At 35.9% G+C, this 57,671-nt stretch carries 50 protein-coding genes, 1 tRNA gene and 5 pseudogenes (2 of these 56 running past the window's edge); 24 read left to right on the top strand and 32 right to left on the bottom strand.

Annotation, left to right across the window (positions count from 1 at the left end; genetic code table 11):
* A protein-coding gene (locus ABWU32_RS07590) for an ATP-dependent helicase (protein WP_015589293.1) crosses the window boundary here: on the top strand, positions 1–1,440 show its 3' portion. It extends 477 nt beyond the left edge of the window; only the last 1,440 of its 1,917 coding nucleotides appear in the window; its start codon lies beyond the left edge, outside the window; its stop codon occupies positions 1,438–1,440.
* 154 nt (positions 1,441–1,594) lie between these two features.
* Here the strand turns inward: ABWU32_RS07590 and ABWU32_RS07585 are convergent, their stop codons facing one another.
* The 6 genes from ABWU32_RS07585 to ABWU32_RS07560 all read right to left on the bottom strand — a co-directional run bounded on the left by ABWU32_RS07585 (position 1,595) and on the right by ABWU32_RS07560 (position 5,492).
* Entirely contained in the window at positions 1,595–1,807 is a 213-nt protein-coding gene (locus ABWU32_RS07585; RefSeq protein WP_065094389.1) for a hypothetical protein, read from the bottom strand.
* A 162-nt stretch (positions 1,808–1,969) separates the two neighbouring features.
* Positions 1,970–2,191 (bottom strand): hypothetical protein, encoded by a 222-nt coding sequence (locus ABWU32_RS07580; RefSeq protein WP_022626388.1) that lies wholly within the window; start codon positions 2,189–2,191, stop codon positions 1,970–1,972.
* Between the two features lie 25 nt (positions 2,192–2,216).
* A complete protein-coding gene (locus ABWU32_RS07575) occupies positions 2,217–2,351 on the bottom strand; it encodes a hypothetical protein (RefSeq protein WP_255324781.1) in 135 nt (44 codons plus the stop codon).
* Between the two features lie 33 nt (positions 2,352–2,384).
* Positions 2,385–2,588, bottom strand: a complete 204-nt coding sequence (locus tag ABWU32_RS07570) for an IS5 family transposase (RefSeq protein ID WP_007549940.1) — start codon at positions 2,586–2,588, stop codon at positions 2,385–2,387.
* A gap of 91 nt (positions 2,589–2,679) precedes the next feature.
* Entirely contained in the window at positions 2,680–3,846 is a 1,167-nt protein-coding gene (locus tag ABWU32_RS07565; RefSeq protein ID WP_015589292.1) for an aspartate kinase, read from the bottom strand.
* A gap of 200 nt (positions 3,847–4,046) precedes the next feature.
* The gene (locus ABWU32_RS07560) at positions 4,047–5,492 is read right to left on the bottom strand and encodes a hypothetical protein (protein ID WP_197907256.1); all 1,446 of its coding nucleotides are present in this window, start codon (positions 5,490–5,492) and stop codon (positions 4,047–4,049) included.
* Between the two features lie 135 nt (positions 5,493–5,627).
* On the opposite strand from ABWU32_RS07560, the gene ABWU32_RS07555 reads away from it, so the two are divergent.
* A complete protein-coding gene (locus tag ABWU32_RS07555) occupies positions 5,628–6,902 on the top strand; it encodes an APC family permease (protein WP_141456681.1) in 1,275 nt (424 codons plus the stop codon).
* A 213-nt stretch (positions 6,903–7,115) separates the two neighbouring features.
* Here ABWU32_RS07555 and ABWU32_RS07550 read toward each other — a convergent pair.
* The 3 genes and pseudogenes from ABWU32_RS07550 to ABWU32_RS07540 form a co-directional block, all read right to left on the bottom strand.
* Positions 7,116–7,431 (bottom strand): annotated as a pseudogene (locus tag ABWU32_RS07550) (transposase).
* A 359-nt stretch (positions 7,432–7,790) separates the two neighbouring features.
* Positions 7,791–8,060: an IS110 family transposase gene (locus ABWU32_RS07545; protein WP_007552972.1), complete on the bottom strand. Its 270-nt coding sequence runs from the start codon at positions 8,058–8,060 to the stop codon at positions 7,791–7,793.
* Between the two features lie 320 nt (positions 8,061–8,380).
* Positions 8,381–8,833, bottom strand: a complete 453-nt coding sequence (locus ABWU32_RS07540) for a hypothetical protein (RefSeq protein WP_015589289.1) — start codon at positions 8,831–8,833, stop codon at positions 8,381–8,383.
* Positions 8,834–8,973: 140 nt separating this feature from the next.
* Between ABWU32_RS07540 and ABWU32_RS07535 the strand changes: the two genes are divergently transcribed.
* Positions 8,974–10,008: an aspartate-semialdehyde dehydrogenase gene (locus tag ABWU32_RS07535; RefSeq protein WP_010962945.1), complete on the top strand. Its 1,035-nt coding sequence runs from the start codon at positions 8,974–8,976 to the stop codon at positions 10,006–10,008.
* Positions 10,009–10,891: 883 nt separating this feature from the next.
* Here ABWU32_RS07535 and ABWU32_RS07530 read toward each other — a convergent pair.
* The gene (locus tag ABWU32_RS07530; RefSeq protein ID WP_012673308.1) at positions 10,892–11,386 is read right to left on the bottom strand and encodes a Smr/MutS family protein; all 495 of its coding nucleotides are present in this window, start codon (positions 11,384–11,386) and stop codon (positions 10,892–10,894) included.
* Positions 11,387–11,478: 92 nt separating this feature from the next.
* On the opposite strand from ABWU32_RS07530, the gene rlmB reads away from it, so the two are divergent.
* The 3 genes from rlmB (at position 11,479) to ABWU32_RS07515 (ending at position 13,582) form a co-directional block, all read left to right on the top strand.
* Positions 11,479–12,243 (top strand): 23S rRNA (guanosine(2251)-2'-O)-methyltransferase RlmB, encoded by a 765-nt coding sequence (gene rlmB, locus ABWU32_RS07525; protein ID WP_015589288.1) that lies wholly within the window; start codon positions 11,479–11,481, stop codon positions 12,241–12,243.
* Between the two features lie 79 nt (positions 12,244–12,322).
* Entirely contained in the window at positions 12,323–13,045 is a 723-nt protein-coding gene (locus tag ABWU32_RS07520) for a Bax inhibitor-1/YccA family protein (RefSeq protein WP_015589287.1), read from the top strand.
* Positions 13,046–13,582 carry a cytochrome c oxidase assembly protein gene (locus tag ABWU32_RS07515; RefSeq protein WP_015589286.1) on the top strand — a complete coding sequence of 179 codons (537 nt, stop codon included), beginning with the start codon at positions 13,046–13,048 and terminating at the stop codon, positions 13,580–13,582.
* A 267-nt stretch (positions 13,583–13,849) separates the two neighbouring features.
* On the opposite strand, the gene ABWU32_RS07510 is transcribed toward ABWU32_RS07515, so the two are convergent.
* Positions 13,850–14,548: a hypothetical protein gene (locus ABWU32_RS07510; protein WP_015589285.1), complete on the bottom strand. Its 699-nt coding sequence runs from the start codon at positions 14,546–14,548 to the stop codon at positions 13,850–13,852.
* Positions 14,549–14,666: 118 nt separating this feature from the next.
* On the opposite strand from ABWU32_RS07510, the gene ABWU32_RS07505 reads away from it, so the two are divergent.
* Positions 14,667–15,644: a quinone oxidoreductase family protein gene (locus ABWU32_RS07505; RefSeq protein WP_015589284.1), complete on the top strand. Its 978-nt coding sequence runs from the start codon at positions 14,667–14,669 to the stop codon at positions 15,642–15,644.
* A 349-nt stretch (positions 15,645–15,993) separates the two neighbouring features.
* Here the strand turns inward: ABWU32_RS07505 and ABWU32_RS07500 are convergent, their stop codons facing one another.
* The 3 genes from ABWU32_RS07500 to ABWU32_RS07490 form a co-directional block, all read right to left on the bottom strand.
* Positions 15,994–16,629, bottom strand: coding sequence for a transposase (locus ABWU32_RS07500; RefSeq protein ID WP_265027790.1), 636 nt, complete (start codon positions 16,627–16,629; stop codon positions 15,994–15,996).
* The gene (locus ABWU32_RS07495; protein WP_141456678.1) at positions 16,613–16,942 is read right to left on the bottom strand and encodes a transposase; all 330 of its coding nucleotides are present in this window, start codon (positions 16,940–16,942) and stop codon (positions 16,613–16,615) included. The genes ABWU32_RS07500 and ABWU32_RS07495 overlap by 17 nt, the downstream gene beginning before the upstream one ends.
* A 252-nt stretch (positions 16,943–17,194) precedes the next feature.
* On the bottom strand, positions 17,195–19,117 hold the full coding sequence (locus ABWU32_RS07490) for a hypothetical protein (protein ID WP_353278645.1): 1,923 nt from the start codon (positions 19,115–19,117) through the stop codon (positions 17,195–17,197).
* Between the two features lie 155 nt (positions 19,118–19,272).
* On the opposite strand from ABWU32_RS07490, the gene ABWU32_RS07485 reads away from it, so the two are divergent.
* From ABWU32_RS07485 to uvrB (ABWU32_RS07460), 5 genes are all read left to right on the top strand, one after another.
* Positions 19,273–19,488: a hypothetical protein gene (locus ABWU32_RS07485; protein ID WP_006279848.1), complete on the top strand. Its 216-nt coding sequence runs from the start codon at positions 19,273–19,275 to the stop codon at positions 19,486–19,488.
* An 82-nt stretch (positions 19,489–19,570) separates the two neighbouring features.
* Entirely contained in the window at positions 19,571–20,605 is a 1,035-nt protein-coding gene (hflK, locus tag ABWU32_RS07480; RefSeq protein ID WP_006279849.1) for an FtsH protease activity modulator HflK, read from the top strand.
* A gap of 2 nt (positions 20,606–20,607) precedes the next feature.
* On the top strand, positions 20,608–21,480 hold the full coding sequence (hflC, locus tag ABWU32_RS07475) for a protease modulator HflC (protein WP_015589224.1): 873 nt from the start codon (positions 20,608–20,610) through the stop codon (positions 21,478–21,480).
* Positions 21,481–21,483: 3 nt separating this feature from the next.
* Entirely contained in the window at positions 21,484–22,977 is a 1,494-nt protein-coding gene (locus ABWU32_RS07470) for a DegQ family serine endoprotease (protein ID WP_015589225.1), read from the top strand.
* Positions 22,978–23,300: 323 nt separating this feature from the next.
* Positions 23,301–25,208 (top strand): excinuclease ABC subunit UvrB, encoded by a 1,908-nt coding sequence (gene uvrB, locus ABWU32_RS07460; RefSeq protein WP_141457217.1) that lies wholly within the window; start codon positions 23,301–23,303, stop codon positions 25,206–25,208.
* A 180-nt stretch (positions 25,209–25,388) separates the two neighbouring features.
* On the opposite strand, the gene ABWU32_RS07455 is transcribed toward uvrB (ABWU32_RS07460), so the two are convergent.
* From ABWU32_RS07455 to ABWU32_RS07445, 3 genes are all read right to left on the bottom strand, one after another.
* A complete protein-coding gene (locus ABWU32_RS07455) occupies positions 25,389–28,472 on the bottom strand; it encodes a hypothetical protein (RefSeq protein WP_353278640.1) in 3,084 nt (1,027 codons plus the stop codon).
* A 21-nt stretch (positions 28,473–28,493) separates the two neighbouring features.
* Positions 28,494–28,721: a hypothetical protein gene (locus ABWU32_RS07450; RefSeq protein ID WP_015589227.1), complete on the bottom strand. Its 228-nt coding sequence runs from the start codon at positions 28,719–28,721 to the stop codon at positions 28,494–28,496.
* A gap of 93 nt (positions 28,722–28,814) precedes the next feature.
* The gene (locus tag ABWU32_RS07445) at positions 28,815–30,161 is read right to left on the bottom strand and encodes a hypothetical protein (protein WP_015589228.1); all 1,347 of its coding nucleotides are present in this window, start codon (positions 30,159–30,161) and stop codon (positions 28,815–28,817) included.
* 550 nt (positions 30,162–30,711) lie between these two features.
* On the opposite strand from ABWU32_RS07445, the gene ABWU32_RS07440 reads away from it, so the two are divergent.
* From ABWU32_RS07440 to ABWU32_RS07430, 3 genes are all read left to right on the top strand, one after another.
* The gene (locus ABWU32_RS07440) at positions 30,712–31,866 is read left to right on the top strand and encodes a hypothetical protein (RefSeq protein WP_015589229.1); all 1,155 of its coding nucleotides are present in this window, start codon (positions 30,712–30,714) and stop codon (positions 31,864–31,866) included.
* Positions 31,867–31,959: 93 nt separating this feature from the next.
* Entirely contained in the window at positions 31,960–32,187 is a 228-nt protein-coding gene (locus ABWU32_RS07435; protein WP_015589227.1) for a hypothetical protein, read from the top strand.
* Between the two features lie 21 nt (positions 32,188–32,208).
* Positions 32,209–35,292 (top strand): hypothetical protein, encoded by a 3,084-nt coding sequence (locus ABWU32_RS07430; RefSeq protein ID WP_353278640.1) that lies wholly within the window; start codon positions 32,209–32,211, stop codon positions 35,290–35,292.
* A 180-nt stretch (positions 35,293–35,472) separates the two neighbouring features.
* Here ABWU32_RS07430 and uvrB (ABWU32_RS07425) read toward each other — a convergent pair whose 3' ends face one another.
* Together uvrB (ABWU32_RS07425) and ABWU32_RS07420 are read right to left on the bottom strand one after the other, a co-directional pair.
* Positions 35,473–37,380 (bottom strand): excinuclease ABC subunit UvrB, encoded by a 1,908-nt coding sequence (gene uvrB / locus ABWU32_RS07425; RefSeq protein ID WP_141457217.1) that lies wholly within the window; start codon positions 37,378–37,380, stop codon positions 35,473–35,475.
* Between the two features lie 395 nt (positions 37,381–37,775).
* Positions 37,776–38,096 (bottom strand): annotated as a pseudogene (locus tag ABWU32_RS07420) (transposase); the annotation flags it as partial.
* 85 nt (positions 38,097–38,181) lie between these two features.
* Here ABWU32_RS07420 and ABWU32_RS07415 point away from each other — a divergent pair.
* The 3 genes and pseudogenes from ABWU32_RS07415 (at position 38,182) to ABWU32_RS07405 (ending at position 40,466) form a co-directional block, all read left to right on the top strand.
* Positions 38,182–39,003: pseudogene (locus tag ABWU32_RS07415) on the top strand (IS982 family transposase).
* 41 nt (positions 39,004–39,044) lie between these two features.
* Entirely contained in the window at positions 39,045–39,263 is a 219-nt protein-coding gene (locus ABWU32_RS07410; RefSeq protein ID WP_265027883.1) for a transposase, read from the top strand.
* A 214-nt stretch (positions 39,264–39,477) separates the two neighbouring features.
* Positions 39,478–40,466, top strand: a pseudogene (locus ABWU32_RS07405) (IS630 family transposase).
* 230 nt (positions 40,467–40,696) lie between these two features.
* On the opposite strand, the gene ABWU32_RS07400 reads toward ABWU32_RS07405, so the two are convergent.
* The 3 genes from ABWU32_RS07400 to ABWU32_RS07390 are packed head-to-tail and all read right to left on the bottom strand — an operon-like array spanning position 40,697 to position 42,462.
* Positions 40,697–41,083: a cytochrome c-type biogenesis protein CcmH gene (locus tag ABWU32_RS07400; protein ID WP_015589263.1), complete on the bottom strand. Its 387-nt coding sequence runs from the start codon at positions 41,081–41,083 to the stop codon at positions 40,697–40,699.
* The gene (locus ABWU32_RS07395) at positions 41,067–42,107 is read right to left on the bottom strand and encodes a hypothetical protein (protein WP_015589262.1); all 1,041 of its coding nucleotides are present in this window, start codon (positions 42,105–42,107) and stop codon (positions 41,067–41,069) included. Before ABWU32_RS07395 ends, ABWU32_RS07400 begins: the two co-directional genes overlap by 17 nt.
* Before the next feature lie 7 nt (positions 42,108–42,114).
* The gene (locus ABWU32_RS07390) at positions 42,115–42,462 is read right to left on the bottom strand and encodes a ferredoxin family 2Fe-2S iron-sulfur cluster binding protein (RefSeq protein ID WP_012673282.1); all 348 of its coding nucleotides are present in this window, start codon (positions 42,460–42,462) and stop codon (positions 42,115–42,117) included.
* Positions 42,463–42,691: 229 nt separating this feature from the next.
* Here ABWU32_RS07390 and ABWU32_RS07385 point away from each other — a divergent pair, with 229 nt between their 5' ends.
* From ABWU32_RS07385 to tnpC, 4 genes and pseudogenes are all read left to right on the top strand, one after another.
* Positions 42,692–43,021 (top strand): hypothetical protein, encoded by a 330-nt coding sequence (locus tag ABWU32_RS07385; RefSeq protein ID WP_353278637.1) that lies wholly within the window; start codon positions 42,692–42,694, stop codon positions 43,019–43,021.
* Between the two features lie 12 nt (positions 43,022–43,033).
* Positions 43,034–43,306 (top strand): 30S ribosomal protein S15, encoded by a 273-nt coding sequence (gene rpsO, locus ABWU32_RS07380; RefSeq protein ID WP_006279944.1) that lies wholly within the window; start codon positions 43,034–43,036, stop codon positions 43,304–43,306.
* Positions 43,307–43,320: 14 nt separating this feature from the next.
* A complete protein-coding gene (gene pnp, locus ABWU32_RS07375; RefSeq protein ID WP_141457247.1) occupies positions 43,321–45,594 on the top strand; it encodes a polyribonucleotide nucleotidyltransferase in 2,274 nt (757 codons plus the stop codon).
* 205 nt (positions 45,595–45,799) lie between these two features.
* Positions 45,800–47,162, top strand: a pseudogene (gene tnpC / locus ABWU32_RS07370) (IS66 family transposase).
* 265 nt (positions 47,163–47,427) lie between these two features.
* Here tnpC and ABWU32_RS07365 read toward each other — a convergent pair.
* From ABWU32_RS07365 to rpmE, 3 genes are all read right to left on the bottom strand, one after another.
* A complete protein-coding gene (locus tag ABWU32_RS07365; protein ID WP_015589260.1) occupies positions 47,428–48,891 on the bottom strand; it encodes a hypothetical protein in 1,464 nt (487 codons plus the stop codon).
* A 315-nt stretch (positions 48,892–49,206) separates the two neighbouring features.
* Positions 49,207–50,001: an NAD kinase gene (locus ABWU32_RS07355; RefSeq protein WP_353278635.1), complete on the bottom strand. Its 795-nt coding sequence runs from the start codon at positions 49,999–50,001 to the stop codon at positions 49,207–49,209.
* Positions 50,002–50,039: 38 nt separating this feature from the next.
* Positions 50,040–50,243 carry a 50S ribosomal protein L31 gene (gene rpmE, locus ABWU32_RS07350; RefSeq protein WP_007548602.1) on the bottom strand — a complete coding sequence of 68 codons (204 nt, stop codon included), beginning with the start codon at positions 50,241–50,243 and terminating at the stop codon, positions 50,040–50,042.
* A 128-nt stretch (positions 50,244–50,371) separates the two neighbouring features.
* Between rpmE and fabD the strand changes: the two genes are divergently transcribed.
* Positions 50,372–51,352 carry an ACP S-malonyltransferase gene (fabD, locus tag ABWU32_RS07345; protein ID WP_353278633.1) on the top strand — a complete coding sequence of 327 codons (981 nt, stop codon included), beginning with the start codon at positions 50,372–50,374 and terminating at the stop codon, positions 51,350–51,352.
* A gap of 39 nt (positions 51,353–51,391) precedes the next feature.
* Here the strand turns inward: fabD and gpmI are convergent, their stop codons facing one another.
* From gpmI to ABWU32_RS07310, 7 genes are all read right to left on the bottom strand, one after another.
* Entirely contained in the window at positions 51,392–52,912 is a 1,521-nt protein-coding gene (gene gpmI, locus ABWU32_RS07340; RefSeq protein WP_353278631.1) for a 2,3-bisphosphoglycerate-independent phosphoglycerate mutase, read from the bottom strand.
* A gap of 33 nt (positions 52,913–52,945) precedes the next feature.
* Positions 52,946–53,017 (bottom strand) — tRNA-Asn (locus ABWU32_RS07335).
* A 644-nt stretch (positions 53,018–53,661) separates the two neighbouring features.
* On the bottom strand, positions 53,662–55,173 hold the full coding sequence (purH, locus tag ABWU32_RS07330; protein ID WP_015589256.1) for a bifunctional phosphoribosylaminoimidazolecarboxamide formyltransferase/IMP cyclohydrolase: 1,512 nt from the start codon (positions 55,171–55,173) through the stop codon (positions 53,662–53,664).
* An 80-nt stretch (positions 55,174–55,253) separates the two neighbouring features.
* Positions 55,254–56,153: a methionyl-tRNA formyltransferase gene (fmt, locus tag ABWU32_RS07325; protein WP_015589255.1), complete on the bottom strand. Its 900-nt coding sequence runs from the start codon at positions 56,151–56,153 to the stop codon at positions 55,254–55,256.
* Positions 56,154–56,165: 12 nt separating this feature from the next.
* Entirely contained in the window at positions 56,166–56,531 is a 366-nt protein-coding gene (gene rplT / locus ABWU32_RS07320; protein WP_015589254.1) for a 50S ribosomal protein L20, read from the bottom strand.
* A 20-nt stretch (positions 56,532–56,551) separates the two neighbouring features.
* The gene (rpmI, locus tag ABWU32_RS07315; protein ID WP_015589253.1) at positions 56,552–56,758 is read right to left on the bottom strand and encodes a 50S ribosomal protein L35; all 207 of its coding nucleotides are present in this window, start codon (positions 56,756–56,758) and stop codon (positions 56,552–56,554) included.
* Between the two features lie 98 nt (positions 56,759–56,856).
* Positions 56,857–57,300 carry a PAS domain-containing protein gene (locus ABWU32_RS07310; RefSeq protein WP_015589252.1) on the bottom strand — a complete coding sequence of 148 codons (444 nt, stop codon included), beginning with the start codon at positions 57,298–57,300 and terminating at the stop codon, positions 56,857–56,859.
* Between the two features lie 165 nt (positions 57,301–57,465).
* On the opposite strand from ABWU32_RS07310, the gene alaS reads away from it, so the two are divergent.
* Positions 57,466–57,671, top strand: partial view of an alanine--tRNA ligase gene (gene alaS / locus ABWU32_RS07305; protein ID WP_141457239.1) — the beginning only. Its footprint extends 2,428 nt past the window's final position; 206 of the gene's 2,634 nt are visible here — the first part of the coding sequence; it begins with the start codon at positions 57,466–57,468; its stop codon lies off the right edge, out of view.

Below are 57,671 nucleotides of genomic sequence, written 5' to 3'. Positions count from 1 at the left end.
TCATTTAGGCCAGTATATGTAACTGCACTCAAGGTCTATCACCAGTATCAGGAAAGGTTGAAATTCCTTAACTCTGTCGATTTTGGTGACTTATTGCTATATAACATACAACTCTTTAATCAAAAGACCGAAGTTCTGTCCTACTACCAAAACAAGTTTAAATATGTCATGGTAGATGAATATCAAGATACAAATGCGATACAATATCTTTTGCTAAAATACCTTGCAAAAGAGCACTCAAATATTTGCTGTGTAGGAGATGATGACCAGTCGATATATAGTTGGCGTGGTGCAGAAGTTGAAAATATTTTGAAGTTTTCTGATGATTTTAAAAATGCAAAAACCGTTAAACTAGAGTGTAACTACAGGTCAACATCCCACATACTTGCAACTGCGTCATATGTTATCAATCACAATAAGACTCGCTTAGAAAAAAAATTGTGGACAACAAACATTGAAGGGGAAAAGGTAAATCTAATAAAATTATGGGATGGGAAAGCTGAAGCAAGGTTCATAAGCGAACAGATATTGAAACTCAATAAATACAGATTTAGTGACATTGCAGTGCTGGTAAGGGCCACTTTTCAAACTAGAGTTCTCGAAGAGTATTTTATAAAATATTCAATTCCCTACAAGATTATAAGTGGCGTAAAATTCTACGAACGTCAGGAAGTCAGGGATATAATTGCATATTTAAGACTTGTTACAAACAATAACGATGACTTAGCTTTCGAAAGGATAGTAAATCGGCCAAAAAGAAGCATAGGAGCTACAACTCTAAAGAAAATATACACGACTGCTCAGGATAACAAAATTTCTTTTTTTGAGGCAGCAAAAATATTAGTTAATAGTAATCAGGTAACCGAAAGAATTAAACTCTCACTCAACGATTTTTTAAATAAAATTAAAGCTTGGGAAGAAATAGTAAGCGTAAAACCACTGCATGAATTCGTTAAAATCGTAGCAAACCAATCAGGATATATTGAAATGCTTGAAAATGAGGAGGTAACAGGCTTAGCACGAATAGAAAATGTTAAAGAGCTCATCTCATCTTTAAAAAATTTCGATAATGCCACAACTTTCTTGGAGCATATAAGTCTGGTGATGGAAGTGGATAATATGAATAACGATGACACCGTATATGTTATGACTCTTCATGCAGCCAAAGGACTTGAATTCCCGTGCGTGTTTCTACCTGGTTGGGAAGAGGGATTATTTCCTCATCAAAGATCTTTTGATGACAAAAGTGGTAAAGCTTTAGAAGAAGAAAGGAGACTCGCATATGTTGGCATAACCAGAGCCAAAGAAAGGTTAATCATTTCATGTGCAGATAGGAGGGAAATTAACAACCAGTGGCAACCGATGCGCACTTCTCGGTTCATTAAAGAATTGCCAAGAGAAAATGTTGAGGTAATTAAAAGCAACATTGCCTACTGTTGAAGCTATAATTGCAGATAAACATATCTTACAAATCTGAATTACTTTAACTATATGTTTCTCTTGGCAAAAATTCTGTAACCGTTCACACTTAATTCTTCAATCTCATACCAATTTCTATTACATAACAAACAAATAGACAATAGAAGTGAGAAGGTTATACTAAGGCAGTATAATGATGGAGTTTTGGAATGGCATTGGTATCAGGTTGCAATTTTAGCTTACATTGTGCCAATCTTTCTTCAATTGCTGCTCGCATAAATTCTGCCTGTCTTTTAGTTCTGCAGTGCACTATCGCATCATCCACATATCTTTCAAATGGTACTGTTGGGTGATTTTGTTTCATCCATATATCAAATGCATGGTGCATAAATATGTTTGAAATGATTGGGCTTATTGAACCTCCTTGCGGAACTCCTTTTTTCCCTAACTACCTTACTGCCATCTGCTTGCTGAATAGGGGATTTCATCCACCTTTCAACATACAGTATGACCCATTTGCAGTCTGTGTGCTTCTTGATAGCCTGCAGTGCTAAATTGTGGTCCAGATTGTCGAAAAATCCTGTAACATCAACAGCTTTCTTGGTAATCGTATCCTGTCTCCAATAAACAGCGGTTTTGCTATGTATCCTTGATCAGCAAAAAACTTACGTAAAGTTGGAGCCTTGTATTTAGCTTGAGTGAAAAGATTTAGAGCACCATCACGATCTTGAACACTTGCACTATGAACATCAGCCGCAATAATTAAGCCCACTGTATCTACAACAATATGACGTTTTCTACCCTTTATTTTTTTTCAGCATCATATCCTCTGGATCCCCTTTTTGAGTGGTTTTTACTGATTGACTGTCAATTATTCCTACTGAAGGTGTTTCATTTTTACCAAACATTTTTCTTACCTCTTTTACTAGCATATTATGTATTTTTTCCAATTTGCCATTACTACGTCACCTGAGAAAATAGTCATACACCGTCTTCCATGGAGGAAAATCTTTCGGCAGCATTCTCCATTGACAACCACCTCTCATTATATACCTTATTGCATTAATAATTGTTCTGATATTGTGCTTTCTTGGCCTCCCTATCTTTCCTTGTGCAACATGTGGCTCCAAAATTTCCCATTCCTTATCACTTATATCACTTGGATACAATTTTCCCTCCTATTTTTTACTTACACTATCATATTTTTTTCCTCATTCCTTTTCAAGACATACTCTTAGACAACTGGACGTCAAGCCTATCCTAGTGCTGCATATCAAGCTCATACTCAGTATGTAAATCTTTGACTAAAGCTACAGCGCATTCTTTTTGAACAATTATACTGATTTTGATTTCAGATGTTGTGATAGCAAGTATTTCTATCTTTTTTTCGCTTAAAACCTTGAGTGTGCGGTGCATCACTTCAGTGTTAGACATAACACCAATACCAATTATTGAAATTTTAGCTACATTATCGTTTATAGCATAATTTTCATTCTTATTCAGTAACTTTTCCATTGAATCAATATCAAATTTGGAGATAACAAAACTTGACCCATGTATCATATCAATTTTAACGTTTGCTCCTGCTATATCTCTTAAAGTACGCAAGTTATTTGCAAGGTTAGTGAAAGTTACAAGAGCTTCATTAGTGCTATAAGTTATTCCAGTAATTAAGTATCTCTCTAGTACATCCCTTTTGTGTAGCACTGTGGTGCCTTCTACTTCCTTAAAAGTGGATAGCACTTGCACTTTAATGTTATGTTTCATTGCAAGTTGTACTGAACGATTATGCAGTATTTTAGCACCAGATGACGACATTTCCAACATTTCATCGTAAGAGATAAATTTGAGCTTGCGTGCCTTTGGAACAATTCTCGGGTCTGCTGTATATATTCCATCAATATCAGTAAAAATTTCGCAAGTTCTAACACCAAAGGCTACCGCGAAGGCAACTGCTGATATATCAGAGCCTCCTCTTCCAAAAGTAGTGATTCTATCATCATTTATACCCTGAAAACCAGCAATGATCGCAGCAGTATAACCCTCAGCAAAAGATCTTTTCACACGTTCAATCTTTATTGTTTTTATTTTAGACTCAGAATAAAAATCATCAGTTGCAATTGGTAACTGCCAGGCAAGCCACGATTTAGCATTAACTCCGATCGATTGGAGAGTGATAGCTAATAGACCGCAAGAGATTTGTTCTCCTGCTGAAAGCATAACGTCATACTCTGATAACTCTTGTCTATAACTTAAATTTGAGATTTGCCTAGCCTGAAAAACCATTTGGTCAGTAAATCCTGCAACAGCAGATACAACAACGATTACATTACAACCTTTCTCAATATCGTTTTTTATCAAATTTGCAACTCGGTTTAAATCAGTTAGCGAAGTCCCACCAAATTTTTTTATGATTATTTTGTCCATAGTTACAATATAACTCTCTTCTGAAGAAAAATATAGTTTTTGTAGAGATAGCAGCTTGCAAGCCATTCAGAAAAGGGAAGACAAAGCTATAGAACACGTCATACCGCCGCGGCGCTAACTAGTAGCGGAATGACGAATTTGTTGTTTTAAAATTGTCAGTAAATCTAAGTTAGTTTAGCTATATAGCACGAACTAAACCACTAAGCAGCAGAAGACCTTGCATGACCTCCAAAAAATGCTTTTACTCTTTCAAGATAAGTAGGTGGTTCTGCAGGGATTTCTATATTATACATTGAATAATACACTGCTTCCTTTATACTATCATCTGTAACTAATTCCCTTAATTTTTGCTTTATGGCACCTCTTTGAATACTTTTTCCATACTCTTCGTAAAATTTTATGTAAAGCTCTTTAAAGACAAATTCTCTTATTTCTATTATTGATTGGTTAATGTTGCTCTTCACCTCATCGCTTATATTATTTTTATCCGCATAATCTTCGGAGTAAAAATCTTCAAACTTGTCTACCAAAATTTTTAATTTTTTATAATTGCAATATTCTTTTAAAAATCTTTCAGTAAATTTAGGTGTTAATACGTTCACTGCTCCATTTATTTGAACCAAGAAATTATTTTTCGCTTCAAGACAACTAAGCGAATAAATAATACGATCGAACATTCCCAGAGTACATAAACCAAGTCCATCCTTTAAATTCATTAGTAATAGTGAATTCACATCTGATTTTTGATTCTTAGCAGCAGTTGAAACTAAGTTTGCAGCTTGTGTGAGAGTTAGTCCAGTTTTTGATTCTTGCCAAGCTGCTTCATTGGAACCATTAAAGTTAAGATAAAGTTTTAATTGCTCTTTTTGCTCAGTTGTAAGCTCATCTGAATTATTTATGTAGTCTTCAAACTCTTTATTGAGTACATTTGGTTGAGCTCCAAATTTCTGTTTTAACTCTTGAGCGCATTGGAGAATACTATGTTCAAAACTACTCGTGTGAACGCTCTGACTGCCAGTGCCCACATCACTTACATTAAACAAAAAGCTTAGCTGCTTTACATTCAAACCCAAAGGTGAGAAAAGCCTCACTAATGGATACTTTATCAATTCAAGAAGTGCCACTGGAATTAGCAGTGCATAATTTAACAATAATAAACCAAAATTAAATATAAGAAACCCACGTAGAGCTGATACCTTTGATGCAATATACAAAAATGGAAGCTGTAGGTAATATATCAAGTGTATACTGAAGAATAAGATTTTGTCCTTTAATTTTATTGTTGGATCTTTATAAACCTCAAACAACATGCTATTGCTATCAATATTGTTGTTTTTAAAGGAGGTATAGTTGTTTATGATCTTCTCTTGCAAGGGAAGAAGCATTTTATTCAGGCAAATAAACGCAGCAATAACAATAAAACCTGTAGCCAAAAATGCTAGTGCAGGGCTAGAAGTGCTTGTAGATAAATAGGCATAAAGACCATCAACAATTAAGTTTTTGTATAATCTTTCAAAGGGACGAACTAGAATCGGGTCAAGGATATAGTTAACAAGAAGATTTAAATAATACACGAGAAACAAAAGTGCAATCAAAAATGCAATAATACTACAAACAACCAAAAATGCTTTTAATCTCGGATTCATAACCCCCTCTTAATAATCTGTTAATATAATCTATTTTAGGAATAAATTGAAAAAAATGCAAGTTTTTATGTTAAAAGATCAATTGAAATTTCTGAGTTTAGGGTATATTGTTAATCTATTTAGATAAGAATTATTGTGTCAAATAAAATAGGTTTTTGGGCTATTTTTGCCTTAGTGATTAGCAGCCAAATTGGCTCTGGAATTTTTATGCTTCCAATTAGCCTTGCTCCATATGGCATGTATAGCCTTATAAGCTGGATAATATCAGGGCTTGGTGCTATATCTCTTGCTTTAGTTTTTGCCTCACTCTGCGCAAAATTTCCGGAAACGGGTGGCCCTCACGTCTATGTAAAGCATGCTTTTGGCCCTGCTGCAGCTTTTTTTGTTGGTTGGACGTATTGGGTGATCTCATGGGTTAGCACAACAGCCGTAATAGTTGTGGGTGTTGGTTATCTTACACCATTTTTCCATGAAGATATTCAAAACGTACATCTGTTTTTAGAGATGTTATTACTTACAATTATTACACTAATAAATTTTAGAGGAGTAGCTACTGCTGGACGTGTTGAGTTTTTATTGACGGTGATAAAAATTTCTGTATTGCTTGTAATACCTATAGCAGCATTGTTTTTTTTTGATAGAAATAACTTCATCATAAGTGAAGAAATATCAAATCTTACAACATCGCAGATTCTTGCACGTTCTACACTTATTACTCTATGGGGTTTTATTGGAGTTGAATTGGCAACAGCACCTGCAGGGTCAGTTGATAATCCAGCTAGAACAATACCAAGAGCTGTGGTACTTGGAACAATCTCTGTTGCTGTTGTGTATTTTATCAACAATCTTGCAATTATGGGATTAATAAATGGCAATGATTTAGCAAGTTCAAGAGCACCATATGTTGACGCAATAAAAATTATGGCCTCTGGCAATTGGCACTTGATTATTTCTATAACTGCGTTCATTTTTTGTGTTGGTACTTTAAACGCTTGGGTACTAGCTAGTGGACAAGTGGCCCTTGGCCTTGCAAAAGATAAACTGATGCCACAGTTTTTTGCTCAAAGAAACAAGCACGGTTCTCCTTTCTGGGGCATAACAATCAGCTCCGTTGGCACTTCAGTTCTACTAATCCTCACTTCAAGCAACAATTTTGCTAAGCAGATCACATCAATTATCGACTTTTCTGTAGTTTCATTTTTATTTGTTTACCTTGCATGCAGTCTTGCTTTTCTCAAAGTTATTGTGCAAGAAAAGAGTTGTTACAAATTTTTAATTGGCAGTATAGCAACAACCTTTTGCTGCTGGGTAATATTTGAAACTTCTGTGAATACCTTGCTGATCGCAAGCTTATTCACTGCAAGTGGCGTACCTCTTTATTTATTTTGGTATCGCAGAGTTTCTGTATAGCAAATGTTATGTATCTGTTCAGCAGAGTGGCAAAATAAGGTAGACGAGAAAAGACAACTATAGGAAGAAATGGGTGTCATGCCAGTGCGTGACACTGGCATCCAGTTCTTTCGCGCAGTTCCATCAAAAACGTTGTAAAGGATTAATCGCTTTCGTGTTTACCAACTTAGTGCCCAATCTGGATCCCAGATACTGTCTCTGCTGTCAAACAAATTATCCAACAAAATTACAATTAAATGGTTGATTCTTTTTAAGAATACCAAAAAAGACATGCATTAATTTTCGCATTAACGCAAGAACTATGACTTTTGGACATTTGCCTTTACTTGCTAGACGCTGACAAAACTTTTGAAAATGATTATTATGGTTTTTGACTACTATAGCTGGCATATAAAGAGCTTTTCGAATACGCTCAGATCCTATTTTGCATATGCAACTTCTCTTACTTACTGACGATCCCGATTGATAATGTCCTGGCAGCAAAAGCTGTAAATTGTTTAGCATTGTCAAAGTTATCAACTGATGGCATTTCTGCGACAACAGCAACAGCAGTAAGATATCCTATACCTTTTATAGTCTTAAGGTTTTCCACCATATTTTTTAGATGTGGATAGTTATTTATATGCTCATTAATTTCTTTTTCGAGAACAATAATTTGCTCCTCTATTGCCAAAATTACTTTAGATATAGCTTCTTTGCAACTGGAATGCATATTTTTGTTTTCCAAGCGATTTGTCTGTTGCACCTTATCATCTTTTAGCGATTGCATGCAACGCCCTCAAATGCCTCATTTCAGGTGCAATGGGCTTCCAAAGAGCAGGTTTGTTGGCGATACAAAATCTAGCTATCATAGCTGCATCTGATTTATCTGTCTTATTTCTGAGCAGCTCACTTTTGCCAAAAGCTTTCTGGGTTTACTATACTGACATTATGTCCTAAATCATGCATAAAAGTAGCCAAATCTTCTCCATACCAACTAGTTGCTTCAAGACATAAATGAGTAAGATTTGCTCCATGGCCATTGCACCAAACTACAAGTTTTGCAAAACCATCTTGATTATTTTGAAAGACTTTGTGTCGTTTTTTACTGTCCACTAACAAACAAACATCAAATTTCTTTTTTGAAATATCCACACCCAAAATAGCATTTACTTGCATAAAATTGCCTCCAAGACTATAAATAAACTGAGAGTTTAGACTAACCTTGTAATACGGGATATAATTCCAAAAGATACTGTTCAGTCTTTAACTCTATGGGAGGGAAGCAAAATCTGGCTTAATGGCATTAGTGTCGCATCAGCTTCACCCTCCCTGTGAGGTATTTTAGCTCTAATGCCTCACATCATAAAGATACAAGTGTCACGCACTGGGATGACGAGAAAGGAGCACTGGAATTTTTGTTTCAATATTTGTACATGAGCCATGCATCTGAACAGATACAATGTTATAACTAGAGATAATTTTTAAATGATTGATATTTATGAACTACGACTTTTCTTGTTGTCCACTTGTTCAACATTACCCTTCTCAAGTTTACTATCTACTTCTTTTGTGTGTTCATCATCTATACTAGTTTCATCTTTTATCTTACTAGGGTAATCTTCCTGCGATTTTTTATATGCTTCCATGTTGTCATATATAGGGTTACTGATGATTTCTATTTTTTCAGGTGTGAAAATCCTTGCTAAAAATCTCCTTATTATTGGTATTGACCTTAAGAGATCTCTTAGCTTTGAAGATTCTTGTCTTTTGTTTAGAGACTGTTGGTCTATTTTAGAGGTTTTTACACCATACTTTTTATCATCAAAATTTATTGTAGGCTTTCTTTTATTTGAAAGAACACTTTGGGCCTTTGATCCATTGGTTCCTTCAGGCCCTTGAGGTGTAGACATTGCAGGTTTAACCTTAGTTTCATCGTATTCCTTACTCATCTTTCATTTCATTATGTAATATTACTAATATTGCATAATAATAGCTAAATTACAATTAATTGCAAGGTAAAAATATTAAAACAATTGTAAATTTTGTCAGTAAAAATATAATAGAACTTTAAAATTAGAGGTTCATCTATATGAGATACAAAATTGCTGTTATTGGAGCAACCGGAAGAGTAGGGCGTGAGGTATTAAGCACGCTTGCTGAATTTCAAGATGAGGCGATAGATTGCGTTATTGCACTTGCATCGAAAAAATCAGAAGGGAAGAAGGTGAGCTTTGGTGACAAAGAGTTAACAGTTTTATGCCTTGAGGATTATGACTTCGTTGGAACTAATGTAGCCATTTTCTGTGCTGGATCTCATGTTTCTGAAGAGTATGTACCAATTGCAACACAGGCTGGATGCATCGTGATAGATAACAGTTCCCATTTTAGAATGAAAGAGGGTGTGCCACTCATTATTCCAGAGATTAATAAAGAAAAAATTATGGAATATAAAAACCACAACATAATATCCAATCCAAACTGTACTACAATACAGATGCTGCTAGTACTACATCTATTACACCAAAAAGCAAAAATAAAGAGAATCGTTGCTTCAACTTATCAATCAACTTCTGGTGCAGGCAAAGCAGCAATGGATGAGCTCTATGACCAGACAAAAAAAATCTTTATGAACGAAGCTAAAAAACCCAAGATATTCTCTAAGCAAATAGCATTCAATTGCATTCCCCATGTAGGAGAATTCATGGAAAATGGTTCTACAGAAGAGGAATGGAAAATGCAAGAGGAGACAAAAAAAATTTTAGAGGAAGATATAAAAGTTACTGCAACTTGTGTAAGGGTACCCGTCTTTATCGGTCACGCTATGGCAGTAAATGTGGAATTTGATCAACATATCACTGAAGAACAAGCTCGTGAAGTGCTAAGTGAAGCCGAAGATAGTGGAGTTTTAGTGTACAACAGGCGTGAAGATAGTGAATACATAACTCAAATTGATGTTGTACAGGAGAATGCTGTATATGTATCGCGTATTAGAAGAGACAATACTGTTGAGCACGGATTAAATATGTGGATAGTGGCTGACAACCTGCGCAAAGGCGCAGCATTAAATATAGTGCAGATTCTTGAGATTTTGATAAGAGAGCATTTGTCAATCAAGTGCATATAGAGCGCACGTACGTTGTAATTCGAAGGAAATTGTATATCACATGGCAGCGCGTGACGCTGGAATGGCTTTGTTGCATCGCTACTTATGAAAGGCTAACTATAATTAGGATTATAAGCAACTTATTGAAAATCTTGTTTTTTTTGCAATCAATCTGATCAAATTTAAGAATAGTAACTTGTTATTTATATTAATAAATTTAATTCTATTGAAAATAGCTAAAGCATTGAAATTCTTGAATTTTAGCCGGATTAGTGAGTGGTAGTGAAATTTCTTTTACTCAAATTTAGGTATTCACTGACCGTTCTTGTTATAAATACCAGAATAATAAGCTACTGATATTCTCCACCTTTTTTATCTTTAATCCATCATAGCTAGCGATGCAACAAAGCCGGCTGGATTCCAGTGTCAAGCACTGGAATGACACCATTTGCTGTGCAGTTTACCTTCAAAAATGAATGTTCGTACAGCTATGGAATAAATCGCGGTATGACGGTTCGCAGCGGTATAGTAACTCGTCACCCCGCTACTTGTTAGCGGCTGAGATACCGCGGCGGTATGACGTAGAAGCTATACTTTTATACTCACCAACTCAGTATCCAATCTGGATCCAAGTAGTCAAGCTATTCGGATGACACCCTCATAAAGTGAAATGAGATCCCGCTAACACGTAGCGGGATGACGAGAAAGGGGCTACTCGGATGACACCCTCATAAAGTGAAATGAGATCCCGCTAACACGTAGCGGGATGACGGGAAAAGAGGTACTGGGAGACATCCTTCCTGGTAGACCCAAATCACAATGTTCGCACAGTTGTGCGTCACGCGCTGCCGAACACTGTATGGTTATACAAGAAAAATTAAGGCTTAAAAGGAAACTTAAGCAGCTAATAGGACCTAAGCCTTCTTAATAAAACATAAAAAGCTCCTTTACCACCATGTTTTTTCGTAGCTTGCTGGTAGTATAGAACCATATGCTGGATTTTAGTATCATTTAACCACTTATTTAAGTTATTCTTTATAGTGTCTGTTTTATTTGTTGCACTGCCGTATCCCGTAATTACCAATAAACATCTATTCCCTGCTCGATAATTTTTGATAATAAAATCTATCAATTTACAGTAAGCATCCTCTATATTATAGCCATGCAAATCGAGCTTGTCGCTTATAAAATATTTACCCCTATCAACTTTTGATTTTGTGTTTTGGTCAAGACAAAATGATGAGTTACCATTATTGGTATTAAGAAAATTCCCTTGTAAGTCGGAGGTACCTTTATCAACCATAGACTTTATATTTACTTTATGATCAACTTTCAAAGTAACTTTTCCACATTTTATTGGCTTAACATTTTTTTGCCAATCCAACTCATCGTCCGACATAAACGCATTAATCGAATTGTATAATTTTACAACAATATTCAAACATAGTAAAATGTTGCTTATTCTATAAAAACCAGATTTTCGATAATACGATGAAATCGTCAAAAACTAATGAGAATTTTTGGCTGTATGGAAAGCACACCTGCATGTCAGCACTGAAGAATAAAAATAGGCGGTGTATAGAACTGTTAGTAACAGAAAATTTCTATAGAGAACACGAAAAAGAAATTAAGCAATGTGCAAATAGTAAGGGCATTAAAGTTCGATTAGTAGAAAACAAAATACTTAATGACGTTTTACCCAAAGGTGCTAATCATCAAGGGATTGCTTTAAAAGTTGCTCCTATCCTTCATAACTTAAGCATCGAAGAAGTAGCTGAAAGCTCAAACGACAGCTCTACTATAGTCATTTTAGATCAAGTCACTGACACGCACAATATTGGGTCAATTTTAAGAACTTCAGCTTGTTTTAATGTCAATGCATTGGTTTTACCACATAACCACTCACCGAGTGAAAATGCATCTATTGCAAAAGCAGCAAGTGGAGCTTTAGATATCGTTCCGCTAATATACGTTACAAATATAGTGAAAACTATGGAGTATTTAAAAAAGGTCGGCTACTGGTGTTACGGGTTTGATTGCAATGCTAAAGAAAATATAGATGAAATAAAGAGCTTTGAAAAAAAAAGAGTAATCATTTTTGGCTCTGAAGAGAAAGGGGTACGAAGACTAGTTAAAGAAAACTGTGATTATCTTTTAAAAATCCCAATATCAAACGTAATTGACAGCTTAAATGTTTCAAATGCAGCAGCAATAGGCCTATATTCTATTTATATTAAAACAAATGCCAGCGCATAGCTGTTTATAATAAAAACACTTGATAAAAATATGGTTTTATATTATAATGTGTTAAGTAATGGATAAAAGGAGTTATATTATGTCTTATATGAGAAATGAACAGGATATTCGCTCTCAAGGCGCTTATTATAGTGCTGGGCTTAGAAGTTACCTAACTAAAGTATATAATTACATGGCTTTAGCTTTGGGCGTCACAGGGCTTGTTGCATTCCTAACAGTGTTTTCTGGTCTTTTTCAGGTGATTCATTCTAATCCCGTCCTATCGCTTGTGGTAATGTTATCTCCAGTTGCATTGGTGTTCTACATGTCTTATAGAATTCAACACCTAAGTGCTCAGTCTGCCGTTACTATATTTTTCTCGTTCTCAGTGTTAATGGGGCTTTCCTTATCTTATATTTTTATAGTTTATACTGCAGAAAATATAGCAAGGGCGTTTTTCATTACATCAATCATGTTTGGCTCTATGGCTTTATATGGTAATACTACAAAAAGAGATCTTACAAGTATGGGCTCTTTCTTGATTATGGGAATCTGGGGGTTAATCATTGCGTCTATAGTAAATTTATTCCTTGGAAGTAGTCCTCTCTACTTTGCAATATCGTTTATATCAGTAATAGTATTTACCTTAATGACTGCGTATGATGCTCAAAGAATCAAGGACGTTTATTATAAACATAATGACGGATCAGAAGTTGCTACTACTAAATTGGCAATACTCGGTGCAACTAATCTTTATTTTGACTTTATTAATATATTTCTCAATCTACTCAGGTTACTTAACTTGTTCAACAATAGGGATTAGATGTTTTCCTTTTTAAGGAAAGGCAGTAAGAATTCTATAGTTTTCTTTCTAATATCTCTAGTTGTATTGATGTTATGTCTTGCATATGCATCGGTGCCTCTATATAGCATTTTTTGTAAAGCTACTGGGTATGGTGGCACAATAAGAAAAGTAACTAACACAACAACAAATATAACTAACCAAAAGATCAGGGTCCATTTCAATGCTGATATAATGTCCGATCTACCTTGGGAGTTTAAATCAGAAACTAACTACGTTGACGTAAACATAGGAGAACAAAGTTTAGCGTTTTATTACGCAAAAAATCTATCTGATCAGCCTTCATTTGGTATGGCGGTGTATAATGTTACGCCTTTCAAAGCAGGTAAGTATTTCAATAAAGTTGCATGCTTTTGTTTTGAAGAGCAAATGTTGCTAGCAAAACAAAAAGCAGCTATGCCCGTATCTTTCTATATAGATCCTGAGATAATGCTTGATAGTAATACAAAAGATTTGAGCGAAATAACACTATCATACACGTTTTTTAAGCTTAAGTAATAAACTTTTTCCTATTGTCACCCAAGCAGCGTGAGCTATAGCTAAACTGACTTAGATTTACCGACAATTTGAAAAACTGTCATTCCGCTACCCGCTACCCGCTACCCGTTAGCGGGATCTATGCTTTGAGATACCGCGGCGGTATGACGTAATCCGATAAGGTAAACCTCGTCATCCCGCTACTTGTTAGCGGGATCTCCGCGGCGGTATGACGTGTTAGCTATAGAAGGAGTGCGTTGTTATTCAAATAATGATTATGCAACAGATCTATTGAATTGAGCAGGAGTTCTTATTTGCTTTTTGCGCACCGACTACTTGTGTCTCAGTGCTTGGTGTTATCAATTCCCATCCTTCATTCTTTGCTTCACAAGCATTCCAATATTGAGCCAATTCCTTATTATTTTTTACAGAATCTGGCATTTTTTCATGAGGTTTTTTTTCCAATGTATGCTTAATTAGAATCTTACAGCAATCTTTGCATTCAATTGACTTCTCTGCATCATATAATTCAGTAACACAATCTAAAGCGGTATTTCCACCGTAGTGTTCATGTGGGCTATCACTTACCCCCGCTTCTATGAGAGCCTTTAACACGTCTGGAGAACGAGTCAAAGCGCAGGCATGTAAATATCCTTTTTCATTTTGCACGTTAGTACCTGCTTTTATTAAAACTTGCGCTAGATTTGGTAAAGCGTGAGGTTTGTTATTAATAGCAATAGAAAAAAGACTATCTACTGGAAAGCCATCATAGTCTTTCAAATCAAATTTGTGATTAATATCAAAACCTTTTTTTTCCCAAGAAGCATATAAATATTCATAATAGTTTTCTTTGCTTGAAGTTCGCATTCCACTTTCTAGCCTTTCTTTTATTTTTTTTATTATATTACTAGTATCTAAACCGTTATCTTTATCCACTTTGTACAACACATTATACAAAACACTATAAAGCAAATTTTCTCTATCCATCATAATTTATACCTTAAAACTATTAATATGCACTTATATAGTATATAAACTCTAAATAACATTTTGCAAAATATTAATTGTTAGATAACATAATCAAAGTTTTTATCTTACATTCATCATGGTTAGAGCTATACAAATTAAAAAAACTGGGGGACCAGAAGTATTAGAATTTGTAGATAAGAATATAGGTGAGCCAAAAGGCGAGGAAGTCTTAGTGCGTCACACAACTATCGGCTTAAATCGTTATGATTTAGAGCACAGAAAAGGTACGCGCAAAATTAAAAATTTACCATCAGTGCTTGGGGTAGAAGCAGTGGGAGTTATTGAAAAGCTTGGTAAAAAAATCAGTGATGGGTTGAAGGTCGGAGATAGAGTTGGATATTGCACAGCTCCTCCAGGGGCATATTGTGAAAAGCGCATTATACACCAGAAATATCTGATAAAAATCCCAGATGACATATCTGATGAAGTTGCTGCTGCAGTGCTGTTTAAAGGTATGACAGCTCACTATTTAGTTAATCAATCTTATAAAATCAGGCCTGGTGCTTTTGTGCTAGTTCATGGAGCTAATGGTGGCTTAGGGCAAATAATATGTCAATGGGCGAAGGATAAAAAAGGTGTAGTGATAGGTTCTGTAAGCTCTGATGAAAAAATGAAGATAGCTTTACAAAGTGGCTGCACATACGCAATAAACTACAATGATAAAGACTTCGTTTCTAAAATTATGGAGATTACGCAAAACAGAGGAGTAGGTGCAGTATATGACCCCATAGGTTACGCTACAAGCAAGCTCTCTTTTGAATCTTTAGGCAGGTTCGGCATATACGTTTCCTATGGGCAGATATCAGGTAACGCTCCTATTAGTTTTTCTTTACTTAGTTCACGCTCGTTATTTGCAACTGGAACCTTAATATATCATTATAAGCATGATAGATTCACATTAGTGCTTACCACAATGGAAATCTTCGAGATGATAAGAAAAAAACTTTTAACTGTACGGATCAATAAAAAATATAAATTTGATGAAATAATTCAAGCCCATCGCGATATGGAAAACAGAAAAGCAAGTGGGTTAAATATTATCAAAATCTCTTAAATAAACTAGTAATTTAAACTAACCATTCATTAAATCATATCAACTAGAACTTCACATATTTAATTCTCCTTTTGAGGGAATTAAAAGCATATAGCTAAACTGACTTAGGCTTACCGACAACCGTCATCCCGCTACGTGTTAGCGGGAATCTATACCGCGAATAGACTTCTTGCATAACCCAAATTAAGTAGAAAAAGGTATCATCCGAGTAGCTGACACTGGTTCCTTTATGACGGTAGTAGCCCCCCTTCTCCTGTCATTCCAGTGCTCTCTTCTTGTCATCCCAGTGCCCAGACACTGGGATGGCTTTGTTGCATCACACTTTATGAGATGGTGATTTATGGTAAATTCATGTAACTATCTCAAATTTAGCCATACCAATATCAGTGAATTTATTAAGCAAATAGCATTTGATTAGCAGTTCTTTTTCTCGATTTATCTCAGATTTATTCCTCAAACTAAATCCGAATATTTGCTTTAATCTTGAGAAAAACCCTTCAATATAAGATCTTTTCCCATAATTTACTTCTTTTTTCCATTCTTTCATGCCATCTTCACCGTATAATTTTATTAACCTAATAGCAGCATTCCTGTCAGACATATAATCTATTTCTGGATGTTCTGCCGCATTGTTTATTGGTGGAATTTTTGTCTTTATATCATATTCGTTACACAACTTATAAAACTTGTGCCTATCACATGCTCTATCTGCATATAGTGCTTTTATGGCATGCTGAAAATCAACTTCTTTTAGCAAATCACAAGCTCCATAGTGATCAGAGTAGACACCGTTACTGTATTTTACAGCTATGGCTTTTTTGTTGTTTATATTCAACATTACGTGCAATTTTCTCGTTTGCTCATAGCCACGATATTTTCTGTCAGTGCTATTTTCCTTGCTGTGACCAGGAGTGTTGTTGTATATACTAATTCCTGTACTGTCTATAGCAATTTCGATATCTTCCATATTATTTTCTGCAATCATTTATCTTAATATTAAGTTTCTTAAACCTTCTTGATGCTTGTGAATAGCTGATAACTGCCAAATCTCTTCCTATTTGTTGCAAATACCCTTTTATAAACCCGACTGTTTGTCTTAAACCAATTCTAAAGAAACTGACGATTATATGCACCAAAATCACAACTTTATCACTATAAATATAGTTGCCGCCCTGCATTTTTGGACAATTCTCGTACCAATTTTCTATGGCGTCATTGATATAACAAAAAATGCTTCCTCTTTCTTGGAGAAATTTGTTATATTCATGGCAGTTACTGACTCTCATTTTTTGTGGCATATTTTTTCTTCAACAGTTAAATGGCTATTTATAATGAATTTTGTCAGTAACTGCCAGTTCTTTTCACTTGAGCGATGCAACAAAGCCATCCAAGTGTCAGCTACTCGGATGACACCTTTCCTAGCAGAGAAATCACAATGTTCATACGGTTGTACGCATACCGCTGGGATCTAGGATTTTTCTATAATTTAAAAACAAAAAAGGATGTTACTCATTGAGTAACATCCTTTTGGAGAAGGTGGATAGCTTTGTTTAGTTCGTTTTCACAGCTGTTTGTGCAGCTTGCTGTTGAACGTCAGTGTCAACAGCTACTTTCGTAGAAGGCTGTCCCACCAGTTTGTCCAGATGACCTGTCTTTCTTAAGTCAGCTTGGGTTTTTGCCTTGCCATTTTCAGTAAACATTGTATGTGTTGGAGAAGAAGTTGGTGAATTGAATCCACTATCAGAACCATTACGATTACTAAAAGAATTGTGTAATGTAGATTCAGTTTTAGCACTTAAACTAAATTCTTTTAAGTTTTTCTCCATTGCTGCCCCAACTTCATCTTTACTGAAAGATTGTTCCAATCTTTCTAATGAGCTTGTTGGTGTAGAAGGACCAGATGAACCTCTTGCACTATCAAAAGAATTACTGCGAGTTAGAGTTCCTTTATTCGAATTACCAAGATATTGGTTTACTTTAGGATCACTGAGAACATCTTCACTGAAAGAACTTTGTCCATTTAAGTTAGTCAATGAGGCGCTTCTAGTTGGTACTTCTGGAGTTCCTACCCTAGTAAGGTTGCTAGTACTATTACGTCGTGCAACTCCTGGTCTTCCTCCTATTGTTGCAGTTTTATTAGTATTCTCAATTGGAGTAGGAGTATCAACGTAAAAAGTGCTATTTCCTATTTTTCTAGGCAACGTGTCTGATTCAGAAAGAACTTGATATTTAACTTCAGAAGTTTTTTTTGACTTTTTGCCACTTTTGAAAGGTGATGAAACCCTATCCCAAAGTGAAGAAGGTGCTTTTACTTCTTTATGCTCCGCAGGATTTAACAATTCCGCTTCGCTGCTAACAGTACTGTCAGTCTTTACAGAATTTAGTGAATTGCTTTTTGACAAGCTGTTAGATTGTTCAGAGCCTTTTCTTCCCAGTGAAGAGAATGATGATGACACAGACCTAGTTAAACTTTTGACAGAAGGCCTGTTAGCTTTTTTCTCTGCTCTGTCAAACATATTGCTTACGCTTGAGTACAAATGATTTTCTCTACATTCTTTAATAACCTTCTTAATTTCATCGTAATGTTCAGAGAAAACACTGTCGATGAAATAACTACCTTTAGGTAATGACCTTTGTGTTAACAAGTTATGCAAGCTTTTTTCATTTAAATTATTAATGAATTCTTTCTGTACTTGCCATCCAGAAGTATGTTCAATCTCCCCTGATTTTGCCTTCTCTGCCATTTTTAAATCAATTTCTGACGATATTCCAGAAAGTACATTTTTCACTAACCCAGAATTATTTCCTTTATCAGCAAAAATTGCTTTCATATCATTTCTTATTTCGTCAGATTTCTTAATTGCATCTGGAGTAAACCTTTTTACCTTATCTAAATAGTCCGTCTCACCAGATGCCTTATGGAATTTATTTGCCACTCCTTCGCCTACAAAACTAGCGCCTTTTTTCAGTGAATCTACTGAATGTTCATAACCTTCTTTCACCTTATCTTTAACATGCACAGCACCATCTCTAACTTTTCCGGCAGCGTATGTTGATGCGTCCTTAACTTTCCCAGCAGTATATTTTGCCCCATCAACTGTTTTTTCTGCTGACCACTTGAGCCCTTTATATCCAGATTGAACTGTTTTTACAGCGACTTTTACAGCGAAATATAAAGCAAGACCAACTATAGCACCTGGTATAGCAAGTGTTGCACCAACTGCCAAAAGTGGTAGTACTGCCGTAAATAATCCACTTGCTGCACTTACTACAAGAATCTTATCTCCTTGTTTCATCTTAGAGAATTCTGTATCCCCTTTTAACAGGTCAGTAATTCTTTCTTTTAGCTTCTTGGGATCATTAGCAATATCTGGATTTGGTAGATTTTGCATCGTTTTATTCAAATCAAAACTATCTTCTGGTTGGTTTTGTTGAGTTCCAACAGAATTTGAATTTTTTTCATTATGTAACATTTTAAACCTCACTATTAATTAAATATATTATAATTGTATTCCTTGATTCTTAAGTTAGTGTTAAATTGATTGCCAGTATTTATTTGTCTTCAAATAATTTCGCTTGACGTGTTTTGTGGTAACATAGAAAATTAGGTCAAGAAGCTGCAGCATTTATGAAGTATAGAAAAAGAACACTCATCTTTTTGGCTGTTATAACTTTAATAATAATAGCTTTACTATTTAGGTATAATTCCCATTTTCACAAAGACGTAGTGCACTTAAAGAGTGACAACAAAGAATTCAAAAAAAAGCCAGAAAATTCCATAGAGTCGACCATATTACATAGAGAAAAGGAAGTGTACGATCATGTTTTCCATCCTGATGATTAATTTGTAAATAAAATAGCAATTTATGTTTGCATTTTCTTATTAAAGAAGTAATATTAGCGTATTAATTATAGAATCAATCATTATGTTTGATGATAATAATCCTTGGAATCTGGGAAAGAAACCGGTAGGGAACAAAACTCCTAATAATGAAGATATTTTAAGTAAAGCTGTATCTGATATAAGGTTCTTTCTTAATGGATTAACCAGAAACAGGGGCAAAAAACCTTATTTCATCATTTTCATTATTTTGCTGTTCTATGCTTGCACTGGCTTTTATATTGTCCATCCTAGTGAAGAAAGTATAGAACTTACCTTTGGTAAATATTCTAATACGGAAACACCTGGTTTGCGTTATCACTTCCCCTACCCTATTGGCAAGGTTTTTAAAGTGAACGTTAAGGAAGTAAATCGTGAAGAAATTGGGGTAAGTAGTTCTTATGGGCGAGATACAGATCGCGGTGAAGGCGTGATGCTAACTGGAGATGAAAATATAGTCAACGTTAACTTCGAGGTTCAATGGCGCGTTAGAGATGCTAAGGACTATTTATTCAAAGTGCGGGATTACAAACCCGGTTTCAGTGTTAAAAATGCTGCTGAAAGTGCCATGAGAGAAATAATAGGTAAAAACACGATCTCTTTTGCACTTGGTCAAGGCAGACCAGAAATTTCTAGAGATACTAGAATTCTATTGCAGCAGATTCTTGATGGATACCAAATGGGTATAGAGATTTTATCTGTTCAAATGAAAAAAATTGATCCACCAGAAAAAGTAATCAGTTCGTTTAGAGATGTACAAAGTGCTCGTGCAGACAAAGAGCGTACTATAAACGAAGCATATGCTTATAATAATGATATTATACCTCGAGCAAAGGGTGAAGCGATAAAGATAAAATTAGATGCACAAGCATATGAAAATGAAGTAATAAATGAAGCAAAAGGTAATGCAAATCGCTTTTTATCTCTTTATGAGGAATATAGACAGAATCCTTCTCTCGTTAAGAATCGTATTTATCTTGAAACTATGGAAAATATTTTCAGTAAGGTAGACAAAGTTGTTGTAACTGATGATCTGAAAGGTATGTTTTCTTATTTACCTCTTACAAATTTAGGAAAATAACCATGAGTAGTAATATTAAAATTGTTTTTGTTTCTGTATTTGTTGTTTTATTGATTGCTTTATCTAATTCAATATTTGTTGTGCAAGAAACAAAGCAAGCAATAGTTATACAACTGGGTAAAGTTGTAAGGGATGTTAGGGAAAGTGGCTTATATTTTAAGTTGCCATTCATAAATAGTGTAGAGTTTCTTGATAAAAGAGTTTTAGATTTAAGTCCTGACAAAACTCCAAGAGAAGTGATAACTGCAGATCAAAAACGTATTATAGTAGATGCGTATGCAAAATATAAAATAACGAATCCTATTACTTTTTACCAGGCTGTGAGGAATGAATCAGGTCTGGTTAGAAGATTATATCCGGTTATAGAAGCTCACATAAGAGAAAATATAGGCAGATTTTCGTTGATTAGCTTGTTGAATGAAAAAAGATCAGAGGTTATGCAATTGATTCAGCGTGGAGTTTATTCTGAAGCTGAAAAATTTGGCATAGAAATAATAGATGTAAGAATTAAGAGAGCAGATTTACCAGAAGAAAATAGTTCTGCAATATTTCGCCGTATGCAAACTGAAAGGGAAAAAGAAGCAAAAGAAATTAGAGCAGAAGGAGAGCAAGCTGGGCAGGAAGTTAGATCAAAAGCTGATAAATTAAAAAGGGAAATTATCTCCAGTGCAGTAAAAGAATCGTACGAAATAAGGGGCCGTGGTTATGCTGAAGCAACTAGAATTTATAATGAGGCATTTAAGGTTGATGAAGAGTTCTTTAACTTTTATCGCTCTATGAGCGCTTACAGTAAATCATTTGCCGAAAATAATACTAAATTTGTACTTTCACCAAACAATAACTTTTTAGATATTTTAAATAAAGGATGGAAATAATTTATGAAAAGTAAGGCATTTATTTTATCTATATTTGCATATTTTCTAATTGCGTTTTCTTCGTATGCTAATATGTTTGATTGGAATGCAAAAAAGGTCGTTGATGCTAGCACTACTGCATGCAACTGTAATCAAGGACTTGCCGATTTAGTGGAAGAACTCATTCCTGCGGTTGTAAATATTTCAAGCGAACAAATCATCAAACAAGAAAATAACAGCAGAACTAGAGTTCCATCTATGCCAGGAAATAATTTTTTTGATGATTTTAGAGAGTTTTTTGAGCATTTTGATCAGTTTTTTATGGATAGGGGCCCTAGTGTTAACAAAGAGGTGGTGTTGCTTGGTTCTGGGTTTATTATAGATAAAGGTGGAACTATAGTAACCAATTATCACGTTATTAAAAACGCCAAAGATATCACAGTTACTATGAACGATAATACTTATTTCAAAGCAGAAGTTTTAGGCTATGATGCAAGAACTGATCTTGCTGTGCTTAAGATTAATTCTGATAAAGATCTTTCTTCTGTTGCATTTGGTGATTCTGATAAAGCAAGGGTTGGTGATACGGTTATGGCAATAGGTAACCCATTTGGTTTGGGTGGCTCTGTAAGCACAGGAATTATATCTGCAAGGTCCAGGGACATTAGTATTGGCACTATGAATGAATTTATTCAAACTGATGCTGCAATTAATAGGGGTAACTCTGGAGGACCGTTATTTGATTTAAATGGAAAAGTTATAGGTATTAATACTGCTATCTATTCTCCATCTGAGTCTGGCGGCAATGTGGGTATAGGTTTTGCCATACCATCTAATTTAGCTATGTCAATTATTGACACATTAAAAAGTGGCAAAAAAATAAAACATGGTTGGCTTGGTGTGCAAGTTCAGCCTATAACGAAAGAATTTGCTGAGTCCTTGGGTTTAAAAGATATAAAAGGCGCATTGGTTGCAAGTATAGTAAAGGATAGTCCTGCAGAAAAAGGTGGGATTAAAGTAGGTGATATATTATTAGAATTTGACGGTAAAAAAATCGATAGAATGACACAATTACCTCAAATGGTTTCAAGAGCTGGACCTGAGAAAAAAGTGCAAGTTAAGTTACTTAGAAAGAGCAAAGAGGTTAATATTAAAGTTGTGATCGGAGAATCTACAAATGATGGCCAAGATAACAATCAAGAAGAAAATAAATCAACATCTGATTATGTAACCGGTTTAACTGTTTCAAATCTGCCAAAAGAATCAAAAGAAAGTAAAAATAATGTACCTACAAAAGGTGTGATAGTTACCAATGTAGATAGTAACAGTAATGCCACGTTGCGTGGTATTAAAAAAGGAGACATTATTATCCAATTAGATGGAACCGATATAGAAAATACTAATGATTTTCAAAAACAAGTTGATTCAGCAGTAAAGAAAAACGGTAAAGATTCAATAATGTTGCTCATTTACCGCAATGGAAATCAATTTTTCGCTTCAATAAAGTTAAAGAAGTAATTTTATTCACTAAATTTACAAAACAGTAGTGTTGTAAGCTCGCTACTGTAACACTTCAATCTTATAAAATAAATTAAAATCTACACTAGATTTCTTGCATAACCATATAAAAAACCAAAGGATGTCATCCCAGTGCCCAGACACTGGAAACTTCACTGTAATGAGCACATTGAGCAGCTGTATAATAAAAACTGGATTCCAGTGTCAGCTACTTGCATGACATTGTTGGTTAATGTTTTATGGCTTTACGATAGCTATACAACTTATCTTAAAAGCAATATAGTGTTTACTATACAATGAATCAAAGATAGTAAGTAAAGTCTATGGAATTTCAAATCGCTACACATTTTCAACCGGCTGGGGATCAACCACAGGCAATCGATAGCTTAATTGCAGGGCTAAATAGCAATAAAAGAGATCAGGTTTTGCTTGGAGTTACTGGTTCTGGGAAAACTTTTACTATGGCAAATGTTATTGCAAGGACAAACAGGCCTGCATTAATTATGGCACACAATAAAACTTTAGCAGCACAGCTTTATGAGGAAATGAAAGGATTGTTTCCCCATAATGCTGTTGAATACTTCATTTCTTATTATGATTATTATCAACCTGAAGCCTATTTACCACAAACTGATACTTATATCGAAAAAGATTCTGCAATTAACGAAAGAATTGAGATGCTGCGTTATTCCACCGTCTGCTCCCTTTTGGAGCGCAGGGATACGATCGTAGTTGCCAGTGTTTCCTGCATATACGGTCTTGGTTCGCCTGAGAGCTACCGCAGCATGATCATACCGCTTAGTGTTGGAAATAAAATTCGTATTAATGATTTCCTGAGCAACTTAACTGATCTTCAATACAAGCGCTCTGATGCCAGGTTTGAGAGAGGATATTTCAGAGTGCGCGGCGATATTATTGATATATTTCCTTCCCATTATGAAAATAAAGCTTGGCGTTTATCGTTATTTGGCGATGAAATAGAAGAAATTTCTGAAGTTGATGCTATAACGGGCAATGTTACCAAAGGCGTAAATAAAATCACCATTTTTCCAAATAGCTATTACATAACCCCGCGTGAGGCTTTGTTGCAGGCAATTGAACTAGTCAAAAAAGAGCTGCATGAACGCTTGGATTATTACTACTCGCAAAATAAGATTGTTGAAGCAAAGCGCCTCGAGCAACGCACTAATTTTGATATCGAAATGATGAGAACAACAGGAATATGTAAAGGTATTGAAAATTATTCGCGTTATCTCTATGGAATGGAAGCTGGGGATCCACCGCCTACTTTGTTTGAATATTTACCCAAAGACGTAATTTTATTTGTTGATGAGAGTCATGTCACCGTTCCTCAGGTTGGTGCGATGTACAGTGGTAATGAGGCGCGTAAAAAGAAATTGATTGACTATGGCTTCAGGCTCCCTTCCGCTTTTGATAATCGTCCATTAAAATTTGAAGAGTGGGAGGGAGTTAGGCCGCAGACTGTTTACATTTCAGCCACTCCAGGAAAGTATGAGTTGGCAAAGACCAATAATGTATTTATAGAGCAAGTTATCCGTCCAACAGGGCTTACAGACCCAATCTGCATTGTAAAACCAATAGAGAGTCAAATTGATGATGTAATTCATGAGGCACAAGTGACAATAGGGAAGGGATTTTGTGTTTTAATCACTACATTGACGAAAAAGATGGCTGAAAATTTAGCTGAATATATGAGTGAATTGAATATGAGAGTGAGTTATTTGCATTCTGATATTGCTGCGCTGGAGAGAATAGAAATTATATACAAATTGAGATCTAAAGAAATCGATGTTTTAGTAGGTGTTAACTTGCTGAGGGAAGGTCTTGATATTCCAGAGTGTGGGTTGGTTGCAATTTTGGATGCTGATAAAGAAGGATTTTTGCGATCGGAAACTTCATTAATTCAAACGATTGGTCGTGCTGCACGTAATGCTGAAGGTAGAGTAATTTTGTATGCAGATAAAATCACTGGTTCTTTAGATCGTGCATTGAGAGAGACCGAAAGAAGAAGAAAAAAACAAGAAGAACATAATATATTGCACAATATTATCCCGAAGACTATAATAAAACCTATATCAAACACCTTACAGGAGAGGGCAATAGCAGAACCGAAAGTAAATACTAATAAGGATGATTTGAGAAAGCAAATGATAGAGCATGCTAAAAATTTGGAGTTTGAAGAAGCAGCAAGAATAAAAAAATTATTGTAAGGTTAAGTAATATATGATGCTATGGGCATAGCATGAAAGTGTAAATAATTTTATTGATATCTTTATATTAATACTTTTTAAACATTTAGTACCATGCAATACTTACAATGGATGAGAAAAATTAACACCAGTGCTCTCAGGGTCAGCTAATAAAACACTTAGGTGGCTGAGAGCAGTGGATTAGGTACAACTGTTAACTTTTTTCTCCTGCAAGTATTGCTCGATCTTAGTAGCATCCATTTTAGTTCTAAAAGTGGAAGTACTGGAGTTCGATGAGACTGACGACCCACCACTAGCTTCTAGTCCATCTTCATCACTTCCAGTATCACTAGTCGATTTTTGTGAAGACGATCCTGAATAACCACTATCTTTAGAATTTGTAGAAGTGTTACCACTAATTTCTTGTTCATCAAAGAACTTAAAAAGTAAGCCTTTTTCTGCCTCCGAAGGTAAACCTGGGTGTAGTTGCTTTCCCTCCTTCTCAGGAGAAGAAAGGAGTAAGTTTAGCTTCTCTTTCCCACCAGGAGTATACAGCAAGTATTTTAACTGTGCATCCTCAAGAGAGTTGGAATCTAGTTTCTTCTGCAGCTTAGGACAAAGAAATGGGCGTAGTTCCTTCTTCTCGTCATTAGTAAGAGGTTTTTCTTGAGGAGAAGCCACTTTTGAGAGTGAAGAATTACGGTGAAGCCATTTTGCTAATTTGTCACGAAATGAACGGTGTGACATATTTTTAGGTTCTACACGAGAATAAATAAGTAAGGATATTATATTGCCTGCCTCAGGAGAGAAAGGTTTGGATATTCGCTCTCCCTCAGGAGACAAAAGTAAGGGTAATCGCTCCTTCCCTTCAGGAGAAAGAACTAAAGGTATCGTCTTTTGCCCCTCAGGAGAAGGTGAAAACAGCAGCTCTTTTCCCTTAGGAGAAAAAAGTGAATGCAGTTGTTGTTTATTCTCAGAAGAAAAAAGCGAGCATAGTTGCTTATTCCCCTCAGTAGAAAAAAGAAAGTCTAGTAGGTTTTCCTGTTCACGAGGATCCGAAATCGAGGATAACTGCTTTCCCGCCTCAGAAGAAAGAAGTAAGGGTAGTTGCTTCTTCCCTTCAGAAGAAGAAAAATAATCTAGAAAACACAAAAAAGCTTTTACTGTTTCATTACTAGCACAAGTAGAAAAATCCGCAAGTGGCAGTGACTGTGGCCGCTTATTGTCTACGGGAGGATTTAGATCTTTCCTTGATTCAGATATCCCTGGAACAGTACTAGTAGTTATAGAAGAATTCGACTGTGGCCGCTCAAGCGACCCTAAACCACTATCTACAGAAATTTTAGAACTACGGTCCCCGGGCACATTTGGCTTGCTTACGGCATCTTGTGGCAAGTGTTCTGGAATACCACCAAAAGACGTGTTCTCTAGAGACTCTAATATACTAGATTGTCGTACCTTTGATGGAGTGCTACTACCTGAAAACGAATTACTTTCTGACCCTTTCCGGCTACTCGGAGATTCACTCTGTGGCTTTGCTTTAGAATACTCATCACTACTTTTTCGATCACTTTCATCAGTAACTTGCTGTTTTTCAGGTTCCTCATTAGAAGCCACAGAATTTAAGGACATTGAATCATTCCATGCTGTAGGAAAAGGAGTCAATGATGGCCTATAGCTCACTTGCTGACCCTGAATCTTTATTAGCATACTTTCATCATCTGCCTGATCACCTTCCAATGCTCTCACACCCACCTGTGAGCAAGCCCCTTGCTCGCTTTTATCATGTTCTTCAGATTTCATACCCAAAATGTTCACATCTTTCAAACATGGAGAACGTGCAGAAAACTCAAGACTTGAGGACTTTTGATCATTCTTTGTCGTAAGTAGAATTGGTTTCGTCGATATTGTGTAATGAACTGGAGGAGTTATAACACGTGGAAAAGAAGTTAACGTTGATGGCAAAAAGTACGAATCCTCTGGCATACTTTCATCTCGTTTATCTATGTACGCGTATGAACTGGATGGCATGTCCGTTTGCTGAGAAGAAGTACTAGCCTGACCTATCTCTTCCCCCAGCACCCCCCGAAAAGGCTCTGTTTCTTTCTCTCTTTCTGATCCTTGCCTGGGATGCTTCTCTAACCCTTCACCACAACTTCGCTTGGGAAACTCCTGTGTCGGTGATGCTTCAGCTAATAGCGTTCGAGGAAGCCCAGGATCAATCTCTATTTGACCATCTTTATTGATTACAGAGTTTTCTATAATTACAGGAATTAAAAGAGCAATCTGTCTATTGGAAAAAGCATATACACCACCAAATCTACCTGATCGTGTGGTTTCAGTTTGACCTTTAATATCATTCAAAAGATCACAACCAAATTGAGCATTAATCTTATTTGCCTCACCACGATTTAGGTACCTTGAAATATTACCCTCTTTGATTGTAGGTATAAAAGCAAAGCGATCTCCATTACTTATCTTGTCTTTATCGATAAACTCATCATAGTAATACCTGTGGATTGATATTTCAGTTAAGCGAAAGATTAGCTCGCCTATAGCATCCTTGTAGTGTTTAGCTTTCACTTTTAAATTATCACTGTGCTGAAGGTAAAAATTATACCCCACCTCTTTTTTAGAAGCTTCTGTTATATTTCTAATGAAACCAATATTTTCAACATCTTTAACATATACCTTATTGCCATCAATATGATAGAAATCTGAATAACTACAACCATGCTCCTCCATTTGTGCTTGAAGTGCCATCACAAAATACGTTTGCAGATTTGGGCCATTAAACAACAGACATTTTATATAACTAGATGACGGATCCATTTTTGCCTGCTTTATACTTGCGTTTAAAGTCTCTTCAATGCGTTTTTTACCAAGATGATGTTTTTCATCAATTTTCTTAATCACTCGGTCTTCGACATCATTTTCAAATTCCTCAGCAAAGTGCACCTTGAGATTAAAAATTACTCTAGAGTCTATAGGAACTGTGAGCTTAGTTATTCTTGTTTTCTTGTCATACTTTAACCATTTCTTATCAAAGTGAAATGGAAAAGATTCAAGATCAAAAACGTGACAAGCTACAAACTCATCAGAATAATATTCTCTTACTAAGTCTCTTGCCATCTGTGATAAGTACCTCTTTGCAGAGCGCCGACCACAATTAAACTTAACGACGATATTATCGCCCTCCACAACAAAATTAGTGTTGACTTTAGAGCCGTAATTACTAACGTTAAATGCATTAACCAGCTCCTTAACAAAATCTAAACTAGTCATAACTCCTCCCCTATCAAAATATTACTTTTCTTTATTTTTACTCCCAGCCTTATCAGCTTTAGTACCACTCATCCTCGTATAAGGATACTTACCACAATCATCAAACCTACTACGACCCTCGTGCATGTCTGGTCCACCACCTTCTCTAGGATTAGCTTTTAGCCAGGCAGCAGAATCATACCCACCAGAGCCTACCTTAAAACGAGGATCTCCTTGTGAACTAGAGCTCGCTTGTTGTTTTTTATCCATAATACCCTCCGTTAATAAAAATATTATGTAATCTATATATTATAAATAAATCATAAGTGCAACAACTTTTTTGCATTTTCATAAATTTTTTTTTCATTTCCCTTTATAACCTCCTTTAGGCTGAACATTTATAGAATTAAGTTCTGATTCTGGTGAAATTTGATCCTGCTCAGCAAGTAATTCACCGCAAATTTTATCTATATCAATTGTTTCTTTGCCAGTATTACTACTCTTTTGTCCACCAATTGACCCTACTGTTTCTTTGCTAGCATTACCACTATTTCTCATATTTTGCTCACCAGTTGACCCTACTGTTGGTGTCTGCCCACTAATATTCATGCTTTTCTTTTCTGATTTTTCACTAGACCGCCCTGTCTTTTCAACAAATATTGGCCCCTTCTCCGCAGGTTTCTGTGGACACACCTCTTTCTTCTGTTCCTCCGGCTTCGCTTTTTTCTCTTCTTTGTCCACTTTTTGTTTTTGTGAATTTTCATGAGATTTTCTTTCAAGCTCAGTAAGACGCAATAGATGTTTCAAAGGATCTGACACAATTTCAAGTTCTGGTTTGCTCAGAACAACCGGCCTTACAAATCCTGGTGAAATTTCAAAAAGGAAAACTGGCACTTTAGGTTTTTCTCTTTCATCCACTTTCATTTCTACGTTTTCGCAAACTTCTTTATTTTCTTCCTTTAATGATGTTTTTTCTGCTTTTTTATCTTCTTTTTCTGTAGATGCCTCTACCGCAGCCGCCAACTCAACTCCAAACATCTCTGCGAACATTGTAACAATCCATCCGACAACAGCCATTTGTAACCTGAGTTTCAGATCTTGCAATGCAGTTAATCTTTCTAACGCCCTTGCAAACTCTTCTTCTGATAACTCACCACTGCCTAATTTCTCCTGCAATTCTTTTATCTCTTTGTCCAACCTCTGATTGAAACTTAAATCGCGTGCAAAAATCTTCTTGATTAACTCCTTAAGCTTATCACGCAAAAACTTCATTATCGCAGCAATCAGGTTTTTTTCTTTCTTCTCCTTGAGCATTTGGTAGATTTTCGGATCATCTACATCTACTTCAAAAAGGGTAAAGAGAGATTCAAAGAAATTCCAGAAATCTCCGAGTACTCTTCCTTTTTCACCAGTGAAGTAATCCTCATCATCACCTTGCCCGATATGTAGCTCTGCTTGAGATGATATTTCATCGATACAACTAGAAGCCTGACGCTCACACTCGAGCCTCCTGAGCAAATCTTGTCTGGTGAGCTCCTCTATGGCTGCTTTTAGTTCATTTAGCTTCTGCTCTGCAGAGAAATCTTGCTCCCTGATTTTTCCTTGGAAGATCGAGCTACCGTTTCCGTTATTATCTGAAAAATTTTCCATTATTTTTGCCTCCTCAATAAAATTACTGCCTTTGTTGTTACCTGAAAAGCTTTCCACCATTTTTACTTCCTTCATAAAACTTAATAATTTAATTCTACAGTACTAAATATTTAAGAACTATTAATGTAAAGATGTCAATAAAATTATTTACATTTTTACACTATATATATATTATATCATGTGCTATTTAACCTTTCAATAATATTTTTTATTTTTACTGCTTCTTCAAACTCTAGCATGCACTTTTCTTAAATTATCCTTATTAATATTTGCTTTTGCCTCTATCCCACTTTTTCTTGTAAAGTATTTGATATAGATTTTATTATACTCTTTGGCATAACATTTGCAACATACTTTATCTATAAATGGAAATTATTATACTTGCAGCTAGACACAATTTGAAATAATTTACACTATAAAGTTAAGGAACGAGATCCCAGTGTCACGCACTGGGATGACAGCAGTCCTACGTCATACCGCGATTCATTCGCGGTATAGATTCCGCTAACAAGTAGCGGAATGACGAATTTTTGTTTTTCAAATTATCGTAAGTCACTTTAGCTATATCAGACAATAGAGGCAGTGCGTAGAGGAGCTCACCAGACAAGATTTGCTCAGGAGGCTCGAGTGTGAGCGTCAGGCTTCTAGTTGTATCGATGAAATATCATCTCAAGCAGAGCTACATATCGGGCAAGGTGATGATGAGGATTACTTCACTGGTGAAAAAGGAAGAGTACTCGGAGATTTCTGGAATTTCTTTGAATCTCTCTTTACCCTTTTTGAAGTAGATGTAGATGATCCGAAAATCTACCAAATGCTCAAGGAGAAGAAAGAAAAAAACCTGATTGCTGCGATAATGAAGTTTTTGCGTGATAAGCTTAAGGAGTTAATCAAGAAGATTTTTGCACGCGATTTAAGTTTCAATCAGAGGTTGGACAAAGAGATAAAAGAATTGCAGGAGAAATTAGGCAGTGGTGAGTTATCAGAAGAAGAGTTTGCAAGGGCGTTAGAAAGATTAACTGCATTGCAAGATCTGAAACTCAGGTTACAAATGGCTGTTGTCGGATGGATTGTTACAATGTTCGCAGAGATGTTTGGAGTTGAGTTGGCGGCTGCGGTAGAGGCATCTACAGAAAAAGAAGATAAAAAAGCAGAAAAAACATCATTAAAGGAAGAAAATAAAGAAGTTTGCGAAAACGTAGAAATGAAAGTGGATGAAAGAGAAAAACCTAAAGTGCCAGTTTTCCTTTTTGAAATTTCACCAGGATTTGTAAGGCCGGTTGTTCTGAGCAAACCAGAACTTGAAATTGTGTCAGATCCTTTGAAACATCTATTGCGTCTTACTGAGCTTGAAAGAAAATCTCATGAAAATTCACAAAAACAAAAAGTGGACAAAGAAGAGAAAAAAGCGAAGCCGGAGGAACAGAAGAAAGAGGTGTGTCCACAGAAACCTGCGGAGAAGGGGCCAATATTTGTTGAAAAGACAGGGCGGTCTAGTGAAAAATCAGAAAAGAAAAGCATGAATATTAGTGGGCAGACACCAACAGTAGGGTCAACTGGTGAGCAAAATATGAGAAATAGTGGTAATGCTAGCAAAGAAACAGTAGGGTCAATTGGTGGACAAAAGAGTAGTAATACTGGCAAAGAAACAATTGATATAGATAAAATTTGCGGTGAATTACTTGCTGAGCAGGATCAAATTTCACCAGAATCAGAACTTAATTCTATAAATGTTCAGCCTAAAGGAGGTTATAAAGGGAAATGAAAAAAAAATTTATGAAAATGCAAAAAAGTTGTTGCACTTATGATTTATTTATAATATATAGATTACATAATATTTTTATTAACGGAGGGTATTATGGATAAAAAACAACAAGCGAGCTCTAGTTCACAAGGAGATCCTCGTTTTAAGGTAGGCTCTGGTGGGTATGATTCTGCTGCCTGGCTAAAAGCTAATCCTAGAGAAGGTGGTGGACCAGACATGCACGAGGGTCGTAGTAGGTTTGATGATTGTGGTAAGTATCCTTATACGAGGATGAGTGGTACTAAAGCTGATAAGGCTGGGAGTAAAAATAAAGAAAAGTAATATTTTGATAGGGGAGGAGTTATGACTAGTTTAGATTTTGTTAAGGAGCTGGTTAATGCATTTAACGTTAGTAATTACGGCTCTAAAGTCAACACTAATTTTGTTGTGGAGGGCGATAATATCGTCGTTAAGTTTAATTGTGGTCGGCGCTCTGCAAAGAGGTACTTATCACAGATGGCAAGAGACTTAGTAAGAGAATATTATTCTGATGAGTTTGTAGCTTGTCACGTTTTTGATCTTGAATCTTTTCCATTTCACTTTGATAAGAAATGGTTAAAGTATGACAAGAAAACAAGAATAACTAAGCTCACAGTTCCTATAGACTCTAGAGTAATTTTTAATCTCAAGGTGCACTTTGCTGAGGAATTTGAAAATGATGTCGAAGACCGAGTGATTAAGAAAATTGATGAAAAACATCATCTTGGTAAAAAACGCATTGAAGAGACTTTAAACGCAAGTATAAAGCAGGCAAAAATGGATCCGTCATCTAGTTATATAAAATGTCTGTTGTTTAATGGCCCAAATCTGCAAACGTATTTTGTGATGGCACTTCAAGCACAAATGGAGGAGCATGGTTGTAGTTATTCAGATTTCTATCATATTGATGGCAATAAGGTATATGTTAAAGATGTTGAAAATATTGGTTTCATTAGAAATATAACAGAAGCTTCTAAAAAAGAGGTGGGGTATAATTTTTACCTTCAGCACAGTGATAATTTAAAAGTGAAAGCTAAACACTACAAGGATGCTATAGGCGAGCTAATCTTTCGCTTAACTGAAATATCAATCCACAGGTATTACTATGATGAGTTTATCGATAAAGACAAGATAAGTAATGGAGATCGCTTTGCTTTTATACCTACAATCAAAGAGGGTAATATTTCAAGGTACCTAAATCGTGGTGAGGCAAATAAGATTAATGCTCAATTTGGTTGTGATCTTTTGAATGATATTAAAGGTCAAACTGAAACCACACGATCAGGTAGATTTGGTGGTGTATATGCTTTTTCCAATAGACAGATTGCTCTTTTAATTCCTGTAATTATAGAAAACTCTGTAATCAATAAAGATGGTCAAATAGAGATTGATCCTGGGCTTCCTCGAACGCTATTAGCTGAAGCATCACCGACACAGGAGTTTCCCAAGCGAAGTTGTGGTGAAGGGTTAGAGAAGCATCCCAGGCAAGGATCAGAAAGAGAGAAAGAAACAGAGCCTTTTCGGGGGGTGCTGGGGGAAGAGATAGGTCAGGCTAGTACTTCTTCTCAGCAAACGGACATGCCATCCAGTTCATACGCGTACATAGATAAACGAGATGAAAGTATGCCAGAGGATTCGTACTTTTTGCCATCAACGTTAACTTCTTTTCCACGTGTTATAACTCCTCCAGTTCATTACACAATATCGACGAAACCAATTCTACTTACGACAAAGAATGATCAAAAGTCCTCAAGTCTTGAGTTTTCTGCACGTTCTCCATGTTTGAAAGATGTGAACATTTTGGGTATGAAATCTGAAGAACATGATAAAAGCGAGCAAGGGGCTTGCTCACAGGTGGGTGTGAGAGCATTGGAAGGTGATCAGGCAGATGATGAAAGTATGCTAATAAAGATTCAGGGTCAGCAAGTGAGCTATAGGCCATCATTGACTCCTTTTCCTACAGCATGGAATGATTCAATGTCCTTAAATTCTGTGGCTTCTAATGAGGAACCTGAAAAACAGCAAGTTACTGATGAAAGTGATCGAAAAAGTAGTGATGAGTATTCTAAAGCAAAGCCACAGAGTGAATCTCCGAGTAGCCGGAAAGGGTCAGAAAGTAATTCGTTTTCAGGTAGTAGCACTCCATCAAAGGTACGACAATCTAGTATATTAGAGTCTCTAGAGAACACGTCTTTTGGTGGTATTCCAGAACACTTGCCACAAGATGCCGTAAGCAAGCCAAATGTGCCCGGGGACCGTAGTTCTAAAATTTCTGTAGATAGTGGTTTAGGGTCGCTTGAGCGGCCACAGTCGAATTCTTCTATAACTACTAGTACTGTTCCAGGGATATCTGAATCAAGGAAAGATCTAAATCCTCCCGTAGACAATAAGCGGCCACAGTCACTGCCACTTGCGGATTTTTCTACTTGTGCTAGTAATGAAACAGTAAAAGCTTTTTTGTGTTTTCTAGATTATTTTTCTTCTTCTGAAGGGAAGAAGCAACTACCCTTACTTCTTTCTTCTGAGGCGGGAAAGCAGTTATCCTCGATTTCGGATCCTCGTGAACAGGAAAACCTACTAGACTTTCTTTTTTCTACTGAGGGGAATAAGCAACTATGCTCGCTTTTTTCTTCTGAGAATAAACAACAACTGCATTCACTTTTTTCTCCTAAGGGAAAAGAGCTGCTGTTTTCACCTTCTCCTGAGGGGCAAAAGACGATACCTTTAGTTCTTTCTCCTGAAGGGAAGGAGCGATTACCCTTACTTTTGTCTCCTGAGGGAGAGCGAATATCCAAACCTTTCTCTCCTGAGGCAGGCAATATAATATCCTTACTTATTTATTCTCGTGTAGAACCTAAAAATATGTCACACCGTTCATTTCGTGACAAATTAGCAAAATGGCTTCACCGTAATTCTTCACTCTCAAAAGTGGCTTCTCCTCAAGAAAAACCTCTTACTAATGACGAGAAGAAGGAACTACGCCCATTTCTTTGTCCTAAGCTGCAGAAGAAACTAGATTCCAACTCTCTTGAGGATGCACAGTTAAAATACTTGCTGTATACTCCTGGTGGGAAAGAGAAGCTAAACTTACTCCTTTCTTCTCCTGAGAAGGAGGGAAAGCAACTACACCCAGGTTTACCTTCGGAGGCAGAAAAAGGCTTACTTTTTAAGTTCTTTGATGAACAAGAAATTAGTGGTAACACTTCTACAAATTCTAAAGATAGTGGTTATTCAGGATCGTCTTCACAAAAATCGACTAGTGATACTGGAAGTGATGAAGATGGACTAGAAGCTAGTGGTGGGTCGTCAGTCTCATCGAACTCCAGTACTTCCACTTTTAGAACTAAAATGGATGCTACTAAGATCGAGCAATACTTGCAGGAGAAAAAAGTTAACAGTTGTACCTAATCCACTGCTCTCAGCCACCTAAGTGTTTTATTAGCTGACCCTGAGAGCACTGGTGTTAATTTTTCTCATCCATTGTAAGTATTGCATGGTACTAAATGTTTAAAAAGTATTAATATAAAGATATCAATAAAATTATTTACACTTTCATGCTATGCCCATAGCATCATATATTACTTAACCTTACAATAATTTTTTTATTCTTGCTGCTTCTTCAAACTCCAAATTTTTAGCATGCTCTATCATTTGCTTTCTCAAATCATCCTTATTAGTATTTACTTTCGGTTCTGCTATTGCCCTCTCCTGTAAGGTGTTTGATATAGGTTTTATTATAGTCTTCGGGATAATATTGTGCAATATATTATGTTCTTCTTGTTTTTTTCTTCTTCTTTCGGTCTCTCTCAATGCACGATCTAAAGAACCAGTGATTTTATCTGCATACAAAATTACTCTACCTTCAGCATTACGTGCAGCACGACCAATCGTTTGAATTAATGAAGTTTCCGATCGCAAAAATCCTTCTTTATCAGCATCCAAAATTGCAACCAACCCACACTCTGGAATATCAAGACCTTCCCTCAGCAAGTTAACACCTACTAAAACATCGATTTCTTTAGATCTCAATTTGTATATAATTTCTATTCTCTCCAGCGCAGCAATATCAGAATGCAAATAACTCACTCTCATATTCAATTCACTCATATATTCAGCTAAATTTTCAGCCATCTTTTTCGTCAATGTAGTGATTAAAACACAAAATCCCTTCCCTATTGTCACTTGTGCCTCATGAATTACATCATCAATTTGACTCTCTATTGGTTTTACAATGCAGATTGGGTCTGTAAGCCCTGTTGGACGGATAACTTGCTCTATAAATACATTATTGGTCTTTGCCAACTCATACTTTCCTGGAGTGGCTGAAATGTAAACAGTCTGCGGCCTAACTCCCTCCCACTCTTCAAATTTTAATGGACGATTATCAAAAGCGGAAGGGAGCCTGAAGCCATAGTCAATCAATTTCTTTTTACGCGCCTCATTACCACTGTACATCGCACCAACCTGAGGAACGGTGACATGACTCTCATCAACAAATAAAATTACGTCTTTGGGTAAATATTCAAACAAAGTAGGCGGTGGATCCCCAGCTTCCATTCCATAGAGATAACGCGAATAATTTTCAATACCTTTACATATTCCTGTTGTTCTCATCATTTCGATATCAAAATTAGTGCGTTGCTCGAGGCGCTTTGCTTCAACAATCTTATTTTGCGAGTAGTAATAATCCAAGCGTTCATGCAGCTCTTTTTTGACTAGTTCAATTGCCTGCAACAAAGCCTCACGCGGGGTTATGTAATAGCTATTTGGAAAAATGGTGATTTTATTTACGCCTTTGGTAACATTGCCCGTTATAGCATCAACTTCAGAAATTTCTTCTATTTCATCGCCAAATAACGATAAACGCCAAGCTTTATTTTCATAATGGGAAGGAAATATATCAATAATATCGCCGCGCACTCTGAAATATCCTCTCTCAAACCTGGCATCAGAGCGCTTGTATTGAAGATCAGTTAAGTTGCTCAGGAAATCATTAATACGAATTTTATTTCCAACACTAAGCGGTATGATCATGCTGCGGTAGCTCTCAGGCGAACCAAGACCGTATATGCAGGAAACACTGGCAACTACGATCGTATCCCTGCGCTCCAAAAGGGAGCAGACGGTGGAATAACGCAGCATCTCAATTCTTTCGTTAATTGCAGAATCTTTTTCGATATAAGTATCAGTTTGTGGTAAATAGGCTTCAGGTTGATAATAATCATAATAAGAAATGAAGTATTCAACAGCATTATGGGGAAACAATCCTTTCATTTCCTCATAAAGCTGTGCTGCTAAAGTTTTATTGTGTGCCATAATTAATGCAGGCCTGTTTGTCCTTGCAATAACATTTGCCATAGTAAAAGTTTTCCCAGAACCAGTAACTCCAAGCAAAACCTGATCTCTTTTATTGCTATTTAGCCCTGCAATTAAGCTATCGATTGCCTGTGGTTGATCCCCAGCCGGTTGAAAATGTGTAGCGATTTGAAATTCCATAGACTTTACTTACTATCTTTGATTCATTGTATAGTAAACACTATATTGCTTTTAAGATAAGTTGTATAGCTATCGTAAAGCCATAAAACATTAACCAACAATGTCATGCAAGTAGCTGACACTGGAATCTTGTTTCAATGTTAAACAAAATACCATAGAATTCAAGAAGACAATTCCTAAAAAATCCCTACATCCAAAAAAAGGCAAAATGCTGCTTGAATAAGCTAAATTTTTTTAGATGCAAAAACAATAAAACATAGTTGATACTAAAGTTATAGTACTCCTATGACAACGTTACAAAAATTAAGGAAATGGATAGCTCTGATCAATTGGAATAGTATTTTCAGGTACCGGTGGTCAATATGACATTTTTAAAATAAAGATTTAGAACCTGTTTAAAATCTTCTCAATAGAAGAGAAATGAAGGAAAGAACGACCATTTGTAGGCTAGTGTTAAGTTTTCGCTCGCAATTTTTCCACAATCGTCTGCATTTTTCTAACCAAGCGAAAGATCGCTCTACAACCCATCTTTGTGGCAATACAGCAAAGGAATGTAATTCACTTCGTTTTATTACTTCTACAGTTGCTCCAATAATCGTTTTTATTTTAGTTGCAAAATTTTCTCCTGTATAACCTGCATCGACCAGTATATTTTTAACTTCCGAGAGGTTTTCTTTTGCGCTTTCAACCATTCTCACAGCACTGCTAACCCCAGTTGTAAATTAGAAAAAATAGAAAAGGTAAGGAAATAGGGTAAACTCCGAGGTATTTGATATTCATTCCTAAAATAGGAGGTTACCAATGAAAGAGAAAGTAACAGAAATCTTTTGTATAGTCGATGATTTTTGCAATACAGTCGATGAAAATTTTGCAGAAAAACTTCTACCAAGTGGCAAAAAACCAACCAGGACGCCAGAGATTACGCATTCAGAGATTTTTACCATAATATTGCTATATCAAGTGCGACAATTTTAAAATTTTCTATGTGCATTATTTGAAATTATTATACGAATCAGCGTTTCCAAAATTGCCATCCTATAGTAGGTTTATCAGGTTAAAATCGCGGATTTTATGGTATTTAGCGCTCTTAATGCAATGGTTTTGCGAACAGTCAAAAGTGACAGGGATTTCGTACATAGATGCAACATCTATCGCTGTTTGCCATCCAAAAAGGACCTCGAGAAACAAAGTTTTCAAAGGGTTGGCAAAGATTGGAAAGACTACTTATGGGTGGTTTTTCGGTACATCTAGTAATCAATGAAACTGGCGAAATTCAAGGGGTTACGGTGATAAAAGGCAACGTTGATACCTGTGCCAAATTTAACTAAGAAATTGACTGGATTATTGTTTGGAGATAAAGGATATATCAAAAAAGATCTTTTTCACGAATTATTCGATAGAGGGTTAAAGCTTGTAACCAGTATAAAAAAGGGTACGAAAAACTCATTAATGGCGCTAAATGAGAAGATTTTGTTAAGAAAAAGATCGATTATTGAGACAGTTTTTGGCTCTCTGAAAAACAAATTTGAGATTGAGCATACTCGCCATAGATCACCGATAAATTTTTTGGTACACATTTTTTCTACGCTTGTTTCATATTCCATACAGCCGCTGCATTTCTAAGCTTTACTTCGTTGGCTAATCCGCAACTGGGGTATATAGGGTTGAGACCAAGGCAATATTCTTCTGGAGAAGTTGATCGGCATGGCAGCATATCAAAGATGGGACCAGCGGAATGTAGAAGTATGTTATATGAAGCTGCACAAACAATGCTTACAGTTACCAAGAGGACATTTAAATTAAAAAACTGGGGTTGCGAAGAAAAAAGGAATGAAAAAAGCAATTGTAGCAGTAGCAAGAAAATTAGCTGTAATTATGCATAGGATGTTGGTTGATAAAACAGAATTTTATTATCAATAAACATCAAAAGAGCATAGGACAATAATTTTATTGAAAATAAAGATAGCAATGCCGATGGAAGGGACAAGCAAGAACTTAGTTAGACTTCGTGGTAATACCAATTCCCGCTACACAAGTAACGGATAGACAATAATAGAAAAAAAGCCATACTGAAGTAAGTAAAGTAGCGAGGTTTAAATGGCATTAAGATCAAAATTATTGGATGAAAAAGTGGTGGAATCAGCAAAAGAAATGCTGAAGAAAGTAAGAAATAACGCATATGTTGCAAAAAAACTAAATGCTGTAATTGCAGCAAAAAAGCACAGTATAACAGCCGTAGCAAAGATATGCTGCATTTCAAGAAAGGCACTTACTGCATGACCTAAAATTTGGCAGAGAAGAAAAATTATTTGCTCCGCCTCAACGCCGTAGAAAAACTATATTGAATCAAAGTCAACGTGAACAAGTTGAGGTGTGGATAGAGGAAAACCCCAATATTACTATAAAAGAAATGAAAATAAGAATTCAAGAAAAGTTTGGTTTGAATATCAGCAAATCTACAGTACACCGTAATATGCAAAGAATGAAATTCTCATATATCACACCAAGACCAGTGCATAACGGACAAGATAAAAGTAAACAAGAGGAATTTAAAAAAAAATCTTAATGAAACTATTGTCATGTATCCTGAAAAAGAGCTATTTTTCTTCGATGAATCGCGGTTTGGCACACATTCAAAGATTGGACACGGGTGGTTTAAAAAAGGCATTAGGACACAGGTTAAGGTAAAACTAGGTAGGCAAAATTTTTATCTCTATAGTGCAGTTAATCCCAGAAATGGAGAAAGTTCTAGCTCAAACGTCAATACTGATTGTATGAATATATTCCTTGAGCAGATGTCACAATATTTAGGAACAAGGGAGGCATTTCTTATCATGGATTGTGCTAGTTGGCATAAGTCAAAAAATTTAAAAGTACCTAAAAATATCGACATTATATACCTACCACCATACTCACCTGACCTCAATCCTGTTGAGAGGTTTTGGTTATATATAAAACAGAACATTTTGCGTAACAAAATCTACGACACAATTGCTTTGCTTGAGAGCGCTTTGTGCAAATTTATTACCTCTCTTTCTCACTCCACAATTAAAAAACTCTGCAATGCCGCTTATTTGATTCACTAGTAATGAGAATTGGTATAAACATGTTGCCGTCCACTTCCGCCTAACAAGTATAATGCGGCTTGACAAATTTATTGTCATCTCAGACCGCGGAGAGAACCATATGCTACTTTTAACTTATGTAAAATTACCAAGGATTATGGAGAAGATATGCTGTTTTGATTTGTGTGAAAATTATTGTTGACTTATGTGCAATTAGAGAACCTAAGTCACTTTAGCTATATATAAAAGGTTTAAGTGGTTGTATTGATGTATCTTTGTATTAAAAAACACCCAATAAGCAGAGTTGTAAGTGGAATAAACCACAAAATGTAAGTGCTAGATTTTATAGGCGGTACGATTATAATTGAATTGCCGTAAGAATTTTTTAACTCTGAGATTATCTCTTCATCTGTGTATCCATCATTGATTTTTTTACGAATTGCTTCTCGCATATCATACGCGATCTGAGATCCAGATTCAGACAATGATTCGCCAGAACATATTGGACACCTTATTATTTCAAATAAACTGGTTGCTCGTTTTTCCATGCTTTTATCTCTGAGTTTATTATCCAGAGTAAAAGCGTTTACGCCTGAGTGGAATATCAATATGAAAAGTAAACTAACTACTGCTCTCATCCTTGGTTAATTGGGTTATTTTACTGAGCTGGTTCATAAAATCAGTGGTGGATAACTTTCCAATAAAGCTTGACCCTACATCATCATCGTACTTTATTGAAAATTGAATGCCATCATCAGTTGTTTTTTCTGATAAGGAAGACATTAATTTTTCAAACGCATCTGAAGTTTTTGAGTCACCAATCATAAACGAGATTAATTCTTTATAATTTGATATAGCCACGTTGATTTTGTCTTTAAATGAAGACGTAACCAAATTATAATTTCGCACTCCACCATCTGCAGCAAGAGAAAAATTATTACTTTGAATTAAAAATTTCTCTATGTTGAAATTAATTCTGGAAGCTGAGATGTGGTTTACAAATTCGTAATCAAATTTAGTGTCGATACTAAGGTAACTTTCAGGACTTGCAGTATTTTTATACCGATAAGTATAAAAATCAAATCCTAGTTTAGTATTTCCACTTGGTTCTTTATCGAGGTGAAATTGAATGTAATTGCTTTTATCATTCACTTCAGTTATAACACTTTGCTGATTTTCTAAAACATCACATTTTAATCCATAATCTTCGTAACGAAGTGTATCTATATAGTCTATCACGGTACTATTTTTGTTGAATCGCAATGAAGATGGTAAATCGTTTAGTCTAACAACAAAGTGGCTGCTATCGTTTGTGTGGCATTTTATATTCTTTTTCTCATCATCATGAACAGCAATGTTGACTTCATTGCTTGGTATGTAGATATATACTGATTTATCAAACAATCTATTTTTTATCAATAAAGCATCAGATGAGATGGTTAATTGCTCATTGGAAAATTTTGGGTTTGTCACACGGAAAATTAGGTTAGAAGGAAATCCACTAAAATCATGTGAAATATCAAATTTTTCGTCGTTAATGTATAGTATTGTTTCAGCTAAAAGATTTTTTACCTTACATGCAGAAAAATACCAAAAACCACTATACGCTACAGGAATAAACAAAAGTAAAGAGATGATAATATAGATAAAAATCTTACGCATGATTCCCCTATTTATCTAATGATATGTTTCTTGTACCCCTTGGTATGGTTACACACAAGCCGTCGATATCTTTTGTGATTTTTATTTGGCATCCAAGCCTCGACGTCTCTGTTAAGCCGAAAGCTAGGTCTAACATATCATTTTCCTCATCAGATATAGGGTTATGTATTTCTACAGCATTATAAAACTTTGGATCAACAATTACATGGCATGTAGAGCAAGCAAGAGAACCTTCACATGCACCTTCAAGCAGATCTGGATCACTTCTGTGGGCTAAATTGAGCAGAGTTTCTCCCTCTGCAGCTTCATAGCTTTTCTTACTCCCATCAGGTAAAATAAAAGTAACAGATGGCATATTATTCCTATTAAAATCCTTACTAATTTCTTTATATCCTACAGGTAATAACTAATATTTGCAAACTCTTTACAATTCCAGTACCTATATTTCTTGTTATCCAAGTATCTCCTTTAGCATAGATCCCGCTAACAAGCAGCGGGATGACGATTGTCAGGGTGTCATCCCAGCGCCCCTATGATGTCATTCAAGTAGCTGACACTGGTTCCTTTATGATGGTAGCGCCCCTATGATGTCATTCCAGTGCTCCTTTCTCGTCATCCCAGTGTCAGCTACTTGGATGACAGAGGGGGGTGGGATGACAGAAGATGATGGAGTGACAGGGAGTAATACAAAAAGTTTCGTCATCCCCATTGAATCGGCTTTAAAATCGATGTTCAAAGTTGAAATTTCCCTAGAAGATGCGGGGAAAATCAGAAAAGGTCAGGAAGTTGTATTAAATAACTTGCGTAATTTAAAGAATCATGATATTTGTCGTACGGTGGTGGGTAGTGTACCTATTGCAATCTGCAGTTTTATTTATGGTTGTGTGAAACCTATTCGTGTTTTTAATATTTAAAATGAGGTTTAGATGTCGATAACATCCGAAAAGAAAAAGAGTTTGATAAATATATATGCAATTAAAGAAGATGATACAGGCTCATCTTTTGTACAATGTGCAATTTTGACCGAGAGGATCAGTAACTTAACTGAGCATTTTAAAGTGCACAAGCATGACCATCACTCTAAGCGTGGTTTACTTATATTGATAGGTAGAAGACGCAAGCACTTAAATTATATAAAGCGTAAATTTGGTAATGAAGCCTATCAGGAATTAATAGAGAAGTTAGGCATTAGAAAATAATCGAGGAATTTAATATGTTTAAAATTATAAAAAAATCTATAGAGTGGGGTGGTCGTGCCTTATCTTTAGAAACAGGAAAAATAGCACGCCAAGCTCATGGTTCAGTAGTTGTAAATTACGGTGATACTTCTGTTTTAGTAACTGTTGTACGTAAAAAGAAGGAAGAAAGCGTTGATTTCCTACCTTTAAATGTGCAGTTTATCGCAAAAAGCTATGCCATGGGTAAGATCCCTGGCGGGTTTTTTAAAAGAGAAGGCAAGCCATCTGATAGAGAAACTTTAATCTCAAGAGTAATAGATAGAAGTATAAGACCACTATTCCCAGAAGGATTTCATGATGAAATTAGTGTGGTGTGCAATCTATTAACTTATGATACAGTCAATCCTCCTGAAGTGCCAGCATTGATTGGTGCTGTTGCAGCTCTTGCAATTTCTGGTGTTCCCTTTCACTTTACTATAGCTGGAGTGATGGTTGGTTGTGATGAAAATAATAACTATATACTCAACCCTTCTGTTCAAGAGATGAAAGCAAGCAGCTTGGATCTGTTTTTGTCTGGTGATGAAAATTCAATTTTAATGGTTGAATCAGAAGTGAAAGAGCTCTCTGAAGAAAATGTTTTTAATGCAATAAAATTTGGCCATGAACACCTTAAGCCTGTCATTAAGCTCATAAAAGAGTTTGCTGATACAATTGGCAATAAACCTGAGAGCTTTGCCCCTATTGATGCATCAGATATAACACAAGAGCTCGAAAAATACGGTAAAGATTTTGAAAAAGCATATTCGCAAACAGTAAAACAAGAGCGAGTTCAAGCTCTAGAAGCGATCAGAGAGAATATATTGAATACTCTTAAAGAAACTGGAAAAGACGAAAAGTTAATTACGTATGCAGTAAAAAATTTTGAAAGATCTTTAGTACGTGAAATAATTAGGAAGAAAAGTGTAAGGATAGACGGTCGTAAGCATGATGAGATACGTCAGATAGAAGTTGAAGTTGATATTCTGTCCAAAACTCACGGTTCTGCACTATTTACAAGAGGCAATACTCAGGCACTGGTTGTTACTGCTCTTGGCACCACTCAAGATGAGCAAATTGTGGATGATATTGAAGGGGATAGACGTGAGCATTTCATGTTGCATTATAACTTTCCCTCATTTGCTGTTGGAGAAACTTCTGCTGCGCGTGCACCAGGAAGAAGAGAAATCGGTCATGGCAAACTTGCTTGGAAAGCAATTCATCCTGTTTTACCCGATAAGTCTGAATTTCCTTATACAATAAGAGTAGTGTCCGAAATTTTGGAGTCTGATGGTTCTTCTTCTATGGCAACAGTTTGTGGGACTTCTCTTGCTTTAATGGATACGGGTGTGCCAATAAAGGCCCCTGTTGCTGGAATTGCTATGGGTCTCATCAAAGATAAAGACGAGTATGTAATACTTTCCGATATACTTGGTGATGAAGATTATCTTGGTGATATGGACTTTAAAGTAGCAGGAACTAGTGAAGGGGTTACGGCGCTACAAATGGACATGAAAATTTCTGGTATAAGCTTTGAAATTGTTGAAAAATCTTTAGAACAGGCAAAAGCTGGAAGATTACTTATTTTAGAAAAAATGAATGCAGTGATTTCAGAACACAGTGATGATGTCAAAGACCATGCACCAAGGATGTTATCATTTTACATAGATAAAGACAAAATTTCTGCTGCTATAGGTTCTAAGGGGAAAAATATACGCAGTGTGTGTGAAAGAAGTAATGCAAAAATTGAAATAGGAGATGATGGTAAAGTTTCTGTTTTTGCTACGAGTGGCACTGAAGCTGAAATTGCAAAGAGTATGATGATTGATTCAATAACAGAACTAGAACAAGGTTCTATAGTTGATGTCAAGGTTGTAAGAATAGAGAAGTCTATTGTAGAGCTTGAATTTCTTAATGGCAGAAAAGGAAAAATGCACATAAGTGAAGTAGCTAATGAACATATAGATTCTATAGAGAGCGTACTTAAACAAGATGATACTTTCAAAGCACTAGTAATTGACTTCGAAAAAGGTGGGTGTCCAAAGTTGTCAAGACGTCGGGTTGATCAAGAGACGGGAGAGTTTTTTGAAGGTGAGCTTTACAACGAGGAAAGGAAAGATGGTCCAAATGACAGGGATAATTATTACAATAATTCATTTAGTAGAAAACCTGGAGGAAGTCACCATAAGAGGCCTCCTCGTCCTCGTTCTGGTTTCAGCAACAGAAATAGGCCGAAATTTGGTAATAATGATTCATCATCAGGTTTTTATTAAGAGTAAACTTCTTGCGTTACCTCTCGTCATTCCAGTGCTTAATACTGGAATGACACCCTTTCTGGTGAAGGTTGTTCTCAAATCACAATGTTAGTACAATTGTGGTGTTAGCTATAGCTAACCCAAGGTATCCGTTCAGCGGAGTGGTAGAATAAGGTAGACAAAGTGATCTAAAAAGATAATCATAGAGCAAAAGTGAGGTAATGTGGTAAACCTTTTAGAACTTTGCAAAAATTTACAGCAAAAAATAGAAAAACTGAAAGCAGAGATAGAAAACTTAAAAGCAGAAAATAAAGCTTTAAAGATAGAGAACGCTGAATTAAAGGAAAGGCTTGGTTTAAACTCGAAAAATTCATCTCTACCGAGCTCTAAAGAATTGTACAAAACAAAAAAGGACAAGCCAAAAAGCGAAAGGAATGTTGGCGATCAGGTTGAGCATAAAGGAAATTTTCATGCTACAATGGAAGCGGATAAAGTAGTAAAAATAGAGTTGCCTAATATTTGCGAATGCGGAGGAGAGCTTGTAATATGCGAAAAACCTTATGTTCACCAAAAAGTTGATCTTCCGGAAATTAGGCCTTATGTAGTAATTGGAACATGGTCGTTGTTGGAGATGCAGAAAAAGAAAAAGTAGCAAGTTACCAGAAGGTGTTACGCCAGATACATTTGGTCCAAGGGTTAAGTCTATAATTGCAGCACTCAGCGGATTTTACAAAAACTCAAAGCATGAAGTGGCTAGTATCATAAATGACATTTTTAATTTGAACATAAGTGTTGGCAGCATATCAAATAGTGAACACAGAGTTGCATTAAAATGCGAAAAAACATATGAGCAAATCGAACAAGAAATAAGCAGAAGTGAGGTTTTGCATATCGATGAAACCAGTCACTATAACAAAGGAAAACTTGGCTGGTGTTGGATGTTTGCAAGCAATACGGCAAGTTTTGTAAAATTGACAGAATCAAGAGGAATGAAGGTTTTGCAAGACAGCACATTTTGCAATCGCAATAGTTTGATAGTAACTGATAGATATTCAGCCTACAACTACTTTAATGATAAGAAAAGGCAAATCTGCTGGGCTTATTTAATAAGAGATTTTGAAAGGCTGGCTCATAGCTGGAACATTGAAGTTAAGATTCTTGGCTGTTATGTAAGAGATGTCACTACTGAATTATTTGCACTAAAAAAAGCTTTACTAAAAAATGAGATAGACATTTTAAGATTTGCCAGACGTGCAAGAAAATTGCGAAAACGTACAAGGTATTATTTGAAGGAAATATCTCGCTTACCTGAAGCAATTGGAGCTTCTCGAGTTGCAAAGAATATTTTGAAATCTGAAAGAATGATGTGGAAATTTTTAGATGACCCAGAAAATATTCCGCTGACAAATAACCATGCTGAACAGCAAATTCGGCATTATGTCGTTTATCGCAAAAATTCATATTTTACCCAATCGAAGCGGGGAAATGCATTCCTTGAACGGATAATTTCATTATACTTGACATGGAAACAAAGGGGTCTCAATCCTTTCCAAAACCTCTTATCTATCATCTCTTACACCGCTTAGCTGAACGGATACACGTGAATGTTGCAATTACAAAAGCGATCTCTACTAGGAGGATGTCATTTCAGTGCCCCTGTGATGTCATTCCAGTGCTCCTTTTTTTGTCATCCCAGTGTCAGCTACTTGGATGACAGGGGAGGGAGGTGCTACCCTGACAATCGTCATCCCGCTACGTGTTAGCGGGATCTAGAGATACCGCGAATGAATCGCGGTATGACGGTCTGCGGCGGTATGACGTAGGGCTGCACTAGCTATATCATGCATTTTATTAACCGACACTATAAACAACATCCTTACAATTATGAGATTGAACCACAACTTGCTCAAGCGTTAAGCTGCTGCGTTTAGCGTCTTTACCGTGGTTTTCCCCAAGAACATTTGTTCTTTCGTGTTTTATTTCTTCAATGAATTTCTTGTTAACGCTTTCAGGGTCAATCTTTTCCTGCGAATATATAAGATTAGTGCAATTTGTTTTTCTATAATAATGTATGCCAAAACCCACAATGAGTAATGCAAGTATACCAGAACCTATAAGTAATGATAATCCTATGTTATTAGTCAAAGGGTTTTGGTAAAATTTTTGTACACCATTAACACCATGTGTTGCAAGTAGCCCTAGAGGAAACGCTATATTTGCAGCAACTACACCAGTAAATAATGCAGTAAATATTGGTCTGTCGTTAATTACTGATTTTATTTTATTAGTTCTAGTAATTACTTTTTCGTCAATGTTAGTGAAGCCTTGTTTAGCTTCCCAAGCATTAAGTACAAAATTTGAATGAGTGCCATTGCTATATTCCAGTCTTACAGATTTTATAGCTTTATCTTTTGGCTGGTGCTCCAACACCTCAGCTAAAATTTTATCCGCATCTTTTTTTTGAATGGAATGTTCTTCAGTATCTATAAATTGCCTTGTTGCAAAAAATATTGGACCAATTGCAAGCAATGCAGCAAGTGCGATAACTGGTATAGTGATATATTTTGGGCTGTTTGTAAAAAATGCAATAAATTTTGCTTTATCTTGTAAATATAATAAAGCTGCAGATATACTGAGTATAATAGCACTTGCACCAAAAATTATAAAACCCTTCTGCTGCATGGCATACTTTGCTCTTGGCAAGAATCTGTTTGTTTTTTTATTTGTTGTGCTACCTATATCAGAATTTAGTGACAAAGACTCTTCAGAGTCATCTTTGCTTTTATACGATGGTAAAGTATTTGAAGACGCACCTAAATCATCTTTTGAGTTTTGACCACCTATTCCACTGTCTAAACTCTTTTTCGAAGATTTTGCATTTGGGTCTATAGCTGCATAAATATGTTCTTCTGATCCATTACCAGATAATCCTCCTAAACCTAAACTTGCTGTTTGTGATACCCAATCATGAGTCTCACCTTTTGTTTCTTCTAGGGAAGGAGGTAGTACTTCAGTACTAAGACCAAACAAATTTTTGTCTTCTTTGTCTTGTAAACCTGGAGCTTTTGGCAAAATCGGTGGTGCTCCATCACCATCTTTTTGTCGATTTACAGATGCATAAGTAGGATCCACTTCCTCATCATCTGATTCTTCATGTGACATTCCCTGCACACGTGGTACTACATTCAGTACACTTGAGATAGCATTTCCTGCTTCTTCAGGCGATGGTGGATCTTTTAGTGTTATCTTGCTATTGTCACCTGTTTGTTCGTAAGAAGTTAATTTTACTGTTGATTTTTCGACTGACCCATGCATATTCACTCCAAAGTTAATTACTATGCTGCATTGATTACGCTATAGTTATTAAGATGTAGTAAATACCAATTTACAGATAATGTATCTGTTTAGCAGAGTGGCAAAATAAGGTAGACGAGAAAAGACAACTATAGGAACAAATGGGTGTCATCCCAGTGCCCAGACACTGGGATCCAGAAAATTTGATTGTGTACTATACAACATTTTTGATCAAAAGCTGGATTCCAGTGTCAAGCACTGGAATGACATCACAGGGGCACTGGAATTTTTGTTTCAATATTTGTACATTAGCCATGTATCTGAACAGATACATTATTAGTATAGAAATTGTCTATCAAAGATTCTTTCATTCAGAGGGTAATCTTTGTCAAAAAGCAAAGTGATTGTGTTCTCATGGTCTTTTTGTATTTTTATCTGTGATATATCATGAAATTCTTTGTAATCTGATACTACAAGTGCTGGACGGTTTTTTGTGTCGTTAATGTCAATTTGTACGATTGTATCGTTTGATATTAACGCTCCATTCCAATGCCTTGGGTAATAGCTATTGATAGAGGTTAATGCAAGTAAATTTGAATTTAGCGGCAAGATTGGGCCACCGGCAGAGAAGTTATATGCAGTGCTACCTGTGGGAGTAGATAATATTACTCCGTCCCCTCTAAATTTTTCTACTTTTAGCTTATCATTAATAGTGATATTCATTTCTACTATTTGGTTTGCTTTTCTAAAAACATATACCTCGTTTACCGCTATGTAGTGATACCTCTTGCCACTTGTGTCTGTTGCTTCCATTTTTAGCAAAGTTAACTGAGTTGAAGTTGCATGTTCTATATGATCAATTAAATCTTCACTGCGGCTAAAGCATTTATTCATCAAAAACCCAACATTGCCGGTATTTACCCCATACACATGCATGTTTTTATTTTCTATAACGTAATTATGCAAGGTGAGTAGCATAAAGCCATCACCGCCAACAACTATCAATAGATCGATTTCGGACTTATTTTCTTCTGTTATATTGATAAAATTAAGTTTCTTTAATAGTTTAGATACTTCCTGCGATTTTGGTGATGGAGAAGCAACATAGCCTATATTTTTGTATTTATGCATGCTTCAGTAAACTCTCTAAAACTTAAAGAGGAGGAGAATTAGAAAATGCTTCCATATTTATCGTTAAACTTAGCTAATTTGCTAGTTTTACTTGCTAACCCGCTTGTCAAACTTCCAGTCCATGCAGGGTGAGTAAGAGGATCTCTATCAAGTTTTACCCTATCTCCCTCCTTTCCATAAGTGGAACGAGTTTCAAACTCTTGACCGTCTGTCATAACTATAATAATTTTATGATAATTCATTGTTGTTTATAAACTTTTAGTCAGTTAACATTCTAGTGAACTTAATTCACTAAGTCAATCATTATTCTAAAATATTGACAAAAAATAAATAAAATGTTATACTTAATAAGGAATAAGTAATAATTATCATGATTTTCGCTTTCCCTGGTCAGGGCTCTCAGTTTGTAGGAATGGGCAGGAGCTTATATAGTGAGTTTTCTGTTGCAAGACAAGTATTTAATGAAGTAGATAGCATATTGGATGGAAAGCTGTCTCATTTAATCTTCAACGGTCCTATTGAAGAATTAACCATTACAGAAAACGCTCAGCCAGCTATAATGGCAGTATCAATTGCAATGCTACGTGTTATGGAGCATGTGTTTGGCAAATCTCTTTTCACTGATCACAATGTTAAATATGTTTGTGGGCATTCAGTTGGCGAATATACAGCGCTGTGTGCTGCAGGAGCGTTAACGCTTGAGTCTGCAATCAAGCTGCTGAAAGTTCGCAGCGAAGCAATGCATAAAGCTTCACTGAAATGTAAAGGCGGAATGGTTGCGTTGCTTGGAGCAGAGATAAATGAAGTGGAAGATATATTGAAATCAGTTCAAATTGACGGAATTTGTGAAATTGCAAACGATAACAGTGGCGGACAAGTGGTTATAAGTGGCACTAGAGAAGCTCTTGAAATGTTACCCGATTTATTCAAAAACTCGAGTGTGAGGAAACTAATTAAATTACAGGTTAGTGGGCCTTTTCATTCATCTCTTATGAAACCTGCTGATGAAAAAGTTTTGGAGTTTTTGAAGGGTATTAAAATAACCCGTCCTATAGTTCCTTTGATATCAAATGTTACAGCTAAAGAGGAGAGTGATCCCAAAGTTATAAAAACTTTACTCGCCAAGCAAGTTGTAAGCAGAGTGAAATGGAGAGAAATGGTTTTGTATATGTCAAGCCGTGGCATTAACAAATTTGTTGAAATTGGCCCTAATAAAGTTTTATCTAATTTGGTCAAAAGAATTGACCAATCTATCAGTACAAAAAATATAGATAGTATTGGTGATATTGACAGCTTCTTTAATGAATCATTAGTACTAACAGCGAAAAATTTAAAAGTTGGATTAAGTTAAAACACATCTATTTGATGTCATTCCGGTGCATAACGCTGCCTAGCTGGAATGACAGAGGGTAATGCAAGAAATCAACGAACTGCCTGTCATTTCGTTTGGTTTTTTAATTCCAAGTAGCTGTAAAATAGTAGGGGCAATGTCAGATAACCTTCCGTCTCTTAGTTTTAGATTATCGCAAGACACAATAAATGGCACTTTATTTAGAGTGTGTGCTGTGTGAGGTGTATTATTTTCTTCATCGAACATACATTCCACATTACCGTGGTCTGCAGTGACAATTAATGCGGTGTTGCTTGACTTTTTAACAGCACTCAGCACTTTCGCAAGACAATCATCTACAGCTAGCACAGCTTTCTCGGCTGCTTTTATATTACCTGTATGCCCTACCATATCAGGATTAGCGTAATTTACAACTATCAGTGCGAATTCTTGGGAGTGAATTTTTTCTACAAGCTTTTCTGTGAGCTCGAAGGCTGACATTTCGGGCTGCAAATCGTAAGTTTGAACTTTTGGTGAGGGAATGAGTATTCTTTCTTCACCAGAGAAAGGTTCTTCTTTTCCACAATTGAAAAAGAAAGTCACATGAGCGTATTTCTCGGTTTCGGCGATACGTAATTGTTGCAATTTATTGTCTGCTATTGTTTGTCCTAGAGTATCAGCGAAAGAAGTAGGAGGAAAAATATGAGGAATTTTGAGATCTTCTTTATATTTCATCATGCTTAGAATTGAAGAGAGTTTTGCTACCTCAATATAGTCTGTTTTGCCTAGCAAAATACTTGCTAATTGTATCATTCGATCAGCACGAAAGTTAGCCAACAGCACTCCATCTTCTGGTTTTATACCTTGATAGTCACCTATTACTGCAGGCCTGACAAACTCATCAGTTATGTTATTTTGATAATTTTCATCAATCAACGATACTGCATTATCATGACGAGGTGCCTTTGCAAATGCGATAGCCTCATAAGCTTCAATTGTTCTCTCCCACCTGTTATCACGGTCCATAGCATAGTAACGCCCAGAAACAGTAGCAATTCTTATGTAATTTCCCTTTATACTCTTTATAAATTCTTGAATGCATTTTTTTCCTGAATTTGGCAATGTGTCTCTGCCATCTAAAAATGCATGTATCACCACTTTGATTCCATGCTGTGATATTTTATTTGCTAAAGTTGAAATATGCTTTTGATGCGAATGAACACCGCCATCTGACACCAATCCCACTAGATGGCATATACCATTCTTACTTTTTAGATCATTAATAAAACTTTGTAGATTTACATTGTTTTCTATTGTTCCAATCTCTTGATTAATGCGCTGAAGGCTTTGCATTACTACTCTACCACTGCCAATATTCATGTGGCCAACTTCTGAGTTACCTATCTGACCACCAGGTAACCCAACATCAGTTCCACAGGCGGATAAACTGCATTTTGGATAATTAGAGCTAATGTATTGCCAACAAGGTGGATTTGCGTTGCTAATAGCGTTGTATTTATTATTCTCTATTCCATTTCCCCAGCCATCTAGTATACATAAAACCACTGATTTAATGTTCATATAAAATCAACACTAGAATTTCACAGAGAAACGCTCCCCGGGCCGGATTCGAACCAGCGACCAATTGGTTAACAGCCAACTGCTCTACCACTGAGCTACCGAGGAATAAACCGTTTTTAATTTACCATGTTGAACGTTGGTTGTAAACGTTTTTTGTGTAGACTTTAAGTCCAACTGGTCACAGAAACGAAAAAACTTACTTGACAAACTCCGCCAGCCCCCTTATTGTAGTATTAAGAGTATTTCTGACTCAAAACTTGTTTTTGATCCGCGCGGGTTCAATAACAAAAATTCAGTAAAAAACTTGGAGTATCTATTGGCGGATTACATAAAATTATAGCGGCTGCATGTCTTTTTAATTTTTTCTACATTCAGCCAAATCGCGCTTATTTTAAGCGTTAGCACATTATTACAGCGCCAATTTAAAGTATTAGAGGGTCAAAACTCGCACCACGGGGCTTCTTTGCCTTTTTTTTTATTTGGTAAATTTTTTAACGTTTGTGGCTAAGCGACAGCCGTCATCCCGCTGCTTGTTAGCGGCTGAGATACCGCGAATGAATCGCGGTATGACGGTTCGCAGAGGCATGACGGTTCGTGGCAGCACGATAAGCTCGTCATCCCGCTGCTTGTTAGCGGGATCTCTTGTTAGCGCCGCGGCGGTATATTTGTCATCCCGCTAGCGGGATCTATGTTGAGAGATACCGCGGCGGTATGACGGTTTGTGGCGGTATGACGATAAGACACAAAGCCTAATGGAAAAAACTGCGAACGCCAGTGAAAAACATAGCAATTTTATTTTCATTTGCAGCTTTTATCACATCTTGATCTTTTAGCGAGCCACCGGGCTGAATTATAGCTGTAATTCCATGTTTTGTGCTTTCTACTATGCTATCTGGAAATGGGAAAAATGCATCTGAAGCAAGCACCGCACCTTTACATTTTTCACCTGCTTTTTTCACTGCAATGTTCACACTATCTATTCTGCTTGTTTGCCCTGCGCCGATGCCAATAGCACAACCATCTTTTGCTATAACTATTGCGTTGGATTTCACATGCTTACATATTTTCCAGGCAAAAATAAGATCTTTTTTTTCTTTGTCTGTTGCAGTGCATTCTGTTACTTGTTCTGCTTTTATTGTGTGGTCATTATTTTCTTGCACCAAAAACCCACCAACAACATTTTTAGTTTGGTATTTCACATTTTGTTGAAAAGATTTATGAATAATCACTCTTAAATTTTTCTTTCTTTGTAAAATTTTTAGTGCCTCATTGTTTACCGATGGTGCTATCACTACTTCTAAAAATATCTCGTTTAATTTTTCCGCTAGCTTTAAATCTATCTCCCGGTTTAAGGCAACTATACCACCAAAACTGCTTACTTCATCGCACGATAGAGCTTTTTCATATGCCTCCAAAGCATTATTACCAATAGCAGCGCCACATGGGTTATTATGCTTGATTATCACTGCTGCAGGTTCTTCGAATTCAGAAGTTATGTTAAGTGCGGATTCTATATCTACTATATTATTATAACTCAACTCTTTTCCATGTAGTTTTTCCAACGGATATTCTGTAAATTGATTACTATAAAATGCAGCTTTTTGATGGGGATTTTCACCATACCTGAGTTCTTGTACTTTATGCCCGTATAGAGCAAAAAACTCTGGTAACTCATTATTTTTACTCTGGGATAAAAACCAACTGTGAATATTAGAATCGTAGTGTGCAGTGAGAGCAAATGCTTTGGTTGCTAAGTGTTTTCTATATTCCAATGTTGTTTTATTGTTATTTTCTATCATCTCAGCTTTCAGTGCTTCATAGTCTTGAATGCTAGAAATAACTGAAGTAAAACGAAAGTTTTTTGCTGCAGCTCTAATTAATGCCACTCCGCCGATATCAATTTGTTCTATAATTTGCTCTTCATTTGAGCTGCTACTTACTGTCTCCCAAAATGGGTATAGGTTAGTTATAAGCAGGTCTATTGGCTCAATTTCTAGATCTTGCACTTCCTTTTTGTGCTTTTCTCGATCATAAAGTATTCCTCCATGAATTTTAGGGTGTAAAGTTTTTACTCTACCACCCAGTATCTCTGGAAATTGCGTATAATCTGATACTTCTTGCGTTTTTATTCCGGCATCAGATAGTGCTTTATAAGTATTTCCTGTTGAAAGAATTTCTATTTGTTGCTGCATTAAAAACGATGCAAGATCAATTATATTCGTTTTATCATATACCGATATTAAAGCTCTTTTGATTTTCATTTTTGTACAGAAAATTTTATAAGATTATATCTAAGAAAAGGAAATTTAGCTATTACATTTCTACACTAATTTAAAGCAGTCTATTCTATAAATTTTTTTACCATGCTTGATTTCAAGCCACGAATAAAATCTTCAATACTGCAAGGATTTCTCCCTTCCATTTGTACAACTTTAGGAATTAAAGTGCCACCTTTTAAACTTATGTGCATATTATCGTTAACAATCTTACCTTGTTCTGAAGCGAGAGCTTCAAAGTCAGCATCAAGTATCCTGATACGTTTATTTTCTATCTTAATGAATGCTTTTGGGTAAAACGCTTTAACCTTTCTATAAGCAACTTCACAGGCATCACTTGCATAAATTTTATAGTCTTCCACTTTGTTAGCGTAACATGCATCGTTATCGTTCTGTTTTAAGAGAAGCTGTTTTTCAATTTCGTTTAGCACTTCCAGCAGTAAATCACTGCCTAATTCAGACAATTTATCATGCAATGTCTTGTAATTATCGTTCTTTTCGATAAGAAATTTTTCCTGTTTTAAAATAGGGCCGGAATCTAATCCTTCATCCAGTTGCATAATGCTAACCCCGGTTTCTTGATCTCCTGCTAAAATTGTGTGCTGTATCGGGGCTGCACCACGCCACCTTGGTAGTAATGAAGGATGAATATTAATACAACCATATTTTGGAATATTCAAAATTTCTCTTGGAAGTATCAATCCATACGCAGCTACAACTGCAACGTCTGGTTTGAAATTTCTAAATTTTTCTTGCTCTGCCGAAAACTTTAGAGAGATAGGAGTACATACCTCTATGTTACTTTCTTCAGCGATAACATGTACTGGAGATTTCGTTGGCTTCTGTCCACGCCCTGAAGGTTTTGGAGCCTTGGTGTATACTGCTACTATTTTATTCTGTGATTTCAATAGTAAGTTTAGCGTACTAACAGCGAATTCTGGTGACCCCATGAAAATAATTCTCATGGTGTCTTTGCTTTAAGAATTCTCTGCTAATTTACCACTTACAGCTTCTACTAATTTGGCAAAATCATCCTTATAATTAACGGCCATCTCAGCAAGAATCTTTCTATTTAAATCAATGCCGGCAAGTGTAAGACCATGCATAAACCTACCATAAGTAAGCCCATGCTCTCTTACTGCTGCATTAATACGTATTATCCATAAACCACGAAAATCACGTTTACGATTTCTTCTGTCTCTATAAGCATATTGCAGTGCTTTTTCAACTCTTTGTAATGCAATTCTATAACAACTTTTTGCGCGCCCTCTATAACCCTTTGCCAGTTTCAATATTTTTTTATGACGAGCGTGAGTAGTGACTCCACGTTTTACCCGAGCCATTTTATTTTACCTCCATTTTATTAAATACCATAAGGCATATAAAGCTTAACTATACGCGAGTCAGATTTACCAAGAATCGTTGTACCGCGCTGATTACGAATATTAGATTTACTTCTCTTTACCATGCCATGCCTTTTGCCTGACTGAGTAGAAATGACTTTACCCTTAGCTGTAAGGTGAAAGCGCTTTTTGACAGAGGATTTGGTTTTTAATTTTATTTTCTTCATATTCTAAACAAATTTACAAGCACTACTATTGAGTTCTTTAATAGTAATTAAGTAGTAGTATAAATAATTTTATTAAAGAATCAAATTAAAATTGTATATTAAAGGAGTTTAAAAGTAATTACGCCCAATATATGTGTTATACCTTCTTTATTCCCAAGTGGCAACAATACTTGCCTCATTTTAACACTTTCACTTTCTTCCTCTTCGTTGATTGGACATTTACTCTCTATTACAGTATCAAGTTTATCAATGACTGCATCTATTTTATATAGTCGCAAAAATGGTGCATCAATTGCATACTTATTATCAATACGCGTCTTGTTCTCAAAACCATAGAATTCAACAGCCTTTTCTCCTGCATTTTCGCAAATATAACCTTGATCTTTGACTTCAATGATAAAACAATGCTGCCATGACTCCATTATTTCTGCAGTGTCTATTTCATGCCTTTCTGGCCAATCTCTGTCTGATCCTTTTATGTCATTCCAGTGTTGAGTCACCACATTTGCTATTCTTTTTTCTTTGCCTACATAAATTTCCATTCCAATTTCCACATATAAAACACAGATATGAGGTAAATTTATCGTGAATATATTGATTTTTTCTTACCACAAGGTGCATGTCACTAGAAGTTCTGAGATCTAGAGAGTGGTATTGATTTTATTTCCATTACAACTTATTATTTATAGATAACCTCAATAAAAACGATGAAGCTAAACGAAATCAGAGAAAGATTTATAAAATTTTTTGTAAATAATGACCACGAGCAGGTTTCTTCTTCTCCTTTGATTCCAGAACATGACCCAACGCTCATGTTCACAAATGCTGGTATGGTGCAGTTTAAAAATATTTTTACTGGTGCTCAAAAAACTGAAATGAAACGTGCTGTCTCAAGTCAAAAGTGCCTAAGAGC

The sequence above is a fragment of the Wolbachia endosymbiont (group A) of Udea olivalis genome, from assembly GCF_964028365.1.
In the GTDB taxonomy this organism is placed as follows: Bacteria; Pseudomonadota; Alphaproteobacteria; order Rickettsiales; family Anaplasmataceae; genus Wolbachia; species Wolbachia pipientis.
Note: the sequence above shows the minus strand (reverse complement) of the source record. Positions and strands in the feature narration are given on the sequence as shown.

Bases quoted from the DNA above. Each gene is read 5' to 3' on its own strand.
- ABWU32_RS07585 (WP_065094389.1), bottom strand. From the start codon at position 1,807: ATGCACCATGCATTTGATATATGGATGAAACAAAATCACCCAACAGTA.
- ABWU32_RS07575 (WP_255324781.1), bottom strand. From the start codon at position 2,351: ATGCTAGTAAAAGAGGTAAGAAAAATGTTTGGTAAAAATGAAACACCT.
- ABWU32_RS07565 (WP_015589292.1), bottom strand. From the start codon at position 3,846: ATGGACAAAATAATCATAAAAAAATTTGGTGGGACTTCGCTAACTGAT.
- ABWU32_RS07560 (WP_197907256.1), bottom strand. From the start codon at position 5,492: ATGAATCCGAGATTAAAAGCATTTTTGGTTGTTTGTAGTATTATTGCA.
- ABWU32_RS07545 (WP_007552972.1), bottom strand. From the start codon at position 8,060: ATGCAAGTAAATGCTATTTTGGGTGTGGATATTTCAAAAAAGAAATTT.
- ABWU32_RS07540 (WP_015589289.1), bottom strand. From the start codon at position 8,833: ATGAGTAAGGAATACGATGAAACTAAGGTTAAACCTGCAATGTCTACA.
- ABWU32_RS07535 (WP_010962945.1), top strand. From the start codon at position 8,974: ATGAGATACAAAATTGCTGTTATTGGAGCAACCGGAAGAGTAGGGCGT.
- ABWU32_RS07530 (WP_012673308.1), bottom strand. From the start codon at position 11,386: ATGTCGGACGATGAGTTGGATTGGCAAAAAAATGTTAAGCCAATAAAA.
- rlmB (WP_015589288.1), top strand. From the start codon at position 11,479: ATGAAATCGTCAAAAACTAATGAGAATTTTTGGCTGTATGGAAAGCAC.
- ABWU32_RS07520 (WP_015589287.1), top strand. From the start codon at position 12,323: ATGTCTTATATGAGAAATGAACAGGATATTCGCTCTCAAGGCGCTTAT.
- ABWU32_RS07515 (WP_015589286.1), top strand. From the start codon at position 13,046: ATGTTTTCCTTTTTAAGGAAAGGCAGTAAGAATTCTATAGTTTTCTTT.
- ABWU32_RS07510 (WP_015589285.1), bottom strand. From the start codon at position 14,548: ATGGATAGAGAAAATTTGCTTTATAGTGTTTTGTATAATGTGTTGTAC.
- ABWU32_RS07505 (WP_015589284.1), top strand. From the start codon at position 14,667: ATGGTTAGAGCTATACAAATTAAAAAAACTGGGGGACCAGAAGTATTA.
- ABWU32_RS07500 (WP_265027790.1), bottom strand. From the start codon at position 16,629: ATGATTGCAGAAAATAATATGGAAGATATCGAAATTGCTATAGACAGT.
- ABWU32_RS07495 (WP_141456678.1), bottom strand. From the start codon at position 16,942: ATGCCACAAAAAATGAGAGTCAGTAACTGCCATGAATATAACAAATTT.
- ABWU32_RS07490 (WP_353278645.1), bottom strand. From the start codon at position 19,117: ATGTTACATAATGAAAAAAATTCAAATTCTGTTGGAACTCAACAAAAC.
- ABWU32_RS07485 (WP_006279848.1), top strand. From the start codon at position 19,273: ATGAAGTATAGAAAAAGAACACTCATCTTTTTGGCTGTTATAACTTTA.
- hflK (WP_006279849.1), top strand. From the start codon at position 19,571: ATGTTTGATGATAATAATCCTTGGAATCTGGGAAAGAAACCGGTAGGG.
- hflC (WP_015589224.1), top strand. From the start codon at position 20,608: ATGAGTAGTAATATTAAAATTGTTTTTGTTTCTGTATTTGTTGTTTTA.
- ABWU32_RS07470 (WP_015589225.1), top strand. From the start codon at position 21,484: ATGAAAAGTAAGGCATTTATTTTATCTATATTTGCATATTTTCTAATT.
- uvrB (WP_141457217.1), top strand. From the start codon at position 23,301: ATGGAATTTCAAATCGCTACACATTTTCAACCGGCTGGGGATCAACCA.
- ABWU32_RS07455 (WP_353278640.1), bottom strand. From the start codon at position 28,472: ATGACTAGTTTAGATTTTGTTAAGGAGCTGGTTAATGCATTTAACGTT.
- ABWU32_RS07450 (WP_015589227.1), bottom strand. From the start codon at position 28,721: ATGGATAAAAAACAACAAGCGAGCTCTAGTTCACAAGGAGATCCTCGT.
- ABWU32_RS07445 (WP_015589228.1), bottom strand. From the start codon at position 30,161: ATGGTGGAAAGCTTTTCAGGTAACAACAAAGGCAGTAATTTTATTGAG.
- ABWU32_RS07435 (WP_015589227.1), top strand. From the start codon at position 31,960: ATGGATAAAAAACAACAAGCGAGCTCTAGTTCACAAGGAGATCCTCGT.
- ABWU32_RS07430 (WP_353278640.1), top strand. From the start codon at position 32,209: ATGACTAGTTTAGATTTTGTTAAGGAGCTGGTTAATGCATTTAACGTT.
- uvrB (WP_141457217.1), bottom strand. From the start codon at position 37,380: ATGGAATTTCAAATCGCTACACATTTTCAACCGGCTGGGGATCAACCA.
- ABWU32_RS07400 (WP_015589263.1), bottom strand. From the start codon at position 41,083: ATGAGAGCAGTAGTTAGTTTACTTTTCATATTGATATTCCACTCAGGC.
- ABWU32_RS07395 (WP_015589262.1), bottom strand. From the start codon at position 42,107: ATGCGTAAGATTTTTATCTATATTATCATCTCTTTACTTTTGTTTATT.
- ABWU32_RS07390 (WP_012673282.1), bottom strand. From the start codon at position 42,462: ATGCCATCTGTTACTTTTATTTTACCTGATGGGAGTAAGAAAAGCTAT.
- ABWU32_RS07385 (WP_353278637.1), top strand. From the start codon at position 42,692: ATGATGTCATTCCAGTGCTCCTTTCTCGTCATCCCAGTGTCAGCTACT.
- rpsO (WP_006279944.1), top strand. From the start codon at position 43,034: ATGTCGATAACATCCGAAAAGAAAAAGAGTTTGATAAATATATATGCA.
- pnp (WP_141457247.1), top strand. From the start codon at position 43,321: ATGTTTAAAATTATAAAAAAATCTATAGAGTGGGGTGGTCGTGCCTTA.
- ABWU32_RS07365 (WP_015589260.1), bottom strand. From the start codon at position 48,891: ATGCATGGGTCAGTCGAAAAATCAACAGTAAAATTAACTTCTTACGAA.
- ABWU32_RS07355 (WP_353278635.1), bottom strand. From the start codon at position 50,001: ATGCATAAATACAAAAATATAGGCTATGTTGCTTCTCCATCACCAAAA.
- rpmE (WP_007548602.1), bottom strand. From the start codon at position 50,243: ATGAATTATCATAAAATTATTATAGTTATGACAGACGGTCAAGAGTTT.
- fabD (WP_353278633.1), top strand. From the start codon at position 50,372: ATGATTTTCGCTTTCCCTGGTCAGGGCTCTCAGTTTGTAGGAATGGGC.
- gpmI (WP_353278631.1), bottom strand. From the start codon at position 52,912: ATGAACATTAAATCAGTGGTTTTATGTATACTAGATGGCTGGGGAAAT.
- purH (WP_015589256.1), bottom strand. From the start codon at position 55,173: ATGAAAATCAAAAGAGCTTTAATATCGGTATATGATAAAACGAATATA.
- fmt (WP_015589255.1), bottom strand. From the start codon at position 56,153: ATGAGAATTATTTTCATGGGGTCACCAGAATTCGCTGTTAGTACGCTA.
- rplT (WP_015589254.1), bottom strand. From the start codon at position 56,531: ATGGCTCGGGTAAAACGTGGAGTCACTACTCACGCTCGTCATAAAAAA.
- rpmI (WP_015589253.1), bottom strand. From the start codon at position 56,758: ATGAAGAAAATAAAATTAAAAACCAAATCCTCTGTCAAAAAGCGCTTT.
- ABWU32_RS07310 (WP_015589252.1), bottom strand. From the start codon at position 57,300: ATGGAAATTTATGTAGGCAAAGAAAAAAGAATAGCAAATGTGGTGACT.